50 protein-coding genes and 3 pseudogenes (1 of these 53 cut by a window edge) are annotated in these 57,126 nt (G+C 69.5%); 31 read left to right on the forward strand and 22 right to left on the reverse strand.

Annotated elements, in window-relative coordinates; translation table 11 throughout:
- Positions 1–284 precede the first annotated feature (284 nt).
- Positions 285–1,877, reverse strand: a complete 1,593-nt coding sequence (locus H9I49_RS22265) for an Hsp70 family protein (RefSeq protein WP_188032598.1) — start codon at positions 1,875–1,877, stop codon at positions 285–287.
- 107 nt (positions 1,878–1,984) lie between these two features.
- Positions 1,985–2,248, reverse strand: a pseudogene (locus tag H9I49_RS22270) (VOC family protein); the annotation flags it as partial.
- 127 nt (positions 2,249–2,375) lie between these two features.
- Here H9I49_RS22270 and H9I49_RS22275 point away from each other — a divergent pair.
- The 6 genes from H9I49_RS22275 (at position 2,376) to ald (ending at position 9,357) form a co-directional block, all read left to right on the forward strand.
- Positions 2,376–3,284, forward strand: coding sequence for a LysR family transcriptional regulator (locus H9I49_RS22275; RefSeq protein WP_188032599.1), 909 nt, complete (start codon positions 2,376–2,378; stop codon positions 3,282–3,284).
- A gap of 229 nt (positions 3,285–3,513) precedes the next feature.
- Complete coding sequence (locus H9I49_RS23525) at positions 3,514–4,662, forward strand: PLP-dependent aminotransferase family protein (RefSeq protein WP_223129125.1); 1,149 nt, start codon at positions 3,514–3,516, stop codon at positions 4,660–4,662.
- The gene (locus tag H9I49_RS23530) at positions 4,659–5,399 is read left to right on the forward strand and encodes an SDR family oxidoreductase (protein ID WP_223129109.1); all 741 of its coding nucleotides are present in this window, start codon (positions 4,659–4,661) and stop codon (positions 5,397–5,399) included. Before H9I49_RS23525 ends, H9I49_RS23530 begins: the two co-directional genes overlap by 4 nt.
- Positions 5,400–5,429: 30 nt before the next feature.
- Entirely contained in the window at positions 5,430–6,704 is a 1,275-nt protein-coding gene (locus tag H9I49_RS22285) for an aspartate aminotransferase family protein (RefSeq protein WP_188032601.1), read from the forward strand.
- On the forward strand, positions 6,701–8,221 hold the full coding sequence (locus H9I49_RS22290) for an NAD-dependent succinate-semialdehyde dehydrogenase (protein ID WP_188032602.1): 1,521 nt from the start codon (positions 6,701–6,703) through the stop codon (positions 8,219–8,221). Before H9I49_RS22285 ends, H9I49_RS22290 begins: the two co-directional genes overlap by 4 nt.
- A gap of 44 nt (positions 8,222–8,265) precedes the next feature.
- Positions 8,266–9,357, forward strand: a complete 1,092-nt coding sequence (ald, locus tag H9I49_RS22295; RefSeq protein WP_188032603.1) for an alanine dehydrogenase — start codon at positions 8,266–8,268, stop codon at positions 9,355–9,357.
- A gap of 349 nt (positions 9,358–9,706) precedes the next feature.
- On the opposite strand, the gene H9I49_RS22300 is transcribed toward ald, so the two are convergent.
- Positions 9,707–11,185, reverse strand: coding sequence for an amino acid permease (locus H9I49_RS22300; protein WP_370587701.1), 1,479 nt, complete (start codon positions 11,183–11,185; stop codon positions 9,707–9,709).
- Between the two features lie 493 nt (positions 11,186–11,678).
- Between H9I49_RS22300 and H9I49_RS22305 the strand changes: the two genes are divergently transcribed.
- Positions 11,679–11,930 carry a hypothetical protein gene (locus H9I49_RS22305; RefSeq protein ID WP_188032604.1) on the forward strand — a complete coding sequence of 84 codons (252 nt, stop codon included), beginning with the start codon at positions 11,679–11,681 and terminating at the stop codon, positions 11,928–11,930.
- A 73-nt stretch (positions 11,931–12,003) separates the two neighbouring features.
- Here H9I49_RS22305 and H9I49_RS22310 read toward each other — a convergent pair whose 3' ends face one another.
- Complete coding sequence (locus H9I49_RS22310) at positions 12,004–14,328, reverse strand: LuxR C-terminal-related transcriptional regulator (RefSeq protein ID WP_188032605.1); 2,325 nt, start codon at positions 14,326–14,328, stop codon at positions 12,004–12,006.
- Positions 14,329–14,433: 105 nt separating this feature from the next.
- Positions 14,434–15,558, reverse strand: a complete 1,125-nt coding sequence (locus tag H9I49_RS22315; RefSeq protein WP_188032606.1) for a hypothetical protein — start codon at positions 15,556–15,558, stop codon at positions 14,434–14,436.
- 285 nt (positions 15,559–15,843) lie between these two features.
- On the opposite strand from H9I49_RS22315, the gene H9I49_RS22320 reads away from it, so the two are divergent.
- The 3 genes from H9I49_RS22320 to H9I49_RS22330 are packed head-to-tail and all read left to right on the forward strand — an operon-like array spanning position 15,844 to position 19,483.
- A complete protein-coding gene (locus H9I49_RS22320) occupies positions 15,844–17,190 on the forward strand; it encodes an NAD(P)/FAD-dependent oxidoreductase (RefSeq protein ID WP_188032607.1) in 1,347 nt (448 codons plus the stop codon).
- A gap of 26 nt (positions 17,191–17,216) precedes the next feature.
- Positions 17,217–18,065 (forward strand): SDR family oxidoreductase, encoded by an 849-nt coding sequence (locus tag H9I49_RS22325; protein WP_188032608.1) that lies wholly within the window; start codon positions 17,217–17,219, stop codon positions 18,063–18,065.
- Entirely contained in the window at positions 18,062–19,483 is a 1,422-nt protein-coding gene (locus tag H9I49_RS22330; protein WP_188032609.1) for an aldehyde dehydrogenase family protein, read from the forward strand. The genes H9I49_RS22325 and H9I49_RS22330 overlap by 4 nt, the downstream gene beginning before the upstream one ends.
- Here H9I49_RS22330 and H9I49_RS22335 read toward each other — a convergent pair.
- A complete protein-coding gene (locus tag H9I49_RS22335; protein ID WP_188032610.1) occupies positions 19,470–20,537 on the reverse strand; it encodes an AraC family transcriptional regulator in 1,068 nt (355 codons plus the stop codon). The genes H9I49_RS22330 and H9I49_RS22335 overlap by 14 nt on opposite strands.
- 284 nt (positions 20,538–20,821) lie before the next feature.
- Between H9I49_RS22335 and H9I49_RS22340 the strand changes: the two genes are divergently transcribed.
- Complete coding sequence (locus H9I49_RS22340; RefSeq protein WP_223129110.1) at positions 20,822–21,997, forward strand: MFS transporter; 1,176 nt, start codon at positions 20,822–20,824, stop codon at positions 21,995–21,997.
- 80 nt (positions 21,998–22,077) lie between these two features.
- On the opposite strand, the pseudogene H9I49_RS22345 reads toward H9I49_RS22340, so the two are convergent.
- Positions 22,078–22,707 (reverse strand): annotated as a pseudogene (locus tag H9I49_RS22345) (M24 family metallopeptidase); the annotation flags it as partial.
- Between the two features lie 52 nt (positions 22,708–22,759).
- On the opposite strand from H9I49_RS22345, the gene H9I49_RS22350 reads away from it, so the two are divergent.
- Positions 22,760–23,074, forward strand: a complete 315-nt coding sequence (locus tag H9I49_RS22350) for a helix-turn-helix domain-containing protein (RefSeq protein ID WP_255524213.1) — start codon at positions 22,760–22,762, stop codon at positions 23,072–23,074.
- A gap of 15 nt (positions 23,075–23,089) precedes the next feature.
- Here the strand turns inward: H9I49_RS22350 and H9I49_RS22355 are convergent, their stop codons facing one another.
- Positions 23,090–23,491, reverse strand: a complete 402-nt coding sequence (locus H9I49_RS22355) for a hypothetical protein (RefSeq protein WP_188032612.1) — start codon at positions 23,489–23,491, stop codon at positions 23,090–23,092.
- 888 nt (positions 23,492–24,379) lie between these two features.
- Between H9I49_RS22355 and H9I49_RS22360 the strand changes: the two genes are divergently transcribed.
- Together H9I49_RS22360 and H9I49_RS22365 are read left to right on the forward strand one after the other, a co-directional pair.
- Positions 24,380–24,673, forward strand: a complete 294-nt coding sequence (locus H9I49_RS22360) for a GntR family transcriptional regulator (protein ID WP_188032613.1) — start codon at positions 24,380–24,382, stop codon at positions 24,671–24,673.
- A gap of 249 nt (positions 24,674–24,922) precedes the next feature.
- The gene (locus tag H9I49_RS22365; protein ID WP_188032614.1) at positions 24,923–25,750 is read left to right on the forward strand and encodes a hypothetical protein; all 828 of its coding nucleotides are present in this window, start codon (positions 24,923–24,925) and stop codon (positions 25,748–25,750) included.
- A gap of 81 nt (positions 25,751–25,831) precedes the next feature.
- On the opposite strand, the gene H9I49_RS24635 is transcribed toward H9I49_RS22365, so the two are convergent.
- Positions 25,832–26,584: an AraC family transcriptional regulator gene (locus H9I49_RS24635; RefSeq protein ID WP_223129111.1), complete on the reverse strand. Its 753-nt coding sequence runs from the start codon at positions 26,582–26,584 to the stop codon at positions 25,832–25,834.
- A gap of 218 nt (positions 26,585–26,802) precedes the next feature.
- Here H9I49_RS24635 and H9I49_RS22375 point away from each other — a divergent pair, with 218 nt between their 5' ends.
- On the forward strand, positions 26,803–27,681 hold the full coding sequence (locus H9I49_RS22375) for a phytanoyl-CoA dioxygenase family protein (protein WP_188032616.1): 879 nt from the start codon (positions 26,803–26,805) through the stop codon (positions 27,679–27,681).
- A gap of 64 nt (positions 27,682–27,745) precedes the next feature.
- Entirely contained in the window at positions 27,746–28,084 is a 339-nt protein-coding gene (locus H9I49_RS22380) for a hypothetical protein (RefSeq protein WP_223129112.1), read from the forward strand.
- A gap of 64 nt (positions 28,085–28,148) precedes the next feature.
- Here the strand turns inward: H9I49_RS22380 and H9I49_RS22385 are convergent, their stop codons facing one another.
- Positions 28,149–31,364, reverse strand: a complete 3,216-nt coding sequence (locus H9I49_RS22385; protein ID WP_188032617.1) for a glycoside hydrolase N-terminal domain-containing protein — start codon at positions 31,362–31,364, stop codon at positions 28,149–28,151.
- Between the two features lie 150 nt (positions 31,365–31,514).
- Here H9I49_RS22385 and H9I49_RS22390 point away from each other — a divergent pair.
- Positions 31,515–32,066, forward strand: a pseudogene (locus H9I49_RS22390) (alpha/beta fold hydrolase); the annotation flags it as partial.
- 81 nt (positions 32,067–32,147) lie between these two features.
- On the opposite strand, the gene H9I49_RS22395 reads toward H9I49_RS22390, so the two are convergent.
- The 8 genes from H9I49_RS22395 to H9I49_RS22430 all read right to left on the reverse strand — a co-directional run bounded on the left by H9I49_RS22395 (position 32,148) and on the right by H9I49_RS22430 (position 40,158).
- Positions 32,148–32,840, reverse strand: coding sequence for a FadR/GntR family transcriptional regulator (locus H9I49_RS22395; protein WP_188032618.1), 693 nt, complete (start codon positions 32,838–32,840; stop codon positions 32,148–32,150).
- 88 nt (positions 32,841–32,928) lie between these two features.
- Entirely contained in the window at positions 32,929–33,912 is a 984-nt protein-coding gene (locus H9I49_RS22400; RefSeq protein WP_188032619.1) for an ABC transporter substrate-binding protein, read from the reverse strand.
- 84 nt (positions 33,913–33,996) lie between these two features.
- The gene (locus H9I49_RS22405) at positions 33,997–35,013 is read right to left on the reverse strand and encodes an ABC transporter permease (RefSeq protein WP_188032620.1); all 1,017 of its coding nucleotides are present in this window, start codon (positions 35,011–35,013) and stop codon (positions 33,997–33,999) included.
- Positions 35,010–36,566 (reverse strand): sugar ABC transporter ATP-binding protein, encoded by a 1,557-nt coding sequence (locus H9I49_RS22410; protein ID WP_188032621.1) that lies wholly within the window; start codon positions 36,564–36,566, stop codon positions 35,010–35,012. Before H9I49_RS22410 ends, H9I49_RS22405 begins: the two co-directional genes overlap by 4 nt.
- The gene (locus H9I49_RS22415) at positions 36,563–36,982 is read right to left on the reverse strand and encodes an RbsD/FucU family protein (protein ID WP_370587702.1); all 420 of its coding nucleotides are present in this window, start codon (positions 36,980–36,982) and stop codon (positions 36,563–36,565) included. The genes H9I49_RS22410 and H9I49_RS22415 overlap by 4 nt, the downstream gene beginning before the upstream one ends.
- Positions 36,983–37,064: 82 nt before the next feature.
- A complete protein-coding gene (locus tag H9I49_RS22420; protein WP_188032622.1) occupies positions 37,065–37,925 on the reverse strand; it encodes an amidohydrolase in 861 nt (286 codons plus the stop codon).
- Positions 37,922–38,875: an aldo/keto reductase gene (locus tag H9I49_RS22425; RefSeq protein WP_188032623.1), complete on the reverse strand. Its 954-nt coding sequence runs from the start codon at positions 38,873–38,875 to the stop codon at positions 37,922–37,924. Before H9I49_RS22425 ends, H9I49_RS22420 begins: the two co-directional genes overlap by 4 nt.
- Positions 38,872–40,158, reverse strand: a complete 1,287-nt coding sequence (locus H9I49_RS22430; protein ID WP_188032624.1) for an enolase C-terminal domain-like protein — start codon at positions 40,156–40,158, stop codon at positions 38,872–38,874. Before H9I49_RS22430 ends, H9I49_RS22425 begins: the two co-directional genes overlap by 4 nt.
- Positions 40,159–40,281: 123 nt before the next feature.
- On the opposite strand from H9I49_RS22430, the gene H9I49_RS22435 reads away from it, so the two are divergent.
- From H9I49_RS22435 to H9I49_RS22455, 5 genes are all read left to right on the forward strand, one after another.
- Positions 40,282–41,136, forward strand: coding sequence for a fumarylacetoacetate hydrolase family protein (locus H9I49_RS22435; RefSeq protein WP_188032625.1), 855 nt, complete (start codon positions 40,282–40,284; stop codon positions 41,134–41,136).
- 46 nt (positions 41,137–41,182) lie between these two features.
- Positions 41,183–41,947, forward strand: a complete 765-nt coding sequence (locus H9I49_RS22440; protein WP_188032626.1) for an SDR family NAD(P)-dependent oxidoreductase — start codon at positions 41,183–41,185, stop codon at positions 41,945–41,947.
- Positions 41,948–41,965: 18 nt separating this feature from the next.
- Positions 41,966–42,724: a (Fe-S)-binding protein gene (locus tag H9I49_RS22445; RefSeq protein WP_188032627.1), complete on the forward strand. Its 759-nt coding sequence runs from the start codon at positions 41,966–41,968 to the stop codon at positions 42,722–42,724.
- Positions 42,721–44,226 (forward strand): lactate utilization protein B, encoded by a 1,506-nt coding sequence (locus H9I49_RS22450; protein ID WP_188032628.1) that lies wholly within the window; start codon positions 42,721–42,723, stop codon positions 44,224–44,226. The genes H9I49_RS22445 and H9I49_RS22450 overlap by 4 nt, the downstream gene beginning before the upstream one ends.
- Before the next feature lie 158 nt (positions 44,227–44,384).
- The gene (locus H9I49_RS22455; protein ID WP_370587703.1) at positions 44,385–44,885 is read left to right on the forward strand and encodes a lactate utilization protein C; all 501 of its coding nucleotides are present in this window, start codon (positions 44,385–44,387) and stop codon (positions 44,883–44,885) included.
- A gap of 17 nt (positions 44,886–44,902) precedes the next feature.
- Here the strand turns inward: H9I49_RS22455 and H9I49_RS23535 are convergent, their stop codons facing one another.
- Both H9I49_RS23535 and H9I49_RS22465 read right to left on the reverse strand, forming a co-directional pair.
- Positions 44,903–45,220 carry a zinc-binding dehydrogenase gene (locus H9I49_RS23535; protein ID WP_223129113.1) on the reverse strand — a complete coding sequence of 106 codons (318 nt, stop codon included), beginning with the start codon at positions 45,218–45,220 and terminating at the stop codon, positions 44,903–44,905.
- Between the two features lie 98 nt (positions 45,221–45,318).
- The gene (locus tag H9I49_RS22465; RefSeq protein WP_188032630.1) at positions 45,319–46,032 is read right to left on the reverse strand and encodes an SDR family oxidoreductase; all 714 of its coding nucleotides are present in this window, start codon (positions 46,030–46,032) and stop codon (positions 45,319–45,321) included.
- A 130-nt stretch (positions 46,033–46,162) separates the two neighbouring features.
- Here H9I49_RS22465 and H9I49_RS22470 point away from each other — a divergent pair, with 130 nt between their 5' ends.
- The 9 genes from H9I49_RS22470 (at position 46,163) to H9I49_RS22505 (ending at position 56,396) form a co-directional block, all read left to right on the forward strand.
- Complete coding sequence (locus H9I49_RS22470; RefSeq protein ID WP_188032631.1) at positions 46,163–46,765, forward strand: TetR/AcrR family transcriptional regulator; 603 nt, start codon at positions 46,163–46,165, stop codon at positions 46,763–46,765.
- Between the two features lie 221 nt (positions 46,766–46,986).
- Positions 46,987–48,333 (forward strand): extracellular solute-binding protein, encoded by a 1,347-nt coding sequence (locus H9I49_RS22475; protein ID WP_188032632.1) that lies wholly within the window; start codon positions 46,987–46,989, stop codon positions 48,331–48,333.
- Between the two features lies 1 nt (position 48,334).
- A complete protein-coding gene (locus H9I49_RS22480; protein WP_188032633.1) occupies positions 48,335–49,309 on the forward strand; it encodes a carbohydrate ABC transporter permease in 975 nt (324 codons plus the stop codon).
- Positions 49,302–50,246, forward strand: coding sequence for a carbohydrate ABC transporter permease (locus tag H9I49_RS22485; RefSeq protein ID WP_223129114.1), 945 nt, complete (start codon positions 49,302–49,304; stop codon positions 50,244–50,246). The genes H9I49_RS22480 and H9I49_RS22485 overlap by 8 nt, the downstream gene beginning before the upstream one ends.
- Positions 50,247–50,272: 26 nt before the next feature.
- Complete coding sequence (locus H9I49_RS22490; RefSeq protein WP_223129115.1) at positions 50,273–51,271, forward strand: LacI family DNA-binding transcriptional regulator; 999 nt, start codon at positions 50,273–50,275, stop codon at positions 51,269–51,271.
- Between the two features lie 86 nt (positions 51,272–51,357).
- Positions 51,358–52,890: an alpha-N-arabinofuranosidase gene (locus H9I49_RS22495; protein WP_188032635.1), complete on the forward strand. Its 1,533-nt coding sequence runs from the start codon at positions 51,358–51,360 to the stop codon at positions 52,888–52,890.
- Positions 52,891–52,900: 10 nt separating this feature from the next.
- Positions 52,901–53,164: a DUF6171 family protein gene (locus tag H9I49_RS24640; RefSeq protein ID WP_223129116.1), complete on the forward strand. Its 264-nt coding sequence runs from the start codon at positions 52,901–52,903 to the stop codon at positions 53,162–53,164.
- 125 nt (positions 53,165–53,289) lie between these two features.
- The gene (locus H9I49_RS22500; protein ID WP_188032636.1) at positions 53,290–55,644 is read left to right on the forward strand and encodes an alpha-L-arabinofuranosidase C-terminal domain-containing protein; all 2,355 of its coding nucleotides are present in this window, start codon (positions 53,290–53,292) and stop codon (positions 55,642–55,644) included.
- Positions 55,641–56,396 (forward strand): DeoR/GlpR family DNA-binding transcription regulator, encoded by a 756-nt coding sequence (locus H9I49_RS22505; protein ID WP_188032637.1) that lies wholly within the window; start codon positions 55,641–55,643, stop codon positions 56,394–56,396. The genes H9I49_RS22500 and H9I49_RS22505 overlap by 4 nt, the downstream gene beginning before the upstream one ends.
- Before the next feature lie 22 nt (positions 56,397–56,418).
- On the opposite strand, the gene H9I49_RS22510 is transcribed toward H9I49_RS22505, so the two are convergent.
- Positions 56,419–56,724, reverse strand: coding sequence for a hypothetical protein (locus H9I49_RS22510; RefSeq protein WP_188032638.1), 306 nt, complete (start codon positions 56,722–56,724; stop codon positions 56,419–56,421).
- A gap of 173 nt (positions 56,725–56,897) precedes the next feature.
- Positions 56,898–57,126, reverse strand: the final stretch of a protein-coding gene (locus tag H9I49_RS22515; protein ID WP_188032639.1) for an LUD domain-containing protein. The gene runs 404 nt beyond the window's last position; the window shows 229 of its 633 coding nt (coding positions 405–633); its start codon lies off the right edge, out of view — the gene reads right to left on this strand; it ends in the stop codon at positions 56,898–56,900.

Consider the following 57,126-nt stretch of genomic DNA (forward strand, 5'->3'; position numbering starts at 1 on the left):
GTCACCGGAGTCGGGTTGCGGGTTGCGGGCAGCGAGTCGGAGCCTCGGCACGCGAGTGCCGCCGGAGAAGGCGCTGCCCAGCTGCGCGCGGCGGTCGTCCTGGCCTCGAGCTCGAGCAGGGCTGCGAGGGTCAGTGCGCCGCCGCGTGCGAGGTCCTCGCTCCGCACGCTGACATCGGGGCCGCCCACGAGATGGACCGCGAGCAGAACGGCTGCCCTGGGTCTCCACGGTGCGTTGGGAGCGGGTCGCCCCGCTCCCATTCCGTCCGTCTGGTCCGGCCCGGCTCAGACGTGGAGCACGTGCTCTTGGCGGTAGCCGGTCGTGAGATCGGTGAGGGACAGCTCGATGATGCCGGCCGGGTCGACGGTATAGCGCTCCTCGAGCAGCGGGCCGGACTCGAGGCGGACGATGGGGAGGCCGCGCGCGAGCGACGACTCGACAGGGGTGCCGCTCCCGGAGAGGCGATGGTTCCGCTGGAGCTCTGGGTCGAACGGGAAGACGATCTGGGCCACTGGGGCGAGATCCCCGCGCGGCTCGCCCTGGTCGTCGACCGAGGAGTACTCCACGAAGCGGAACCAGCCGATGTTGTGAGCGGCCCGATAGCGGCGGGTCACCACGACCGGCTCGGCGGATGCCGGCTCGCCCAGCGCATCGGCTGTCATCAGCGAACGATCCAGCACCGGGTCGAAGGACACGGCTGCCCCGCCCTCGCGCTCCCGGAAGACGCCGAAACCGCGCGAGAGCCGGTCGTGCAGCGAGAACCCCGCGTCGGGGTCGGCCGCGATGGCCAAGCCAACGGCAGTGGAGGCGCTCGGCATGGGGGAGCGGTGCACGCGGCGACCGAAGCGTGACCGCAGCAGACGGGGGACCAGCGGCAGGCCGCTCGCCCCGCCGACGATGTAGATGCCGGCCACCCCCTGGAGATCGTCACCGTCCCCCTCAGGCGACCGCAAGGACTGCACCAGAGGATCCATCGCCTCGGTCGTCGCCGCGACGAGTGGGGTCACGGCGGCGTAGAAGTCGTCGACAGGGACGGTTACCGCGGTGCTGGGCTCGTCGTCGGCCGCGGGCACCTCGACGGCGACCCGGCGGGACTGCGGACCGATGCGCTCCTTGGCCTCGCGACACTCCTCGAGCAGGCTCGCCCACGACGCCTCGGACAGCTCGGTCCCCGAGCGGCCGGCCACCCGCAGGGCGGCCGCGGCCAGCTCCTTGTCGAAGTCCTCCCCGCCGAGCCGGTTCACGCCGAAGGAGTCGAGCACCTCGTGGCGGGTGCCCGACAACTGCAGCAACGACGCGTCGAAGGTGCCGCCGCCGAGGTCGTAGACGATCACGAGGTCGCGGCGGGACGTGATCGAGCGGGCCTGCCGATGCGCGAACTCGAAGCTTGCAGCCGATGGCTCGTTGACCAGACCGGCCACGTCGAAACCCGCGCGCCGGCACGCCTCCAGCGTCAGGAAGCGCTGGGCGCTGTTCGCCTGGGCCGGCGCACCCACCATCGCGCGGGCCGGGGCTGCCCCGTCGAGCCGGCCCTCGATGCTCGACGCGCTCCGGAGCGCGTCCAGCACGGCTGCGAAGAAACCGGTCAGCACGTCGAAGAGCGGCACCTCGCGGTCGCCGAGGCGCATCAGCGTGGCCGGGGTGATCCCGGGCTCGGCGAGCAAGCGCTTGAACGAGCGCGCGGACGGCATACCGCGTCGAGCCGCCTCCAGCGCCGCGAAGCCGTACACCAGCGTGCCGCCGTCGTCCGCGACGACTGAGGGGAAATGGTCCCGGGCGTCGCCGTGCTCGTCGAGGAAGGAAACCACTGGGTAGTTGCCGCGATCGGCGTAGGCGACGACTGTGTGCGTGGTGCCGAAGTCCAGCCCGAGATCCATCCCCCAAGGCTAGGCGGCTCCCGTCGAGACAACAGGTCTGGCCCAGATGCCGGCGCACGGCCTCTACCCTGCCGATTGGCCGGCTCAGAGCGGGCACGCAGCCTGGTTCAGCTCGCTTTGAGCTCCTGGGCGAGCATCACGATGATGCCGCTGGGTCCGCGGACGTAGGTGAGCCCGTAGAGGTCCTCGTGGGTGGCCACCCAGCGCAGCGGGTGGAATCCGTGCTTCGCGACGATCTCGAGGGCTTCGTCGATGTCGTCGACCGAGAAGGCTACTCGGTGCATGCCGATCTCGTTGGGCCGCGTGGGCGCCGTCTCGACGGCGCTGGGATGGATGTACTCGAAGAGCTCGAGGCGACCGTGGCCCGATGGGCATGCGCTGCACGCTACCGAAGCGAGGGAGAGAGCGCCCGAGTCACGAGCGCGTTCCCATGCCTGTCCTCGATGTCAAAGATGCGGTGGCAGGGGGGAGCCGAGGGTCCGCAGCTAACCTGCGGTCATGCTGGATGTTCATCGCCTGGTGCTGTTACGCGAGGTCCACCTTCGAGGCAGCATCACCGCCGCGGCCCGAGCGCTGTCGTATACGCACTCAGCGGTCTCCCAGCAGCTGTCCCTGCTGGAGAAGGAGGCGGGGGTGCCGCTCCTGGAGAGAGTGGGGCGGGGAGTGCGTCTTACGCCGGCCGCCGAAGTGCTGGTGGACCACGCGAACGGCATTCTGACCATCTTGGAGCACGCCGAGACGGATCTGGCGTCCAGCCTCAGCCAGGTCCGGGGAACCTTGCGGCTGGCGGCATTCACCACGATCAGCCGCAACGTCGTCCCTCACGTGATCTCTGCTCTGGGCAGAGAACACCCTGGCCTCGATGTGCGCTTCAAGCAGGTCGAGCCCGAACAAGGGCTGCTCTTGCTCTCCTCGCGTCGTTTGGATGTCCTCGTCGTTGACAGCTATCCGGGGACATCGCAGGTGGTCCCGGACGAGCTGCACGCGGATCTGCTCATGGACGACCCGGTCCGGGCCTACCAGCCCGTTGGTGCGGAAGGCAGCACCTTGGAAGGTCTGCGCCGCCTGCGGTGGGTGGTGGAGCCCAGCGGCTCCGAGGCGCGCGAGTGGGTTCGTCGCGTGTGTCGGGAGCATGGCTTCGAGCCGGACATAGCCTACGAGTCTGCCGATCTGCTCTTTCATCTGCGCATGGTGGAGTCCGGGCTCGCGGCGGCGTTCCTTCCGGATCTACTGGTCCGAGGTGAGGGTGCGCAGCTGACGCCCTCTGCGGTGCTGGGCACTCAGCAGCGACGGCAGATCTGGTTGATCTGTCGCGCGGGCGCGGAACGACGGCCAGCAGTTCAAGCGTGTCGCGACGCATTCATGCTCCAGCTGGAGTCGCCGGGTTTCCCTTCTGGGTCCAGCTAGTCGTCCACAGGGATTCCACGGTTCGGCCGCACCTCCGCGACACATGCCCCGGCACAGCCGGGATCCGGCACCTCTCACCCGAAAGCTTTCCTAACAGGAGCCGGTCAACAACTGTCGCTTTTTTTGTCTCTTCACGCGCCCTATCGTCCCTTCAGCGGCTCAGAACGAAGGACATGTGACAGTGCGCAGGCTTCCCCTTGCCGACCGGTCGGCCGGTCTCGTCGGGTCGATGATCGACTCCTCGACCTCGCTGCTCGCGCGTCAGACGCATGACATCGTGCGGTTCGCGATGGGTGCACCGAGTGACGACCTGATGCCGGTGGAGCTGTTGGACCGCTTCGCCGCGCATGCCGTGCCGGGCAAGTACAGCTACGGTGCGTCGGAGGGCGAGCCCGACCTGGTGGGCGAGATCCTGAAGCTGCAGACCGAGCACGGGTACTCCAGTGGGCCGGGCCGCATCACGATCACCACGGGCGGCATGCAGGGGCTGGACCTGGCCTTCAAGCTGTTCGTCGACCCGGGTGACCTCGTGGTCGTGGAGGGACCCACCTACACCAACGGCAACGCGACTGCCTTGTCCTATGGCGCCGACCTGCTGGAGGCGCCGGTGGACGGGGACGGCCTGGTCGTCGAGGCTCTGCCGGAACTGGTTGCGCGGGCCGGGCGTCCGCCGAAGGCCATCTACACGATCCCCAACTTCCAGAACCCCTCGGGCGTGACGCTGTCGCTGGCCCGACGCGAGCTCCTCCTCGAGCTCGCCGCGCAGTGGGGAGCCGTCATCATCGACGACGACCCGTACGGTCTGCTGCGGTTTGACGGCTCCCCGATCCCGGCCCTGAACGAGCTAGATCCCGGGAACCCGCTCATCTTCTCGGTGCGCACGTTCTCCAAGATCCTGGCGCCCGGGCTGCGGGTGGGATGGGTCGACGCGGACGCGAGCCTGCAGCCGTTCCTGATCAATGCCAAGCAGGCCATGGACACGTGCACGAGCGTGCCGGCGCAGCGTACCGTCGCAGAGTTCCTCGCCGGTGGGCATCTGCAGCCCCACCTGGACCGGGTGCTGGGCCTCTACCGCCAGCGCAAGGAGGCGATGGGGGCCGCGCTCGTCCGCCACTTCGGCGACGCCGTCCGCGCCACGGACCCGGACGGCGGCTTCTTCCTGTGGGCAACCTTCGCCGATGCGGCCGTGGACACCTCCTCCCTCTTCGAGTCCGCTCTGGCCGAGGGCGTCGCCTACATCCCCGGGCCGGCGTTCTCGACCAACGACCACTTCCACGATGCCTTGCGCCTCTGCTTCGCCACCTCGACGCCGGGACGCATCGACGAGGGCGTCGCCCGGCTCAAGACTGCCGTGGACAGGATCGGGGCCGACCGGTGAGCCGCCGAACCGCCATCGTCACCGGGTCGACGTCGGGGATCGGCCACGAGATCGCTCGCCGCTTGCACGCCGACGGCTTCAACGTGCTGGTCACCGGCCGCGATGAGACCCGTGGGGAACGGGTCAGCGAGGAGCTGGGGGAGCACGTCGTCTTCGTTGCGGTGGACTTGACCAGTCCGGGCGGGCCGGCAGAGCTCGCGACCACCGCGATCGACCGCTTCGGGCGTCTGGATGTCGTGGTCAACAACGCCGCCATCGATCACGCCGACGACCTCCTCGAGGCGCCCACGGCAGACGTGCGGCGCGTCTTCGAGGTCAACACGATCGCGACCATCGCGGTGCTGCAGGAGAGCGCGAAGCGTATGCAGCACGGCGGGGCGATCATCAACATCACCTCGCGACTGGCCTCCATCGGGGTGCCGACGATGGGCATCTACAGCGCCACCAAGGGCGCGATCAAGGCTCTGACCATGTCGGCCGCCGTCGAGCTCGCCCCCCGCAACATCCGCGTCAACGCGGTCGCTCCGGGCATGACGCGCACGCCCTTGTACGACGCCTGGCTCGACGACCAGGCCGACCCGGAGCAGACCGAACGCGACGTGGTCGCCGCGATCCCGCTCGGCCGGCTCGCCAGCTGCGCGGACGTCGCCGCCGCAGTGAGCTTCCTGGCCTCCGAGGAAGCCGCCTACATCACCGGGGTCTCCATCCCCGTCGACGGCGGCTACACCGCCCACTGACCCACCTTCGCCACACGAAAGGACGCTCCCATGTCCGCCTCCCGCACCATCCTGGACGGCCCGGCCCTGTGGTCGGCCCAAGCCCATCTGCCGTCGGTCCTGGGACGCCAGCTCGTCATCGAGCGAGGCGACGGCTCCTACATCCACACCAGCGACGGCCGGCGCCTCTTCGACGGCACCGCCGGACTGTGGCACGCCAACATCGGCCACTCGCACCCGGCCCTGGCGACGGCCGCCCATGCTCAGATGCTCAAGCTGGAGACCTACCACATCTTCGCCCGGTTCGTGAACGACCAGGCCCTGCAGCTGGCCGAGCGGCTCGCCCAGCTGTCACCGATCGCCGACCCCAAGGTCATCCTCAACTCCGGCGGCTCCGACGCCATCGACGTGGCATGCAAGCTGGCTCGACGCCACTGGCAGCGGGAGGAGCGGCCGTCCAAGACGACCATCCTCAGCCGGGAACACGCCTACCACGGCCTGCATGCCTACGGCACGAGCATCGCCGGCCTGGACTTCAACCGAGAGGGTTATGGCACCGAGTCGCTCGTGCCCGAGACGGCGCGCGTCCCGGTCCACGACGTCGACGCGCTCGCCCGGACCATCGCTCGGATCGGCGCGCAGAACATCGCTGCACTGGTGACCGAGCCGATCCAGGGCACCGGCGGAGTCAACCCGCCCGTCCCGGGCTACCTCGAGAAGGTCCAGGCCCTGTGCCGCGAGCACGACATCCTGCTCATCGTCGACGAGGTCATCACCGGGTTCGGACGCACGGGCGTCATGTTCGCCACCGACCGGTTCGGCCTCGAGCCGGACCTGATCACGTTCGCCAAGGGCGTCACGTCCGGCTACGCGCCCTTGGGCGGGGTTCTCGTTGCGCCGAGGATCTGGGAGCCCTTCTACGTCGACGACCCCGCCACGCCGGTGTTCCGCCATGGCGCCACCTATGCCGGTCATGCCACCGCGTGCGCGGTCGCCATGGCCAACCTCGACGTCCTGGAGCAGGAGCAGCTGCTGCCACGCGTGGTCGAGCTCGAGCACCGCCTCGACGGCCTGCTCAAGCAGCTGCTGGCCCGCCGGCCCAGCGTCGTCGACGTGCGGGTCGCCGGGTTCCTCGGCGGGGTGACACTCCGCGACGACATCCCCGCCGAGCGGGCCGCCGACGCCCTCATCGAGCTGGGGTTCATCTCCCGCCCACTACGAGGCAACACCTTGCAGATCAGCCCCCCGTTCATCACCACCGACGACGAGCTCATCGCGTTCGTCGACGCCATCGAAGACGTTCTACTCGCAGAGGAAGCCCGATGACCACTGACCTGAACACCGAGCGCCCCACCGGCCCGACGGGGCCGAGCACGCCTCTGGCGGTTGCGAACCCCGCCCGCGCGCGGGCCGCCGACAGCGTGCTGCAGGGCCTGCGGCTGCCCACCGGGCCGGTGACGTTCGACGTGCACAACCCCGCCACCGGCGCGGTGATCGCCAGCCTGCCCGACACCGGCCCGGGCGAGGCCCTGGACGCCGTCGCCCGCGCCGACCGGGCCGGTCGCGACTGGGCCGCCACCACCCCACGCCAGCGCGCCGACGTGCTGCGTCGCTGGTATGACCTGCTCATCGAGCACGCCGACGCCATCGCGCTCCTGGTCACCCTGGAGATGGGCAAGCCGCTGGCCGAGTCCCGCGCCGAGGTCACGTACGGCAGTGACTTCGTCCGCTGGTATGCCGAAGAGGCGGTGCGTCCGGGCGGCAACGTTCGCGACGTCCCCACCGGCGGCGCCACCCTGCTGACCCGACGCGCCCCGGTCGGGCTGTCGGTGTTGATCACGCCGTGGAACTTCCCGCTGGCGATGGCCACCCGGAAGATCGCTCCCGCCCTGGCCGCAGGCTGCCCGGTGGTCATCAAGCCGGCCGCGCTCACGCCGCTGACCACCTACTACGCCGTCGAGCTCGCGCACCAGGCCGGTGTCCCCGAGGACCTGGTCCAGGTGGTGTGCACCACCGACGCCCCAGCCTTCAGCGACGCCGTGCTGCCTGACCCTCGCGTCCGCAAGGTGTCCTTCACCGGGTCGACGGGGGTCGGCAAGGTGCTGCTGCGCCTGGCCGCCGACAACGTGCTCCGCTCCTCGATGGAGCTGGGCGGCAACGCCCCGCTGATCGTCTTCGACGACGCAGACCTCGAGCGGGCCGTCAACGGCGCGTACGCGGCCAAGATGCGCAACGGCGGTCAGTCGTGCATCGCGGCGAACCGGATCTTTGTCCAGGACGGCATCGCCGACGCCTTCGTCGAGGGACTCGCGGAGAAGATGGGCGCCGCGGTCATCGGTGACGGCTTCGCCGACGACGTCGCGCTCGGCCCCCTGATCGACGACCGGGCCGTGGCGAGCATGCAGCGCCTTGTCGACGACGCGGTCACCCACGGCGCGAGTGTGCGCACCGGCGGACGGGCCCTGGAGTCGGATGGCCACTTCTTCCAGGCGACCCTTCTGGACCACGTACCGGCAGGCGCCCAGATTGCCGGCACGGAGATCTTCGGACCGGTCGCGGCCATCCAGAGGTTCACCACCCAGGCGGAGGTCGTGCAGCGGGCCAACGCGACAGAGTTCGGACTGGCCGGCTACGTGTTCACCGAGAGCCTGGACCGGGCGCTCAACGTCGCCGACGCCCTGGAGACCGGCCTGGTCGGCATCAACCAGGGCGTCCCGTCCAGCGCCGCTGCGCCATTCGGAGGAGTGAAGCACTCAGGTCTGGGCCGCGAAGGCAGCGCCGAGGGGCTCGAGGAGTACCAGTCCATCCGCTTCTACAACCTCGCGCGCCGCCCCACCGCCTGAGCACCCCTTCCTCCACGGCACTTCATCCACCGAAAGACATCACCGTGCGCATCTCGACCGTCAAGGAAACCAAGACGAAGGAAGCGCGGGTCGGTCTCACCCCGGCCGGCGTCACCGTCCTCGTAGGGGACGGGCACGACGTCTTCGTCGAACGCAATGCCGGCACCGGTGCCGGCTTCTCCAACGACGACTACGAGCAGGCCGGCGCCAAGCTCGTGGAACAGGCCGAGGCCTGGGCCAACGCCGAGCTTCTCGTCAAGGTCAAGGAGCCCATCGCTGCGGAGTACGACTTCCTCCGCGAGGACCTGACCCTCTTCACCTATCTCCACCTCGCCGCCGACCGTCCGCTCACGCACGCACTCCTCAACAGCAGGACGCTCGGGATCGCGTACGAGACCGTCCAGGACCACACTGGCCTGCCTCTTCTCACCCCGATGAGTGAGATCGCGGGCCGTCTCGCTGCACACGCGGCAGCCAGCTATCTGACTGCTCCCGAAGGCGGCCCGGGGCGACTTTTGGGCGGATCCCCCGGGGTGGCACCGTGCCGCGTCGTGGTGGTCGGCGGCGGCGTGGTGGGCACGCAAGCGGCCCTCCTGGCGCTGGGTATGCAGGCCGAGGTCACCGTCCTCGACACCTCCGCGAACCGGGTCCGCGACCTCGACTTCCTGCTGGACGGCCGCGCCCGCGTCGTCATGAGCGATCCCGATGCTCTGGCCCGGGAGCTCCGATCGGCGGACGTCGTCATCGGAGCGGTTCTCGTGCCCGGCAAGGCGGCGACCAAGGTCGTCTCCCGCGCCGACCTCGCGCTGTTGCCGAAGGGGGCCCTCCTCATCGACGTCGCCATCGACCAGGGCGGCGCCTTCGAGACCTCGCGCGCTACCACGTACGCCGACCCCACCTATGAGGTCGACGGCGTCCGCCACTACTGCGTCGCGAACATGCCCGGCGGAGTCCCGCAGACCTCCACCCGTGCCCTGACCAACGCGACGTTCCCGTACGTGCGGCGGCTCGCCGACCTCGGACCCGAGCAGGCCATCGGCAAAGACCGCGCCCTGGCGCTCGGGGTCAACACGAGGGGCGGACTCATCACCCACGCGGGGGTCGCCGAAACTTTCCGCGACCTGCCCCACGCGTGAGCGGAACGGTCCCGACCCCAGACGGCGTGATCCCGACAACTGCCTTGCCGGACCTCGCGTCCAACTTGGCGGCCGCCACGCACCGAACGCACGGGGGCCGCTCGCGACCTGACGATGCCGCAGACAGCTGATGTCTGCGGCATCGCGGCGTCCGCCGGAAACGACGCCTGGGCCGCTGCGTACTGTGGCGGCGACGTTTCCAGGGCACCCGGGTCGTGCCGTCCTGAAGAGGACGTCCAGGCGGATCAAGCTGCGCTTACAGTCACGGACGGCGCCGACAAGGGAAAAGCCTTGTGATTCGCCGCCGTCCGTGACTTGTAGAGCTGTGCCAGGACCTGTCTCCGGTCCGTCAGGCCGATTGCTGAGACCGTTCGATCGGGGGTGCCTCACCGTGCTGCAGGCGACGGCGCACCGCCGGCCAGAACAGCATGAGAGCGCCCGTCGCGAGGCAGCTGGTGAACACCTGCGTGCGGCCGCTCGGCGTCGTCATCATGATCGCGACGATCCCGATGGCACCGGCGATCAGGACGATGTTCACCCAGGGAAAGAGCCAGACCTTGAGCTTGAGGCCCGCTTCCTGCTCCGGCGTCATTGCCCTCCGCAGTCGCCACTGGGTCACCGTGATGAAGACGTACACGAAGAGCGCCACGAGACCGGTCGAGTTCATGATGAAGTCGTAGATGCCGGAGCTGGGGGCGACGAAGTTGACGACGGTGGCCACGAGGCCGCCGACGGTCGAGGCGACAACCGCGAGCGCGGGTACGCCGCGCTTGGTCCGCTTCGCGACAGCAGCAGGTGCGAGGCGCTGCTCGGCGAGCGCCGCGAACATTCGTGAGGCGGAGTACGTCCCCGAGTTGAGCACGGAAACGACGGCCGTGAAGATCACCAGGCTCATGATCGTTTCGGCGCCGGGCACTCCGAACATCGTGAAGATGTGGGTGAAGGGCGCCACGACGTCGGGCGACGGGAGCTCGTTCCACGGGACGAGGGTCACGATCACGAGGATGGACCCGACGTAGAACAGCATCACCCGCCATATGACGGTGCGTGCAGCGCGTCGGATCCCGGTCGAGGGGTCCTCGGACTCGGCCGCGGCCATCACGGCGATCTCCGTACCGAAGTACGAGAAGAGGACGAGCGCGACGGACGAGATGACGACGCCGAAACCGTTCGGCATGAAACCTCCGTGTTCCCAGAGGTTGTCGAGCGACCAGGTGCTGGACGGCCAGAGTCCGAACGCGAACAATGCTCCGGCGACGAGGAACACGACGATGGCGACCACCTTGATGCTCGCGAGCCAGAACTCGGTCTCACCGAATGAACGCAGCGAGATCAGGTTCGTCGTCACGAAGATCGTGAGCAGCGCGAGCGACCCGGCCCACGCTGGAATCGCCGGGAACCAGCTGTTGATCATGCCGCCTCCGACGACGGCTTCGTAGGCGATCACGCCGACCCAGAAGTACCAGTAGAGCCAGCCGACGACGTATGCCGCCCAGTTGCCGAGCCCGACCCGTGCGTACTCCATGAACGATCCGACCGCGGGTCGGACGGACGCCATCTCACCGAGCATGCGCATGGCCAGAAAGACCAGCATGCCGCCGGCGAGGTAAGAGATCGCCGCGGCTGGGCCAGTAGATCGGATGATGTTGGCTGAACCGACGAACAGGCTCGCGCCGATGATGCCGCCGAGCGTGATCATCGTGACATGCCGCGAACGGAGCTTCTTGCCTGGCGCGGGTCCGTCCGTGACGTCTGATGCGCCGCCCTCGGAGCCGAGCAGATGATTGCGAGGTTGTGTAGCTGAGGTGGAGATCGGTGTGGATGCCACGTTGAACGCTCCTTCTGCATGAGGACGCAGATGAATCTGCGAGTGTGGAGGGTGTCTGTCCGGCGCGGCCGGGTCGCGGTCACGTCCACCGGGATGCTTGTTGCGCTGCTCGCCTCCGTCGCTCTCGGTCCCACGCGGATTGAGCGCGGGACCGGGTGCGAGAGCACGATAGAACTAGTGATGGGTCTCGTGTAGTGACGCTTTCCGACCGATGCTCGTCAGTTCTTCTTACGCGATGAGGAAGACGCAGGTGACAGCCTGATCGACGACGGCCCGCGCTGCGGCCCGTCCGCTCACGTCAACCAGCCGGCAGGATGCCCGCTTTGTCGCGCGGGGCAGGCTGGATACGTACCGATCTACGTATCACCACCGAGCCGCTGCGGCCGGTGGACGAGGAGCGTGGAGCGCATGACGCAGAACCTGGCGAGGCGCAGTGCCTCTACCCGGCGAATCGCCGGGATGACCCAATAGCAGGTCTGCTCGAGGAGCTGTCATGTCCATCGCACCTACGGCATGCCGGGTCGAGACCCAGGCCCATTCGCGCGAGGTCAGCGTCATCCCTGTGACGCAGCTGCGCCCGGGCGACCACGTGTTCGACAGAGAGGGAATGGACCATCCGCTCGCGTCGGTGGAGCTGGGCATGGACGCGACGGTGTGGATCCAGCGCAACGACCTGCCCTATGTCGAGCACCTCACAGGGGCGATCCTGGTCGCACGTCCACGACCTGCTCAGACTGCCGCATGACCGGCAAGGTACGGGTCTGATGGTGCGTCGGCGCCGAGCGCCCGCACACGCCGCGCCGCGACACCGCATCCGCTCAGCGGCCCTGCTGCTCGACGACCCACGCGCTGGCCTGTGTCCGGGAGGTGAAGCCGAGCTTGGTCAGGATGTGCTCCACGTGGGTCTCGGCGGTGCGCGGTGCGATGACCAGGCGCGCTGCGATGTCCTTGTTGCTGAGCCCCTCCGCCAAGAGCTGGGCGATCTCCCACTCCCGCCGGGTGAGGCCGCCGGGGGTCGCGCTGCCCGGCGGCGCTTGGGCGCGGGAGGTGCCCCTGTCGGCTGGGGCCGCGGACAACGCCAAGGCCACGGCTTGGTCCGCGGAGTACGCCGCTCCCTCCGCGAACGCCGCGTCGAAACGCCGGTCACCGATCGCGGACCGCACCTGCTCCTCGGAGTCCCAGTCGAACTGGCGGTAGACCGCCTGCGAGGCGTTGCCACCGATGGTGCGCCAGACCGCCTCTGACGCGCCGAGCAGGCGCGCCGCGCGTTCGTCGGGGCAGGAGGAGGCCGCACACCAGGCGAGGGCCTCGACGCAGACGCTGACCCCGTTGAGGTTCCGCATCGGGAGGAAGAGCCGTATGCCGTCTCGCTGTGACCGGGTGGCGTCCTCGTACTGGCCGGCGCGCCACTGGGCCAGACCCAGGCCCCACAGTGCCCAGCCTTTCGACGACTGTGCCCCGTGCTCCTCGGCCAGCTCCACAGCCTGCCGACTGATGTCCTCGGCCCGCAGGTCGCCCAGGAACATCAGCGCCAGCGAGTGGAGGTGCACGTTGCGCCATTCGTCTCTGGGCTGGCCGAGCCGACGGGAGTCCTCGCGAGCGGCCTCCAGCAGCGGGATGGCCACGGCCGGATGGCCGCTGTGCAGCTGCGCGTGTCCTTGGCACTGCTTGACGCGGGCCGACAAGAGCTCGTCGCCGGACCTGTCTGCGAGGGCGGCGGCCTCGGCGAGCAGCGCGAGCGCTCGGTCGAACTCGCTCAGATGGATCGCCAGGTTGCTCGTCGCGAACAGCCCGTATCCGCGGCTGTGCGTCGGTTCGGTCGCCAGCTCCAGCCCCCGAAGCAGATACCGGTAGCCCTCGTGCAGGTGCCCGGCGTGCCACCAGGGCCAGAGTGGTGCTGCGATGTCCAGGGCGGCGGCCGCCTCCCCGGGTTCACTGAGGCAGAAGTCCAGGGCGGCGCGGAAGTTGCCGTGCTCCCGGCTCATCCGGACGTACCACTCGGCCTGGTCGGGGGTGAAGAACTCCGCGGCGAAGGCGGCCGCCAGCTTCCGGTAACGCTCGCGGTGCCGGAGGCGGATCGCGCAGGCGTCCCGTGGGGACAGACGCCGGGCACCGTACTGTCTGATCGTCTCCAGCATCCGGTACCACGAAGCCCCGTGCTCCATGTCATGCTCACGTCCGACGATCGACTTGTCGACGAGCCCGGCCAGCGCCGGGAGCACGTTCGGCACCGCGATGCCTTCCCCGGCGCAGACTTCCTCGACCGCCTCCAGATCGAAGCCGCCCGAGAAGACGGACAGGCGCGCCCACAGCAGCTGCTCCTCCGGAGAACACAGGTCGAAGCTCCACGCGACCGCCGCTTCCAGGGCGTGCTGTCGCGCAGGGCCGCCGCGGCGGCCACTCGTGAGCAGCTCGAACCGGTCCGCGAGCCGTTCCAAGATCTCCGCCGGTGAGAGAGTCCGTAGCCAGACCGCGGCGAGCTCGAGAGCGAGCGGCAGGCCGTCCAGCCGTCGACAGAGCTCGACGACCATGTCCCGGTTCTCCTCGGTGAACTGGAACTCGCGATCAACCGCCCTGGCCCGGTCCATGAGCAGAGCCACCGCCTCGTAGTGCGACACCGCGCCTGCAGGAGCAGCGGCATCGCGTGGCATGCTCAGCGGCGGGACCGCCAGGACCTGCTCGCCCTCGACGCCCAGCACATGTCGACTGGTCGCCAACACGTGCAAGCCTGGTGCAGCGGCGAGCAGCTTGCCGACCACGACGGCGCACGCGTCGGTCAGGTGCTCGCAGTTGTCCAGCACCACCAGCAGCTGCTTGTCCTGGAGATGTTCAGCCAGGTCAGCGAGCGGTGCCTGCGACAGATGATGGAGGTCCAATGCGCTGGCGACCGTGTGCGGCAGCAGTTGCGGGTCGTTCAGTGCGGCCAGCTCGATGAACCACACCCCGTCGGGAAAGGCACGTCGCACGGTCGCGGCCGTCCTCAGCGCGAGCCGGGTCTTGCCGACCCCACCCACGCCGGTCAGCGTCACCAGCCGACTGCCGGACAACAGCTGGCGGATCTCTCCCAGCTCCTGGCGGCGCCCGACGAAGCTGGTCAGTTCCGGGGGCAAGGCCTTGTGAATCTCCGACTTCACAATCGTCATGCCCATCGTCTCCGCTCGACGCCCTCTCGGAAGGTGTGCACCGAGCCTGCGTCCCGGCAAAAGTCCTGTCAATGGGAGTGTTGGGCGGCTACTCGGGCGCGGACGTCACGTGGCCGTTGATCCGTCTGTCGCACTGGCGGTGTCGCGGACGGCGAGGTAGACCGCGCGTACTGCGAGCACGCGTTCGATCTCGTCGATGATCGGGGCGAAGAACTCGCGCCGGTGGTTGGCGTCGGTCATCGAGATGACGGCGAAGTACATGCTCCCGAACGCGGCGAAGAGTGTGGCGTTGTGCAGGAGGGAGACCGGAACCGTCGGGAGCAGTGTCGAAAACACCGGTGGGGCGCCGATCCACTGCTCTGCGGTCCTGGGCGTGACCACGATGAGGCCGAGGACGATGAAGAACGCGAACAGCGCCAGGCCGACCACTGCTGCCTGGACCAGCTGCCGGGTGGCCAGTACCACCAGCAGGTTGCGTTTCTGGCGCCCGTTCAGACTGACTGGCTGGAGTGGGCCCCCGAAGGGCCAGCTCGTCGATCGGCACGTTGGCCAGCGGTGTGCCTCGGCAGGCCAGGCCAACATGCACGGGGTTCGAGCCTGTTCGACCCGGCGGATCTCGTCGCGCAGGCGGGCCGCCGCCGCCAGTACGGTGATCGCGGCGAACAGCCCGACGACCAGGGCGAGCCGCCACCAGGCCAGGTCGTTCATCGCCTGCCACAGCTCGCCCGTGAAGAAGAGGAACAGGGTCACGAACAGCATTGCCGGGAGCGCTCTGCCGAGCAGGCGCAGGCTGTTGCCAAGGTCAGAGAGCGCGTGCTGGATCGCTCGGCGCAGCAGCGTTCCGAGACCGTATGTGGTCGCCCACAGGGTGGCGCCGAAGACGGCGGCGAAGAAGAGGAGAAATCCGAGGAGCCCGGCCACACCCAGCTCGTGTGGTGCGCCGACGTCCTCCGCGCCGGGTGGCGTAACGGCGTCGTCGACGGCGAGCTGCAGCAACGGGACGGCCACGGGCATCCCCGCGTACACGGTGAGGATGGCGATCGTCGCCGACCGCGAGAAGGTGGGCAGGCGGCGCACGAACATCGAGACCGTCACCCAGGAGGCCAGTGTCAACGCGATCACGACGCCGAGCATCACCCAGCGCGCCGACCCGACCGACTTGAGCGGGACGAGCCACGCGAGGCTGGCGAAGGTCGCGAACCCCAGCGCCGGCAGCATTCGGGGCAACACGTGTGAGACGAAGGCTTAGCCCTCCATCATCGTGGGCGCGCCTCGGCGGACGAACCACCGCTCCGTCTGACGTGCCAATGAACGCGAAGCTGTGGATGCCATGGCGTGATCATGCCGCTCAGGTGATGGGTGTGACCGCCCGGCCGCGTCGGCACGCGCGAGCGGCGGGCGCGCCGTTGGCCGCTGTGGTCCCCTGCTTGGCCCCACTGGTCAGTGTTCTCCGGACGTGCACGCTGAATAGTTTCCGTCAGCAGTCCCGAATGCCTGACGGAAAGAAGCCGAATCATGAGCAATGAGTCCCCGGATATCTGTGTCATCGGCGCCGGTCCCGCCGGTCTGGCGGCGGCGCGAGCCCTGAAGGAACGGAACCTGCCCTACTCGCACCTCGAAGCCCATTCAGGAGTCGGCGGTCTGTGGGACATCGACAATCCAGGCAGCCCGATGTATGAGTCGGCCCACTTCATCTCGAGCAAGACTCTTTCGGGATTCGGCGGGTGGCCCATGCCAGAGCATTTCGCCGACTATCCGCCGCATCGGCAGATCCTGTCGTATCTGCGGTCGTTCGCCGACGCCTACGGCCTTACTGAACGGATCGAGTTCGGGGTGCCGGTAGACAGCGTCGAGAAGAACGTGGACGGCACCTGGACCGTCGCCCGGGCGGATGGCCGCCGCAGCGTCCACGCCCAGGTCGTGGTGTGCACCGGGTCCCAGTGGCATCCGAACATCCCTGATCTGCCGGGGGAGTTCACCGGCGAGGTCCGGCACACCGTCAGCTACCGTGACGCGAGCGAGCTACGTGGCAAGCGGGTGCTGGTCGTCGGGGCGGGAAACTCCGGTTGCGACATCGCCTGCGACGCCGCCCGATCGGCCGATCACGCCGCGATCAGCATGCGCCGGGGCTACTGGTTCATCCCCAAGCACCTCTTCGGCCGGCCGGTGGACACCATCGCCCACAGCGGGCCGCAGCTGCCGATGTGGCTGGCGCAACGGCTCTTCAGCTCCCTCCTGCGGATCCTCAACGGAGATCCCACCCGGCTGGGCCTGCAGAAGCCCGACCACAAGCTGTTCGAGACCCATCCCACCATCAACTCGCAGCTCATCTACCACCTCCAGCACGGCGACATCACCGCGAAGCCCGGAATATCGCGGACGGCCGCACGGACGGTCTATTTCACGGATGGTTCCAGCGACGAGTTCGACCTGATTCTGTTCGCCACCGGATACCAGCACAAGGTGCCGGTCGCTCAGCGGTACTTCGGCAGCGAACAGCATCCAGACCTTTATCTGTCGGCATTCTCCCGGCAGCACGAGGGCCTTTTCGGCATCGGTTTCGTGGAGACCAACTCCGGCGCCTACCAGCTGTTCGACATGCAGGCACAGATGATCGCGGGGTTCATCCACGACCGACAGCGTGGACTGCCGAATGCGGAGGCGTTCTCGCGCATGATCCGCGCTGACCGGCCTGACCTCTCGGGCGGAGTGAACTTCGTCGACTCCCCCCGGCACACGGGCTACGTGGACTCCGGTGCGTTCGTGAAGTACCTCGGCAAGGTCGCCGGCCGGATGGGGTGGCGTACCGAAGGCAACCCGCCACGTGTGACGCCCGCACGCCGCATGGAGACGGTGGCGTGAGCAGGTACGCGTTCACCGACAAGGTCATGCTCGTGACCGGCGGTGCCGGCGGCATAGGCAGCGCCATGTGCCGCCGCTTCGCCTCCGCAGGCGCGCGGTGCGTCGTGGTCGATCTCGACGAGGTCCGCGCCAAGAGCGTGGCCGACTCGCTGCCGGGTTCTGGACACACGGGGATCGGCTGTGACCTGCTGGACCGGTCCCAGATCGGGGACGTCTTCGACCGAGTCGCCGCGGACTTCGGACGGCTGGATGTCCTGGTCAACAACGTGGGCATGACCAGCGCGGAACGCTTCGACGTACGCAGCGTGGAGAGCATCGAACGGGAGATCAACCTCAACCTGCTGTCCCCGCTCGTCACCACCCGCCTGGCGATCCCCCTGCTGCGGGCCTCCACCGATGCCCGCGTGATCACCACGGTGTCCCTCGGCGGGATCTTTCCGCTGGGCGAGACCCCGATCTACACCGCCTCGAAGTTCGGCCTGCGGGGCGCGATGCTGGCCATCGGTCTGGACCTCAAGGACAAGGGCATCACGGCCGGTTCAGTGCTTCCCTCGGCCACCGACACCCGCATGCTGCGCCAGGAGGCCGTGGAGGGCGGCAACTCCATGCAGTTCCAGGACCTGCCGCAGCAGCCTGCCGACGTCGTGGCCGCAGTGGTGAGCCTGCTGGACAGGCCTCGCCTGGAGGCGTACCCGCGCCCGAGCGAGTCCCGACTGGTCCGCTTCGCGATGCTCGCTCCCAACCTGCTGCCGAAGGTCTTTCCACTGTTCCGCAAGCGCGGCGAGCGTGGCATGGCCCGCTATCTGGAGGAGCTACAACGTCGGGGGCTGGTCCGCCGGGTCGACGGCCGCTTGGAGCTGGTGGGGGAGGCATGACCACGCAGGTGGCGCCATCCCTGATGAGCGTGGTCAACCCGACCACCGGTCAGCTGCTGGCCACGGTGCCTGCCGCGTCCGCCGAGGATGTCGACTCGGCGGCCCAGCGGGCGCGGCAGGTCTTCGACTCGGGCGCCTGGTCCCGGCGCCCCGTACGGCAGCGGAGCGCCGTGCTGCTGCGGCTGGCCGAGCTGATGGAACGCGACGCCGAGCTGCTGGCCCGTCTGGACAGCGAGGACGCGGGCAAGCCGATCACCGAATGCCGCACGGGTGATGTTCCGGGCGCGATCGAGTCGATCCGGTGGTTCGCCGAGGCGGCCGACAAGGTGTTCGGCCGCCTGGCCCCGACGGGCGCGGACAGCCTGGGCCTGATCAGCCGGGAGCCCGTCGGCGTGGTGGCGGCGATCCTTCCGTGGAACTACCCGCTGGCCATGGCCGCCTGGAAGGTCGGCCCCGCGCTCGCCGCGGGCAACAGCCTTCTCCTCAAGCCCGCCGAGGCGACCCCACGGTCCGCGCTGCACCTGGCGGAGCTCGCTGCCGAGGCCGGGCTGCCCGATGGAGTCCTCACCGTCGTGCCCGGGTACGGACCGGCCGCCGGAACAGCACTGGCCCGCAGCGCCATCGTCGGTGCGCTGTCCTTCACCGGCTCCACCGCCACCGGACGGCGCGTCCTCACGGACGTTGCGCAGAGCAACTTCAAACGCGTCTCGCTGGAGATGGGCGGCAAGAACCCTCAGGTGCTCATGGCGGACGCGCTCGCGTACGGCCAGGAGCTGATCGACAACATGATCGAGGCCTCCTTCCTGACGATGGGCCAGAACTGCACTGCAGGCTCCCGCATCCTGGTCCACCACCACATCGCGGATGAGGTCGTGGCCCGCTTCACTCAGGCCGCGCAGCAGCTCGTGATCGGCGATCCAGCAGACCCGCACACCCAGGTGGGCCCGCTCATCAGCCGGGTTGCGTTCGATCGCGTGACCGCCGCCGTGCAGGCGGCCCGGGACAACGGGGGCCACACCTCTGCGGCATCGATGCCGGCCGGGCTGCCCGCGTACGGCGCCTACTACCCACCTACGGTCGTCACTCGTCCGCCCGAGGGCAGCGACGTCTTGGCCAAGGAGCTCTTCGGCCCTGTCGTGACCGTCCAGACCTTCACGTCCGAGGACGAAGCGACCGCGCTGGCCAATGCGACGCCTTATGGGCTCGCCGCGTCCGTGTGGACCCGTGACCTCGATGCTGCCTTCCGACTGGCCCGCGGCATCCAGGCCGGCGTGGTATCCGTCAACTGCTACAGCGAGGGCGACCTGACCACGCCGTTCGGGGGCTGGAACGAGTCCGGCTTCGGCAGCCCGGAGAAGTCCACCACGGCCTTCGAGCAGTGGACCCGCGAGAAGACCGTGTGGGTCAGGACCCGTTGACCATCCGATCCCGCAGCCGCAGTGGGGACGTGCCGTGCCAGCGCCGAACAGCACGGCGCAGCGCCCGCTCGTCGGAGAAGCCGGCCCGGTGCGCGATGTCCCGGAAGGTCAGCTCCTGGCGCAGCAGCAGCTGCTCGACCCGCTCGCGGCGTACGCCGTCGACCACCGCCTCGTAGGTGGTGCCGCAGTCGGCGAGCCGGCGGCGCAGTGTTCGCTCGCTGCTGGCGTGCTGCCGGGCCTGTTCGGCGAAGGAGAGGACCGCCGGCAGGCTCTGTGCGACGGAGACCTCCAGTACTTCCAGCAGCTCCTGCTGGTGACGGCGGGAGGACATGTGCTGGTCGAGCATCTCGATCGCTGAGGCGTAGGTGACCGGGTCCCGTCCCGGCATCGCGGTGCGGGCGGAGGCGTGGTCGATGACGAGGCGGCTCACGGTGGCGCCGGAACGGACCGGGCAGCCGAAGAAGTCCTCGTAGGCGGCTGTCTGTCGTGGCGCGCGGAAGGCGAACTCCACCAGCCTGGGACGGAATCCGGAGCCGAGGGTCAGCCGGGCCAGGGTGACCACCGAGCTCAGGCCCTCCTCGACGAGGAAGACGGCGACACCGGGATCCACGCCTGGGTCGGGCAGGTCCACCCGTAGCTCGAAGTCGTCGCCTGCCGGACCGGCGGACCACACCACCATCGCCCCGGACAGGTTCTGGTAGGTGACCCCCGTCGTGACCGCGGCCTGGAGGGTGTCGTCGGCCATGAGGGCCAACCCGAGCAGCCCCCAGGCGGTGAGGTGCTGCGCCGCCCCGACCTTCATGCCCAGATGCGGGTCGCCGGTCAGCTCGATGGCGCGCCGGATGACGGTACTGCCCTGTCGGTAGGACACGCGCAGAGCTGCCGACCTCATGACCGTCTCGTCCAGACCGACCTGCTTCAGCACCGGCCTGAGGTCGATGCCGTGCACGTCGGCGACCGAGGCGAGGTAGCGAAGGATGTTCGGCTGGATGGTCGCCGACGTACTGCGGCTCGTGCTGGGCGCGGGGCCAGGTCGTCGAACGGGGAGGGCCATGGTGCGTACCCCTTTCTGGCGGCCCACTCTAGGCCTCGCGGACACGCTCGGCCTATCAGCTGGCCGCGAGAGTCCTGTCCCCGGCCGCCAGAGCCCTGCATCGGCTGCAGTCCCGCTTCCTACAGTTGCGTCAGCCCGCACGCCCGCGGGCGCCTTATCCGCGACGAGAAGACCGGGTGGCCATGCATCTCGACCGACCTGGCCAGGCGCCGTCCGGCCTCACCCCATCCCTGTACGCCGCGCGGCGTGCAGTGACCCTCGCGTTTGCGGCGCAGGGAGCGGCTGTGGGATCCCTGTCCACGACTGTCCCCGCAGTGACGCAACGCCTGGGGTTCACCCCGTCGGTGACGACGGCCGTACTGGTCGGCATCGCGCTGCTGGCGGGCGTCGGCAGCTTCGCCGGACTGTCCGCCATCCGCCGCGTGGGCTCGGTCGCCACCATGCGAGGGGCCGTCCTGGCGGTGGCGGCGGGACTGCTGCTCGTCGGTTGGGCCCCTGGGCAGGTGATCGCGCTCGGGGGCTACGCACTGTTCGCCCTCGCGGTCGGAGCCGTGGACGTCAGCGCCAGCACTCGCGCAGCCGCAGTGGAGCGCGGCTACGGCCGCAGCATCTTCGCCTCCTTCTACGCGGCCTGGAGCGCCGCCGGCGCCGCGGCCGCGCTGCTGACCGCCCTGACCGCCCGGCTGGGCTGGAGCATCACCGGGACCCTGACCCTCGAGGCGGTCCTGGTGGTAGGCCTCGCCGCCGCTATCCGCAGCCACCCGATTCAACGGGCGCAGGATCACCCGTCAGTCGCAGCTGAGCCTGTCGCACGTGATGTCTGGACGCGGCTCGTTCCCTTCGGCCTGGTGCTCCTGGTCGTCTACGTCGTCGACTCCACCATCTCGTCGTGGTCCGCGGTCTATCTCAACCGGACGTTGTCAGCATCCCTCGCAGCGGCGCCGCTGGCCTACGCGGCCTACCAGATCGGTACCGTGGTCGGCCGCGCCTGCGCAGACCGCGCCGTACGCCGCGCCGGACCGGTCGTAGTCGTCCGAGCGGCGTTGCTGCTGACCGCCATCTCCATGGTGAGCCTGGCCGCCGCCCCGAGCTGGGCACTGGCGGTGCTCGCCGCCGGCTGCTCCGGGCTCGGCACCTCCGCCCTGGCGCCGCTGTGCCAGGCGTCCGCCGCACGCCTGCGTCCGTCCGTCGCCGAGTCGATCCTCGCCCGCCTGAACCTCTTCAACTATGCCGGGGTGCTCGTCGGTGGCGCCGTCAGCGGGGTGCTGGGCTCCTCCGGCCTCTTCCGCCTCGCATACGCGGCACCGGCGATCCTGGCCCTCGCGCTCCTCACCACGGCCCGGCACTTCAGCCGTCCAGTCGACGGTGCCCACCACTCGCTGCCGGGTGACAACGTTGCTCAGCGCACGGCCCGAACGAACACGCCACGTAGCGCTCGCGAGCAGGAGACGAACGCGTAGGGCGTGCTGGTGCTCAGCGAGAGGCAGTGCCGCCCACCCCGCCCCCGACGAGATGGACGGCCCGCCGGGAGCGTGGGTTCTCAGCAAAGGATGATGTTGTGCTCGGGTCCGAAGGGGAACTTCGTGATGTTCTCCGCGCCGTCCTCACCGACGACGAGGATGTCGTGTTCGCGGTAGCCGCCGGCGCCGGGCAGGCCGTCGCGGACGGTGATCATCGGCTCCATCGACACGACCATGCCCGGTTCGAGGACGGTGTCGATGTCCTCGCGCAGCTCGAGGCCCGCCTCGCGGCCGTAGTAGTGGGACAGGACGCCGAAGGAGTGGCCGTAGCCGAAGGTGCGGTTCGGCAGCAGGCCGTGGCCGACGTAGATCTCGTTGAGCTCCGCAGCGATGTCCTTGCAGACCGCGCCGGGCCTGATGAGCTCGAGACCCCGGCGGTGCACCTCGACGTTGATCTCCCACAGCGCCAGAGAACGCGCGTCGGGCTCGCCGAGGATCAGGGTGCGCTCCAGCGTCGTGTAGCAGCCGGACGCCATCGGGAAGCAGTTGAGCGAGAGGATGTCGCCGCGCTGCAGCCTGCGTGTCGTGGGCCAGTTGTGGGCGCCGTCGGTGTTGATGCCCGACTGGAACCACACCCAGGTGTCCCGGATCTCCGAGTCGGGGAAGGTCCGCGCGATCTCGTGGACCATCGCCTCGGTGCCGATGAGCGCGGGGAAGTGGTCCGACGCCGTCTACGACGCGTCCGACTTCCTGGTCGAGCGGATGGCCGAGCGGTCGCTGCCCCGGGGCGTCGTCGACGACCTCGTCGAGGAGGCGCTGGGCGAGCTGGTCCGACTCGACCAGCGGCACGGCGGCGAGCTCGTGCGCACCCTCGACGTGTGGATCTCGACCGGGTGCAACGCGACGGAGGCCGCGCACCTGCTCTTCCTCGAAAGGCAGTCGCTGCACAAGCGTCTGCGCCGGATCTTCCAGGCCCTCGGCGGCGACCCGCGAGGACGTGGGCAGCTTGCGGCGCTCGCGCTCGCGGTCCGGCTCGTCCGCGGCGGCGCCCAGCTGCGCGACGACCCTCGATCGTGAGGGGGACGCGGAAGCTCAGCCCGCCCGGTGCCAGGTGATCCCGAAGTCGTCGGTCAGGGTGTCGGTCGAGCTGTCATGGACGAAGCCGACGGTGATGCGTGACCGGAAGACGTTTCCTCCTGGCAGGCAGGTGAGGGCCCCGTTCAGGACCACGACGTCACCGTCGACGAAGCCGGGCCCGGTGATCGTGGCCGGGTTGCCGTCGCAGGCGCCAGTGGCGGCCTCGTCGACGTAGATCATCGAGTAGACGTGGCCTCCCGATCCCATGATGTCGAGGGTCTGGTTGCTGCCATCGGTGTCGATCGACGTCCAGGTGCCCGCCAGGGGCCCGCCGGCCGCCGAGGCGGGCCCTGCCAGCGCGACGCCGGCGAGCGTGAGGACGGCGCTGAGCGCGGTCGCGAGTCGTGCGTGTGCCATGAGGTGTCCACCCTTCTTGCGTATGCTCCTTCCCCCCGTTGAGGTCAGTGTCCACCTCGCCGTTGGGCCGTGTCCGCGCTTCAACGGAACGCGTGCAAGGGCCGGAAGGTGACGGAATCGGACAGCGCCAGGGTGCCCAACGCGCTCCGCGCGCCACGTGTTCGCCAAATGAGGCAACTCATCGAGGCAATAGGGGAAGGGAATCGACCCGAGAACGGTCGCCTGGTTCCTGGGGCCGACGATGCTCATCGTCCTCTGGTGAATGGCGTGCGCTGGGGACGGCGCGCGGGCTCGACTGTGCGGCGGCCGCGCTCGCGGTTGTCGTGGCCGGTGTCGTCGAGCGGTTCTCCCCGGGAGACCTCGTCGTGACCGCGGCGCCCTGGCCCGGCCGGTCGTATGCCGTCGGCACAGCCGGTGCGCTCGTGGTGCTGGTCGTGGTGCTGATCGTGGTGCTGATCGTGGTCACGACGGTAGCCCTGCGCGACGTCGACGCGCGGCCCGCCATCGTCGATGACCCCGGGCTCGACCGGGCACTGCGGCTCGGCGCCAGGGTGCGCGTGCTCCGCTGGTCGTCTGCTGGATCGCTCCTGACGGCTGCGGGGCTCTGCCTCACCATCGCGCCGAAGACGAACGAGCTCACCCAACTGCTGCGGACCAAGGCAGCCGGGGGCCATGCGCTGCCGCATCCGCCGTGGGACTGGACGCAGAACGTCGGGTTCGCTTTCACCGCAGTCGGACTGATCGCCATCGTGGCTGCGCTCGTGGCAGTCCTGTGGGAGCCCCCCAGGTGCCGCGCTCGGCGTCAGCCTCCCTGCGGACGGCCGGCGGGTCGCAGGAACGCCCGTCGCAGTCGTCGGCGAGGCCCGGTCCGTCGGGAGGTCGCACCTCATGGACGACCCGCGCATTGCCGTCGACATCGCCGCTGCCGAACCTCCATTCGAGCAGTGTCGGGCCCAGCTCGCGGGACTCCGTGTGACCGGCCGGTTGCTGCCGGGAGACCGCTTGCCCACTGTCCGCGCCCTCACGGCCGACCTGGGCCTCGGGGTGCACACGGTGGCTCGTGCGTTCGAGGAGCTGGAGGCAGCCGGCCTCGAGGACGCGGCAGCCATCGACCTCGTGCGATCAGCGCTGCGGCTGCGTCCACGCCCGTCCCGACCAACCGAGCCACACGAGGTGCCTTGACCGCTTCCCGCGTGACCGAGGGAGGCCCGTCGTCACCCCCCGGTGGGCGTCGTCAGGGCGCGACCGTGGGGATGACCGTTGGGCCAGTCCAGGGGTTCGCCCCGAATCGCGCTCCCCGAGCCGTCTGGTGCCGCCCACGGGTGCGCAGCCTCGCGGTGCGCCCGGTGCGCCCGGTGCGCCCGGTGCGCCCGGTGAGCTGCGGTTGGTTGCGGTAGGTTCGCGGCAGGAGCAGGTGGAGCGGAGGGGCCCATGTCGGAGTCGCCGCGGAAGGCGCGTGAGGGCGAGCCGGGACTGACACGACCTCGAGGCGTGGTCGTCACCGCTGCCGGGCCGACGATGCGAACGGTGCTGCACGAGCTCGCGCTGCCGACGTTCCGACGTCTGGCCGATCGGTGGGGCTATGACGTCCACGCGGCCGAGGTCCAGGTGGATGGTGAGGGTGCGAGCGCAGCGGCCCAGGAAGCCAAGTGGCTCAAGGTCAGTCTCCTGCGACAGGCCCTGCGCGACTATCCGATGGCGCTCTGGCTGGACGCCGACGTGCTGGTGATGCGCACCGACGAGGACATCGCGGACCACCTCCACCCCGACCACTTCCAGGCGTTGGCGCTGGAGCACGTCCCCTTCGAGCACCGCGTCAACCCGAACACCGGCGTGTGGCTGATGCGGTCGTGTCCTGAGTCGTTCTCGTTCCTCGATGCTGTCTCGGCGGCAGGTCGACAGCCCGGACCATGGTCGGACCAGGGCGCCGTCCTCGCGGCGCTCGGCTGGCGTCGAGGTGACGAACAGTACCGGTGGGCCGGTCCGGGACTGGGCTCGCCGTTCCTGCTGCGCACGAGCTGGCTGCCGACCGGGTGGAACCAGCCGTACCTCGAGGGCCGAACGGAGGAGACCTGTTACAACTCCTCTCCGGAGTCGTACGCGATGCGACCGCAGGTCGCGCGGCCCCAGGCACTGCACTTCATGGGAATGACGCCCCAGGCCCGCTGGTCCCACATGGCCGCATGTGCGCTGCGTGCCTCCGATGCGGCGGGTCCCACGCCTGATGACCCGGAGCTCACGACGGCGAAGCCGGGCTAGTGCGGGGATGAGCCAGACGTCGACGTGCCCGTCCGTCACCGGGAGCCCGGCCGGGCGTGGTGCGGCCACGTGCCACTGACCTCAAAGGCTTTTCGCGCTCGGCGTCTGGGCCGGACAGTCGGCGGACGCCTGAGCGCGCAGCGCGCGCGGCGCGTAGCCGGTCAGTGCGCGGCAGGTCTTGTTGAACGCCTGCAGGTCGGGGATGCCGACGGCCGCGGCGATCGCGACGATGGACATCGTGCTGCTGGTGAGCAGGTGGCGGGCGCGTTGCACGCGCCGGTGCCGCAGGTAGCCGACGACCGTGTGTCCGGTCTGGGCCGCGAAGACCCGGGTGAGGTGGTGCGGCGAGATCCCGACTGCCGCGGCGACCTCCGGCACGGTGACGTGCTCGCCGAGCCGTGACTCGAGATAGGCCATCGCTGCGCTGACGTACTCCGTGGCCGGGTCCTCTCCGGATTCCTGGCGGTACCGGTCCGCCAGCCGCAGCAGCACCATCCACACGTCGGCCCGGGCGCGTTCGGGGTGCATGGCGGCGTTGGCTACCGCGGACTCCATGAGGTCCGTGATGGCGGGGAGGTCGGTCCCCGGCGACATGAGCACGGACAGCCGTGCGGGCGCCGGCGGGAGGCCACGTCGGTCCTCGCGGCGGCCTGCGTCCATGTCCAGGTGGGCATAGAGGTGGGTGGAGGGCCCGCGGTAGCGGTACCGGATCAGCGATGCCGGCGGGACCAGGGTCACGCACCCCGGTGTGACGGGGTAGCTCATCCCGTCGACCTCGAGCTCGGCGACGTAGTCGTAGAGGTGCAGCGACCACAGCTCCGGGAGCTGGAACACGTCGGTCAGCGCAGCTCGGCCGTGCGTCGCCCGCCCGAACCCCACCACCAGTGGTGGACGACTCAGGTCAAGAAGAAGGGCGCCGTTCGACATGCGAGATTACTACCACCAGTTGCCGACTGTGCACCACGACAGCTCTGCCTTGTCGGTCCTAGCTTTGGTTTCCATGGCCGCTGGCTCCCGGCAGCCTGAACCGCGAGCGAGGAGTGACCGAGACGATGACCGCACTTGTGGACCGGAAGTACCTGATGACCTCGGTGGAGATGGCGCACTTCATCTCCCACGGCAGCTTTGCGCTGGAGGGGGTGGTGCCTGACGACCTGAACAGGCGGGCGGAAGCGGTGCTCGACGCCGGCATCGAGGGGCACCCCTATGGCACGCCCGTGGACGTGGTCTTCCCCGTGGGCAGCTTCGTGCGGGAGCTGCTCGACCTGCCCGCGGTCGCCGGGGCGGTACAGAGCCTCGTCGGGCCCAACCCGGTAATCGACCACCACGCTGTGCACATCCGACCACCGCGCGGCGGGGAGGCGCAGAACCTGCACGCTGACGCCATCATCGACACACGCACCGACGCCTTCGACGTGCAGCTCATGTACTACCCGCGGGAGGTGACCCTCGAGCAGGGCGGCACGCTCAGCGTCCCGGGCACGCACCTGCGCCGCATCAACCAGACCGGCATTGGTCGCTGCCAGAACCTGGCCGGCCAGACCCGGCTGACCTGCCCGGCCGGCACCGTGGTCCTGCTTCACCACGGCATCTGGCACGGCGGCCGCCGCAACGACTCCGACCGGCCCCGCTACATGTTCAAGATCCGGTTCAACCCGACCGTGCGCCAGCTGCGGCTGTGGAACACCGATGACATCGACTCCCCGGAGGTGCTGCGCAAGCTCACCACGAGCTTCGGGTGGACCGACGCCAACGAGGGCAGGCTCGAGCTGGTGAACCGGGCCAAGCTGTGGCGGGTGGTCACCGGCGACCAGGGCTTCGACATCGACTACTACCTCACCCGCGAGACGCTGCGGCCCCAGTTCGTCGACCCGGGCGCCACCGACGGCAGGCTCGGCGCGAGCCGTCGGGCATCCGGATGGGGCAGCTGATGGCGACGCAGGCCAGCGCAGCCGACGACGTCACCACCCCGACCAACGACAAGGAGCCCACACGATGACCGTGACCCCGACGATGTCGGTCGAGGAGTCGTTCGCGACGCCTTCGGCCTACCCACACCTTCGCCAGCAGCTGCTCGTGCTCTACCTCGGCACGTCGGCCCTCGACTCCGAGGTGATCGGCTGGACGCGCTACGACGGGACCGGCCGGTCCCGTCCGACGATGGGCGACAGCGATGAACCCCCTTACGCGACAGGCCTCGGCGCGCTCCTGGATGGATGGCGGCTGCTGCAGATGTCGCAGCTGGTCGCCCACCCCCGGGGCGAGGAGCACGACGTGGGCTACCTGCCGTACGAGTACCTCTTCGAACGACTGGTCGACGTCAGCACGGGATGACCACCGGCCCACCGACATACGCCAGCGTCGTATGCCGCTGGGCCGGGCGCCGGTGCAGGCCCCGTCAGGCGCTGGCCGGCTTGACCTTGACGTCCTTCCCGTTGACGCGGACGGTGACGTTGCCGAGGTCGCGGGCGCGGTCTGCGACGACGCGGTAGGACGTGACCCTGCCGTCACGCCACGTGCAGCTGATCTCATAGCCGCCACGCGCTCGGAGGCCGGTGAAGGAGCCGTCCTTCCACTCCGCCGGCAAGGCGGGCAGCAGGTGGATGGCCTTGCCGTGGCTCTGCAGCAGCATCTCGACGATGGCACCGGTGATGCCGAAGTTGCCGTCGAGCTGGAACGGCGGGTGGTTGCACCAGAGGTTGGACAGGGTGTTGAACCGCAGCAGGCCACGCACCATGTAGCGGGCGCGCTCGGCGTCGCCGAGGCGGGCGAAGACGGCGGCGCGCCACGGCCAGGTCCACGAACGACGGCTGTCACCGGAGACCGTCGCCTCGTCGAACGGCACGCCGGCCCGCTCACCGCACCGCGCCTTGAGCGACACGAGTGCGGCCGCCGCGAGGTCAGGTGTGCGGCCGGGCGTGATCTGCCGGCCCGGGTAGACCGCGAAGAGGTGCGAGGTGTGCCGGTGGATGTCGGTGGGGCTGTCACGGTCGGTCTGCCACTCCTGCAGCTGTCCCCACGAGCCGACCTTGTTGGGGGCCAGGCGGTTCTGGAGGTCGGCGATGCGCGCGCGGAACTCCGGGTCGGCGTCCGGGTCGACCTCTGACGTCTCTTCGGGACCGTGGAGGGCGTCGTAGGCGTCCAGGTAGTTCTGGAAGAGGTCCCAGATGATCTGCTGGTCGTACATGACGCCGTCTTCGCGCGGACCGTGCTCCGGCGACCACCCGCCGGGGCTGTAGAGCAAGCCGTCGGGGTGCTCCACGAGACGGTCCTCCCAGAAGTGACAGATCTCGCGGATCATCGGCAGCGCGGTGTCACGCAGGTAACGCACGTCCTGCGTGAAGGCCCAGTGCTCATAGAGGTGCTGGGCGTACCAGGCGCTTGCGACGGTGTTCCACTCCCACGAGTTGCCGCCGAAGATGCTCTGGCTCGTCCGGGCAGTCCAGCCACGAGTGTTGGTGCCGAAGCTGTTCCGCGTCGCGACCCGGCTCGGGACGGCGACCTGGCGGACGAACTCGACGAGCGCCTCGTGCGACTCGGGCAGGTTGGCCGTCTCGGCGCCCCAGTAGTTCATCTGGACGTTGATGTTGGTGTGGTAGTCCGACGCCCACGCGGGCTGGTCGCTGTCGTTCCAGAGGCCCTGGAGGTTGGCAGGTAGGCCGCCGGGTCGGGACGAGCTGGCGAGCAGGTAGCGGCCGTGGTGGAACATCGCCTGCTCGAGGCTCGGGTCGGCGCCACCGGCCGCATAGCGGGCGAGCCGGGCGGGGATCGGCAGGTCGGCGGCAGCTGCGTCGGTGCTTCCCCAGTCGACCGTGACCCGCGACATGAGAGCCCCGAACTGGGCAAGGTGCTCGTCGCGCAGCTCGTCGAACGTGCGCGACGCGGCAGCGGCGACGGACGTGCCGGGGGCGGGATCGGCACCGCGCCAGCCGGCTGCGGCGTCGAGCTTGTAGCTCGTGCGGCCGTCGATGACGAGCGTGAGCCTCGTCGCGCCGCTGAACCGGAGCAGGGCTCCGTCGGCGCTGACCGTGCCGTCGGTGTCGGCGACCCGCACCGTGCAGGCATGCTTGAGGCCATTGCCCATGACGCCGTGCCATGACAGCTCGCGGTCGCCGGCATCGGCTGTGGTCGGCGAGTTTGCCTGTCCTGCAGTGAGGTTCAGGATGCCAGCGAGACCAGCAGGATCATCCGTGCGGTAGCGGAGCACCAGGACGTCGGCGATCCGGCTCGCGAAGGCCTCGACCACCACCCCGCCGCCAGGCGTGGTGAATCGAGTGACGTGCAGACCGCTGGCGAGGTCGAGCGCGCGCTGGTAGTCGGCGACGGCACGCATCGTCGCGGTGTTGAATTCAGTTGCTGTCAGGGCGATCTCGGCTACGTGGAAGGCGCCCTGCGGTTGTGCGAAGACGAGTCGGTAGGAGGAGTATGCCGTCGAGGCCGTCACGCTGAACGTGCGCCTCTCGTTGCGGCCGGCGAAGCTGAAGCCCGTCTGGGAGTGCACCGTGGTCCATGTCACGCCGTCGTTGGAGCCTTCAAGCGTCCAGGCGCGCGGGTCGTCCGCGGGGCCGTCGGGGGCGGCCGTGAGCGAGTAGCCGGTGATGGCGACGCGACGCTGCAGGTCGGCCTGCCAGACGATGTCGCGTCCGGGTGTCTCGACGCGCCAGGTCGTGTCGGGGTCACGGTCGACAGCGCGGAGCAGGCCGTGGCTGCCGTCCGGCGCCGACCCCGCGGAGTGCCCGCTGGGGGAGGACAGGTAGCACGTCGACGAGGAAACGAGATCGACGCCGTCGAGACCGATCTCGGAGACCTGGAAGTGGCTGACTCCCGCCTTCGGCACGAAGACGAACCGGTAGTGGCGGTACGCGGTCGCGTTGGCGCAGCCGAACTCCTTCGTCTGGAAACGGCTCTCGAAGGGCGTGGCGAGACTGCGCGCATCGAGAGTCGACCAGGTGGTCCCGTCGTCGGAGCCCTCGAACGTCCACTGCTGCGGGTCGCGCTGTGGCACGTCGTTGGCACTCGTGAGCCGGTACGTCGAGACCACGGTGGCGGTCGGCAGGCTCACCTGCCACGTGACGGTGGACGGCGGGCTCTGGATGCACCACTTGGTCGACGAGCTCCCGTCGTAGCTCTTGTCGAGGCCCTCCGTCGACGAGGCCGTGTAGGGCCCGCCGGGTGCGGTCACGCCGGGGCGCTCGCGGAAGGAGACGTGGAGGTTGCCGAAGTTCCGGTACGACCCGAACCCCGTCATGCTCGTGTCGAACGCCGAGTCCGGCTTGCCGGCAAGGGCGTTGTCGTAGTCGTTCACGCCACCCCAGAGACTCTGCTCATTGAGGTGCACGCGGTCGCTGTCGGGGTCGCCGAAGAGCATGGCGCCGAGTCGACCGTTGCCGATGGGCAGGGCCTGGGACTGCCAGTCGATCGCGGGGACGCTGTACCAGATCGAGCGCGCGGAGAGGGTCGGCAGGGCCAGGGCGGTGGAGGCAAGTGCGGCAGCGGGGCGGGGTGCGCCGAGCCGGGGCGCCGCGTGCGCGGCCGAAGGGGTGAGGAGCGGCGCCAAGGCTGCCAGTCCACCCAGCTTGAGGACGTTGCGTCGGGAGGCGTCGAGCGCGGGCATCGGTGAGTTCCTTCCAGAGCATCATTGATCGGGTGTCTTGCGAGCGCAGCATGAAGATGGGTGCGCAAAATGGGAACAACGTGCAGTCTGGCCGCAGATAGATCGGATGTCTACCCCGGTGTGGCGGTGGCCAGAAGCGGTACGCCCCCCATCGTCGGCTTCTCCATGGGCTCCGGCGAACTCGGTCGCTACCTCGGCACCTACGGCTCGGAACGGGTCGCGAAGGCGGTGTTCCTCGCGTCCCTCGAGCCCTACCTGCTGCCGTCCGAGGACAACCCCGAGGGCGTTCCGCAGAACGTCTTCGACGGGCTGTTCGCCGCAATGCAGGCAGACCGGTATGCGTTCTTCACCCACTTCTTCGCCGGCTTCTTCAGCACCGAGGAGTTCCTCGGCAACCGCCTCAGCCAGGAGGCGCTCGATGCCGACCAGCAGTTGGCCTACAACGCCTCGCCGCACGCCTCGACCTGGGCTTAGCCGACCTGGCTCACGGACTTCCGCGGCGACATCGAGAAGATCGACGTGCCGGCCCTGATCGTGCACGGCACCGCGGACAACATCCTCCCGATCGAGGCCACGGGCCGGCGCTTCGCCAAGGCACTGCCCACCGCGGAGTACGTCGAGATCGACGGCGCCCCGGACGGCATGCTCCGGACCCACGCCGACGAGGTCAACAAAGTCCTGCTCGGCTTCCTGTGCCGCTGAGAAGAAGCCGCGCAAGGACCCTGGCCTTCGGCCACCCCGCAGCGGCGGGGTGGGCCCACGCAGGAGAGTGGCCAGGGGGACTCAGCCGATGCCGCCTCCGCTGCCGAGGGCCTCACGCAGCCACAGCTCGATGCCAGCGATGTGGACCGTCGACCAGGAGCGAGCCACATCGGGCTCGCGCGCGGCGATGGCATCGACGATGGCCCGGTGCTCGGCCATGGTGCGCTCCACCGCCCCGGTCTGGGTCAGGCCGCGCCAGACACGCGCCCGCTGGGTCGGGCCGCTCAGGCCGTCGAGGAGCGATCCGATGACCTCGTTGCCGGACCCGTCGGCGATCGTGCGGTGGAACACGAGGTCCGCGGCCACGAGCTCGTCGATGCTCGGCGCCTTGGCGACGGCGTCGAGCTGTCTGTAGAGCCCGGCGATGTCCTCGTCGCTCATGCTCAGCGCCGCCATCGCCGTCGCCGCGGGCTCGAGGATGCGCCGCACCTGCAGGAAGTGCAGCACAGTGTCGTCCTGGTGGAAGTCGACGACGAACTCCATCGCACCCATGAGCAAGGCGGGCTCGAGGCTCGTCACGTAGGTGCCATCGCCCTGTCGCACGTCGAGGACGTGGATGAGGGAGAGCGCCTTGACCGCCTCACGAAGGCTGTTGCGGGACAGGCCGAGCCGGTCGGCGAGGTCGGCCTCCCGCGGGAGGCGGTCGCCGGGGCGCAGGTCCCCGCTGACGATCATCTCCTTGATCTTGGTGATCGCCCCGTCCGTCACGGCCATCGTCGGGTCGCCTTCCCTGAGTGCTGGTGGCTAGAGGATACGACGTCGGGGCGCCCACGCCCGGCGATGGCGCGGGCGCCCCACCACCTCACTGGTAGAGGACCGACTGGATCTTCGGGTCGTTGATGTTGGTCTTGTCGTACCAGTAGAAGCCGGTGTCGATGGTCTTCTCGAGAGGCTCGCCCTTGATGGCCTTCATCGCGGCCTTGACGAGCTCTTCTCCCATGCCGACGGGGTTCTGCGTGATCGCACCTGCCATCACCCCGGAGTTGATCGCGTCGATCTGCGCCTTGCCGGAGTCGAAGCCGACGATGGTGATGCCCGTCTTGCCGGCCTCCTGGACGCCCTTGACGACGCCGATGGCCGAGCCCTCGTTGGAGCCGTAGATGCCCTTGACGTCGGGGTTGGCGGCGAGGATCGACTTGGTGATGTCGGCGCTCTTGGCCTGGTCGCCGTCGCCGTACTGGACCGGGAGCAGCGTGATGCCCGGAGCGTTGGCCTTCATCCAGTCGATGAACCCGTCGCGCCGCTGCTGACCGGTGAGGCTGGTCTGGTCGTGGACGACCATGGCGACCTTGCCCTTGCCGCCGATGAGCTCGGACAGGTGCTTCGCGGCCTCGGCAGCCGCGGCCTTGTTGTCGGTCGCAGCCGTCGTGAGGGGCACGTCGGACTCGACACCGGAGTCGAAGGCGATGACGGGGATGTTCTGCGACTTCGCCTGCTGGAGAAGGCCTTCGGCCGCCTTGGAGTCGAGGGCAGCGAAGCCGATCGCCTTGGGCTGCTTGGCCAGGGAGTTGGTGAGCATCGTGATCTGGGCCTCGACCTCCTTCTCGGTCGCGGGACCCTCGAAGGTGATGGTGGCGCCCTGCTTGGCCGCCTCCTGTTCGGCGCCCTTCTTCACGGCCTGCCAGAACTGGTGCTGAAATCCCTTGGACACGATGGCGATGTACGGCTTGTCGCCTCCGGCACCGCCGGTCGAGCCTGCGGTGCCGGTCCCGCTCTGGCCGCACGCGGCGAGCGCGAGGGCGAGCACGGAGGTGGCCGCGGCCGTCATGAGCTGACGTCTGCGCATGGTGGTTCTCTCCTTCTTGCTGGGTGAGTCGGCCTGCTGGCCATGGGTTCCGGCTCGCACCGGAGATCTGTGGGTCAGTGCGGGTCAGGTGGTGCTGGCCCGCTTGCGCGCCATATCGGCGTAGACCGCGATGAGGATGACGACGCCGAGGATGACGTTCTGCCACTCCTGGGGGATGGACATCAGCTGAAGGCCGTTGTTGAGGACGGAGATGATCAGCGCCCCGATGACGGTGCCCACGATCGAGCCCTTCCCGCCGGCAAGGGACGTGCCGCCGATGACGACCGCGGCGATGGCCTGGAGCTCGTAGCCGGCGCCGGTGGCCGGCTGCGCCGAACCGAGGCGGGCGGAGATCATGACGCCGGCGAGGCCGGTGAAGAGGCCCGCGAGCGTGTAGATGACGATCTTCCACTTCGCGACGTTGATGCCTGAGAGTGCCGTCGCCTCCTCGTTGCTGCCGATCGCGAACGTGTAGCGACCGAGGATCGTGCGGCTGATGAGCACGCCGGCGATCGCGGTGGCCACGATGAGCACGATGACCGCGCTCGGGAAGTTCACGCCCGGGATGAGGTTGCCGGTCGACAGCTTCAAGTAGCCGGGGGAGTCGTTGAAGTAGATCGGCGCGCTGTGCGACACGACGAGCGCGAGGCCCTGGGCGACGAGCATCGTGGCGAGGGTTGCGATGAACGGCGGGAGGCCGAGCTTGGCCACGTTGAACCCGTTGACGAAGCCGAGGAGCCCGCCGAAGAGCACCGCGAGGAGCACGCCGACCGGCCACGGAATGCCCCAGTTGACGATGAACTGGCCTGACATCACGGCGCACAGGGCCATCCCTGTGCCGATCGACAGGTCGATCCCGCCGGTGATGATGACGAACGTCGTGCCCAGGGCGAGCAGCCCGATGACGACGGTCGAGAAGAGGACGTTGACGATGTTGCCGTAGGTGAGGAACGTGGAGCTCGCGACCGAGAAGAAGATCGCGATCACGATGAGGCTCGCGAACGCCAGCAGCTGCTGGAGCCGGTCGCGCAGCGTCGCGGAGGCCACGGCCGTTGCCGGGGCGGCGTCGGCGCTGGTCTGCGTGGGGGTGTCGGTGGTCATGCCAGTCCTGCCTTGTCGGCTGTCGGGTCGGGAACGGGGAAGGCGGTGTCCGAGCCGGTCCGGAGGGTCGCGAGGTGCATGACGCTTTCCTGCGTGGCCTCGGCGTGCGACAGCTCTCCGGTGATGCGGCCCTCGCTCATGACGAGTACGCGGTGCGCCATGCGCAGTACCTCGGGCAGCTCGGAGGAGATCATGATGATCGACTTCCCTTGTGCTGCAAGGTCGTTGAGGAGCCGGTAGATCTCCTCCTTGGCGCCGACATCGATGCCACGCGTCGGCTCGTCGAAGATCAGCACGTCACAGTCCTTGGTCAGCCACTTGGCGATGACGACCTTCTGCTGGTTGCCGCCCGAGAGGTTGCGCACCTCCTGGCGGATGGACGGCGTCTTGATGCCGAGGGCCTTGACCGACTCGGTCGCTCTGGTGGCGATCGCCTTGTCGTCGACGAAGCCCCGACGCGAGAAGCGGTCGCCGAGCGACGACAGGGCGATGTTGGTCTGCACCGACTGCTCGAGCATGAGCCCGAGCTGCTTGCGGTCTTCGGAGAGGTACCCGATGCCGAGCTCGGCGGCCTTGGCCGGGTTGGGGATGCTGACCTCCTGCCCGCGCAGAACGATGGTGCCCGCCGTCACGACGTCGGCGCCGACGAGGGCTCGGGCGACCTCGGTGCGCCCGGCGCCCATGAGTCCGGCGAAGCCGAGGATCTCGCCACGGCGCAGGTCGAAGCTCACGTCACGCAGCAGGGCCTTCGTCGCGAGCCCACGGACCGACAGCAGGGTCTCCCGGTCGTCGCGGACGTTCTCGGGACGCGCCTGCGTCTGGATGGTCCGGCCCACCATCATCGCGATGACCTCAGGCATCGACGCCTCCGCGGTGTCGACGGTGCCGACGTAGCTGCCGTCGCGCAGGACGGTGATGCGCTGCGCGATCGCCTTGAGCTCGTCCATGCGGTGGGAGATGTAGATGACCCCGGTCGTCGGCGACACGAAGCGGCGGATGAGTCCGTGGAGGACCTCGACCTCGGCGTCGTTGAGAGCGGCCGTCGGCTCGTCCATGACGAGCAATTTCGCGTCGTGCGAGAGTGCCTTGGCGATCTCGACCATCTGCTGCTTGGCGACGGTGAGCGAGCCGACGAGCGCCTTGGGGTCGAGCGGGAGGCCCAGTCGGTCAAGGAGGTCGGCGGCAGCGCGGTTGAGCTCGGGGTCGCGGGTGAAGAACCCGCCGGTGCGTGGCTCTCGTCCGATGAAGATGTTCTGCGCGGCCGTGAGGTCGGGCATCAGGTTGAACTCCTGGTGGATGATGCTGATGCCCAGGGACTCGGCGTGCCTGGGGCTCTCCGGCGTGAAGGGCGCCCCGTCGAGCCGGAAGTGTCCCGCGTCGGCCTTGTGGATCCCCGACAGCAGCTTCATCAGGGTCGACTTGCCCGCGCCGTTCTCGCCGACGAGGGCGAGGACCTCGCCGTGTCGCAGGTCGAGGCGCACATCCGTGAGCGCCTGGACACCAGGGAAGCCCTTGCTGATCCCCTCGAGCTCGAGGAGCAGGGAACCGGTCATGACTGCACTCCCGGGCTCGGCTGGGTGACGAGGCCCTTGCGGAACAAGGCGTTGCCGTAAACGCGCGTCTCGCCGGTGCGCAGCACCAGGTGCGCCCCCTGGACGAGGTCGTAGTAGGCGAACCGGTCGACATAGCGGACATCGCCAGTGGTGAGGCCGGCCGCTGCGGTCAGCTCCTCCTGCACCGGGAGCACGGAGCCGTCGGCCGATGTCATGAGGTCGAGTGCCGGAGCGTCGTCCGGCGGCAGCACCGAGCGGACTGCCGCGAGGACCTCGGGAGCTGTCGTGCCCGGTAGGTCGATGACGACGCGGCCGACGCGAGCCGCCGGGAAGTGCGCGTCGACGACGGCGACGGCGTCGGAGTGCCCCATCGCGTCGAGGTGGAGCAGCACAGGCCCGGTGAGCAGCGGGTTCACTCCTTGGAGCAAAGCGATCACGTCCTTGGAATCGTTGGTGGTGCAGGTTTTTCAGGCGGGTCGGTTCACCGGTGTCTGCGGGTCATCCGGTGAGGTCGAGGTGGTAGGTCCGGGAGCCGGTGCGCCACCACACGTCGGCCTGCTCGTTCGAGCTCAGCTCGGCGATGAGGCTGCCGACCACCGACACGGTCCCGGCGTAACCCTCCCCGGTGACGGTCATCGGCCAGTCACTGCCGAACATCAGCCGCTCCGGGCCGAAGGCGTCGAGAGCGATGTCCCACGCCGGGCGTACCGCCTCGACCGTCCACGGCTGGCCGGCGAGCTCGAGCCCGGAGACCTTCGCCACGACGTTGTCGTGCCGCGCGATCTCGCGCAGATCCCGCTCCCACACGGTGAAGGCGTCTGTGCCGCGTGGTGGCTTGGCCAGGTGGTCGACGACGACGACCAGGTCGGGGACCGCGGCCGCGGCCCGGGTGGCGCCGCCCAGCTGGCGGGGGAACGCATCCGGCACGTCCAGCGGGACGTCCTGCGCGGCAAGGACTTTCAGCGTGCCGCGCACGGCTGGGAGGTCCAGCACGTCGTCACGGGCGTCGTCGTGGACCAACTGGCGCACGCCGCAGAACGCGGGCGACTCGCTCCAGCGCTCGAGGGCCTGGGCAGCGCCCGCAGGGTCCTCGAGGTTGACCCAGCCGACCACGCCGGCGACCCAGTCGTGCGCCTCGGCGACGTCAAGCATCGACTGGGTGTCGACGGCCGAGTCGGCGGCCTGGACGAGCACGGCGCGCGAGACCCCGGCGCCGGCGAGCTGGAACGCCGCCTGGCCGGCTGTGAACCTGTCGTACAGCGGCCCGAGGTCGGGCGTCAGCCACGGGTAGACCCCGGCCGACGGGTCCCACAGGTGCACGTGCGCGTCGAGGCGCAGCGCGGGGAGCGGCCCACTCATCGGACCACCTCCGGCACGAGGCCTTCGGCTGCCAGGGTGTCCCACAGCGCCGGGTCTGGCGTGGACGCTGCGCGCTCGACGTTCTCGCGCACCTGGGCCGGCGTCCGCGCCCCGAACACGACGGACGTCACCACTGGGTCGAGCGCCGCGTAGTGCAGGGCAGCGGTGGGCAGGTCGGTGCCGTGCGCCTCGCAGACGTCGGCGAGGCGTTGGGCGCGAGCCACGACGTCCGGGGGTGCCACCGCGTAGTCGAAGGTGCCCGACGGCCGCGGGGTCGCGAGCAGTCCCGAGTTGTAGACGGCCGTCGCGGCGACCGCGACCCCGCGCTCTCGGCAGAGCGGGAGGAGCCGCACGGTCGCGGTGTGGTCGACGAGGGTATGCCGCCCTGCCACCATCAGCTCGTCGGTCTCCTCGCGCTCGCCGGCCGCCAGCAGCGCCCCCTCATCCATCGAGCCGACGCCGATGCGAGTCACCATGCGCTCGGACCGTAGTGCAGCGAGCGCGGACAGGCCCGTGTCGCAGGCGGACTCGGCGTCAGGTGCCTTCTCCGGGTCGTGCAGGTAGAGCGTGTCCACGCGGTCGATCCCCATGCGGTCGAGCGAATCGGCGAGGGAAGCGCGCACACCGGTCTCGGAGAAGTCCATCACGCGCGTGAGGTCGCCGGGCACGTCGAAGAGGTCGGGATCACGTGGAGGCCCGCCGGGATTCGGGCGCAGCAGGCGCCCGACCTTGGTGGACACGCGCACCGAGCCCGGCTGCATACCTCGGAGGAACCGGCCGAGGCGCTCCTCGGCCAGTCCGAGGCCGTAGTGCGGGGCCGTGTCGAAGGACCGGATGCCGCACTCCCAGGCGGTCTCGAGGACGGCCTGCGCCTCGGCGTCGCTCATCGCCCCGAGCAGGTTGCCCAGAGTGGCGGTGCCGAGCGTCAGGGAGCCGGTGGTGAGGGTCATGGCCGGGCCGCGACCTCGTGCTCGACGATGCTGGTGCCGAGCATCTCGGTGGAGGCGCCGGGCGTGGTGGGCGCGACGTAGTGGCCGTCGCGGATCACGACGGGGCTCACGAAGTGCTCGTGAAGGTGGTCGACGAACTCGATGAAGCGGCCCTCCGTCGTGGCGGACACCGCGACGTAGTCGAACATCGAGATGTGCTGGACCGCCTCACAGAGGCCGACGCCGCCCGCGTGGGGGCAGACGCGCACGCCGAACTTCGCGGCGAGCAGGAGCATGGCGAGGTTCTCGTTGACGCCGGCGACACGGGTCGCGTCGATCTGAAGCACCTGGAGCGCATCGGCCTGGAGGAACTGCTTGGCGAGCACACGGTTCATCATGTGCTCCCCGGTCGCGACCGGGATCGGGGCAAGGGCGCGGGAGATCGCCGCGTGTCCGAGCACGTCGTCGGGGGAGGTGGGCTCCTCGACCCAGGCGATGTCGTGCTCCCGGAGGGCCCGGACCCAGCCGATGGCCTCGCTGACGTCCCAGCGCTGGTTGGCGTCGATGGCGATGCTGATGTCGTCGCCGACGGCCGCGCGCGCGATCGCGAGACGACGGCGGTCGTCGTCGAGGTCGCCGCCGACCTTCAGCTTTATCTGCGAGAAGCCTTGGGCGACAGCCTCTTTGGAGAGCCGCTCGAGCTTGGCGTCGTCGTACCCCAGCCATCCGGGGGTGGTCGTGTAGGCCGGGTAGCCGGTAGCGAGCAGCTGGGCCGTGCGCTCGGCGCGGCCCGGCTCCGCGGCGCGGAGGATGGCCAGGGCGTCGTCACGCGTCAAGGCGTCGGTGAGGTAGCGGAAGTCGACGCAGTCGACGAGCTGCTCGGGGGTCATGGTGCCGAGGAGATGCCACAGCGGCAGTCCTGCACGCTTGGCCTTCAGGTCCCACAGCGCGTTGAGCACGGCCCCGATGGCCATGTGCATGACGCCCTTCTCCGGGCCGAGCCACCGCAGCTGCGAGTCGTAGACGAAGAGCCGCCACGCCGCGCCCATGTCCTCGATGAGCGACTCGACGTCCTGGCCGATGAGGTAGTCGCGCAGGCTCTCGATCGCGGCGACCTGCACGTCGTTGCCGCGGCCGATGGTGAAGACGAAGCCGTGGCCCTCGAGGCCGTCGTCGGCGTCAGTGACGAGGCGTACGTACGCGGCCGAGTAGTCGGGGTCGGGGTTCATCGCGTCGGACCCGTCCAGCATCAGCGACGTCGGGAACCGGACGTCGTGGGTGTGCAGGGCGATGAACTGGCTCATGTCTCTCCTCGTAGCTGGAACTTGCGTCATGAAACATCCGATCTTTATGGTGTGTCAAGTGCCAGTCGCGCCGATCGGCGGCGAAGCGCGCACCCAGTCATCTAGGAACGTCGGAGGTTTGTCGTGAAACTTGCCCGGTTCGGCCCCGTCGGGGGGGAAGTGCCCGCCGTCCTGCGTGACGACGTCTGGCGCGACGCCCGGCCGGCGCTTGCCGTACGCCCGGAGCTGGGTGCTGACTTCGGCCCCGCGTTCTTCGCCGCCGGTGGCCTGGCCCACCTCGAGAGGGCGCTGGGCGACTGCCCCGAGCTCGACGTCGAGGGCCTGCGCCGGGGCGCTCCGGTCGGGCGCCCCGGGGCCGTGATCTGTGTCGGCATGAACTACGCCGCACACGCCGCCGAGTCCGGGTCCCTGCCACCGGCGCAGCCGGTCATCTTCCTCAAGCTGCCCAACACGGTGGTCGGCCCGGACGACGACGTGGCGATCCCACGGGGCAGCACGAAGACCGACTGGGAGGTGGAGCTCGGCATCGTCATAGGCCGGCACACCTCGTACCTCGACTCACCGGCCGGTGCGCTGGACCGCGTCGCCGGCTTCGTCGCCGTGAACGACGTGTCTGAGCGCGACTTCCAGCTCGCGGTGTCGGGCGGCCAGTGGAGCAAGGGCAAGTGCTGTGCCGGCTTCAGCCCCACCGGACCGTGGCTCGTCACGCCCGACGAGGTCGAGCACAACGCCTTGCGTCTGCGCAGCTGGGTGAACGGCGAGCCGCGTCAGGACTCCTCCACGGCCGACATGATCTTCGACGTCGCGACGATCGTGCACCACCTCAGCCAGTACCTCGTGCTCGAGCCGGGGGACCTCGTGCTCACCGGCACACCCGAGGGCGTCGCGCTGTCGGGTCGCTTCCCCTACCTGGCCGCGGGGGACGTCTGCGAGGTCGAGATCGACGGCCTCGGCCGCTCCCGGCAGCAGTTCGTCTGAGCCGCAACTTTTCTCGCCACACGCCGCGTCACTGCAAAGGAGCACCATGAAGGACTTCGAGGGCCTCGTTGCCATCGTCACAGGAGGAGCGTCCGGCATCGGCGCTGCCGTCGTCAGTGAGCTCGTCGAGCGGGGTGCCCGCGTCGGGGTGCTCGACCTCGACCCGAGCGATGTCACCCGGACGGATGCGGTCGCCGCAGTGCGCTGCGACGTCGCCGACGACGCGTCCGTAAAGGCAGGCGTGGAGGTGGTCGCGGCCCGTTACGGCGGTGTCGACATCGTCGTCAACAACGCCGGCATCGGCGCCCAGGGCGCAGTCGGCGACAACGGTGACGACGAATGGCACCGTGTCTGGGACGTCAACGTCCTCGGCATCGTCCGCGTCACCCGGGCCGCGCTGCCTCACCTGCGGGCCTCGCCGACTGCAGCCGTGGTCAACACCGGCTCCATCGCAGCAACCCAGGGCCTGCCCCAGCGCGCCCTCTACTCCGCGACCAAGGGCGCGGTGCACGCACTGACCCGTGCGATGGCCGCCGACCACCTGTACGAGGGCATCCGAGTGAATGCGGTCGCGCCGGGCACCGCCGACACCCCCTGGGTGACGCGCCTGCTCGCCAAGACCGACGACCCCGACGCCGAGCGCGCGGCACTCGACGCGCGCCAGCCGCACGGCCGGCTCGTGTCCGCCGCCGAGGTCGCAACCGCCGTCGCCTACCTGGCCTCACCGCGCTCCGGCTCCACCAACGGAGTCTGCCTCGCTGTCGACGGCGGCACGGACAACCTCGTGCCGCGGCCCCGGCCGCAGGCCTGACGGTCGCAGCGTGCTGTCGTGAGAGTCGCGCTGTTCGCCACGTGCTTCAACGACACGATGTGGCCCTCGACGCCTCGCGCCGTCGTCACACTGCTCGAGCGGCTCGGGTGCCGGGTCGACTTCCCGAGGGCCCAGACCTGCTGCGGCCAGATGTTCACCAACACGGGGTATGCCGCCGAGTCCGTGCCGCTCGTCCGTTCCTTTGTCGACGTGTTCGGTGAGTTCGACGCGGTCGTCGTGCCGTCGGGGTCGTGCACGGGGTCGGTGCGTGAGCAGCACGCCGGCCTGGCCCGTCGGGCGGGGGACCAGGGGCTCGAGCGTGCGGTCGAGCAGCTGACGCCGCGGGTGCACGAGCTGTCGGAGTTCCTCGTCGACGTGCTCGGCGTCGTCGACGTCGGTGCCTACTTCCCGCACCGGGTGACCTATCACCCGACGTGCCACTCGCTCCGGATGATCAGGGTCGGCGACCGGCCGCTGCGGCTCCTGCGCGCCGTGCGCGGGATCGACCTCGTGGAGCTGCCGAGCGCCGAGGAGTGCTGCGGGTTCGGCGGGACGTTCGCCATGAAGAACCCGGACGTGTCGGTCGCGATGGGCTCGGACAAGGCCCGGCACGTGCGCGAGACGCGTGCCGAGGTGCTCGTCGCCGGCGACAACTCCTGTCTCGCCCACGTCGGTGGGCTGCTGTCCCGGCAGCGGGCGGGGGTCCGCCCCCTGCACCTCGCCGAGGTCCTCGCCTCGACCGAGAACGCCCCCTTCACGCCGGAGGGGGTCCGATGAGCCGCACCTTCGTCGGCATGCCGACGTTCCCGGTGGCCGCACGCGAGGCCGTTGCGGACACGCAGCTGCGGCGCAACCTCGGTCACGCGACGGCGACGATCCGGGCCAGGCGGACCGCCGCAGTCGGCGAGGTCGACGACTGGGAGGCCTTGCGCGTCAAGGGCGCACAGGCCAAGGACCGTGTGCTCGCCGACCTCGACACGTACCTCCTCCAGCTCGAGGCGCGGCTAACGGAGGCCGGTGCGACCGTGCACTGGGCCCGCGACGCCGCCGAGGCCAACGCCATCGTCGTCGCCATCGCGAAGGATCGCATCGCGGACGACCCGACCCCCGAGGTCGTCAAGGTCAAGTCGATGGCCACGCAGGAGATCGGACTCAACGAGGCGCTCGAGGCGGCCGGCATCCACGCCTGGGAGACCGACCTCGCCGAGCTCATCGTCCAGCTCGGGGACGACCTGCCCAGCCACATCCTCGTCCCGGCCATCCACCGCAACCGCGCCGAGGTGCGCGAGATCTTCCGCCGCGAGATGGTCACCGTCGGGCGTCCCGCACCTGACGACCTCACCGACGAGCCGGCCCGTCTGGCCGAGGCCGCGCGCCTGCACCTGCGCGAGAAGTTCCTGCGCGCCAAGGTCGCCGTGTCCGGCGCCAACTTCGCGGTCGCAGAGACCGGCACGCTCGTCGTCGTCGAGTCCGAGGGCAACGGCCGCATGTGCCTGACCCTGCCCGACACCCTCATCAGCGTCGTCGGCATCGAGAAGCTCATCCCGACCTGGGAGGACCTGGCCGTCTTCATGGAGCTGCTGCCCCGCTCGTCCACCGGTGAGCGGATGAACCCGTACACCTCGATGTGGACCGGCGTCACGAGCACCGACGGCCGGCCCGACGGACCACAGGACGTGCACGTCGTGCTCGTCGACAACGGCCGCACGACCGTGCTCGCGGACGTCGTCGGCCGGCATGCCTTGCGGTGCATCCGCTGCTCGGCCTGCCTCAACGTCTGCCCGGTCTACGAGCGGGTCGGTGGGCACGCGTACGGCTCCGTCTACCCCGGCCCGATCGGCGCCGTCCTCGGCCCGCAGCTGCGCGGCCGGCAGGGCGCCCTCGAGCAGTCGCTGCCCTACGCCTCGACGCTGTGCGGCGCGTGCTTCGACGCCTGCCCCGTCCGCATCGAGATCCCCGAGCTGCTCGTGCACCTGCGTACGAAGGTCGTCGACGACCACCGAGGTGGCGTGCCCACTCCGGAGGCTGCGGCCAGGAAGGCGGGCGCCTTCACCTTCACCAAGGCCTCGCGGCTCGAGAAGGCACAGCGCGCGGCGACGGCAGCGGGACGGCTGCTCGGCCGCCGGACCCACCTCACCCGGCTGCCGTGGCCGCTCTCGGCGTGGAGCGAGGCCCGAGACGCTCCGGCACCGCCCACCGAGAACTTCCGGCAGTGGTGGGCGCGCACCCGCGCTGGTGACGCCGGGGATGAGCGCGGCCCCCAAGGGGAGGGCCAATGACTGTGCAGGGCGGTGTCCCGGACACCAGCGAGGCCCGCGCCGCGATCCTCGAGCGAGTTCGAGCCGCATTGTCCGCCAAAGGAACTCACTACCCCAGGACAGACTCGCCGGAAGGCCGGCCCAGCGACATACCCGCGCCCGCGGGGACCACGCACGCGGTGACCGAGCTGTTCGTCGAGCGTGTGGAGGACTACCGTGCGACCGTCGTCAGGTGCCCGTCCACGGGGCTGGGGGCGGCGCTCGCGGCGGCGCTGGGGGAGGCGTCCTCCGTCGTCGTGCCGGCAGGCTTCGGCACCGACGTACCCGGGCAGCTGCTGCGCGAGCGTGACGTCGCCGACGTGCACGCCGTCGAGGGCATCGACGCCGTGGTCACGACGGCTGCGCTCGCCATCGCCGAGACCGGGACGATCGTGCTCGACCACGGTCCCGGGCAGGGACGACGTGGGCTCAGCCTGCTGCCTGACCTGCACGTGTGCGTCGTGCGCGCCGACCAGGTCGTGCTCACCGTCCCCGAGGCGGTCACTGCCCTGCGCCCCAGCGTCATGGCGGGTCGGCCCCTGACGTGGGTCAGCGGCCCCAGCGCGACGAGCGACATCGAGCTCGACCGGGTCGAAGGGGTGCACGGCCCGCGTACCCTGTGCGTCGTCCTCGTCGAGTAGCACGCCGGGGTGCTGCGTCAGGTCATGGTGAGGACGACCTTTCCCTCGGCTCGCCCGGTGCGGACGTAGTCAAGGGCGCCGCTCGCCTCGTCGAAGTCGAAGGCCCGGTCCACGACGGGCTTGAGTGCTCCGGAGTCGACGATCTTGTTGTCGAGCGGGTTCACACCTGCTGCGTGGATCCGGACGAGCACGTCGCGCTCGCCGATCTCCGGAGTCGGCAGCCCGCCCACGCGGGGCACGCTGTCCTTGCCGTACTGGTTGACGATGAAGGCTTTCAGGGGTGGGTGGACCTCACGGGGTTGGGCGGCCGGCGGCCGACTGGTGGGTTGAGGCACAGGCTGACGCGTCGCTCGAGGAGCGCGGCCGAGAGAGGGTGAGCTCGGGAAGCAGCTCGGCGGGTAGAAGATGGCCGCGGCGCCGCGGTGTCCACTGGTTACGCGTGCGCCGCCGTCAGCTGCGGATAGACCGCCTCGAGGGGCGCGCTGAGCCCGGCCTTGAGCTGGACGGACGTCTCGTCGGCGAGGACCTCGTACTCGCCCGCCTCCGTGGCGTCGAAGACACGGCTGACGAGCACCGCCGGGTCCAGCTTCGGGTCGGTGGTGTGTGCCGCCATCGCGGTGTCGACGTACCCGACGTGCACGCCGACGACGTGCACGCCCGCGGGGGCCAGCTCGAGACGCAGGGAGTTGGTCGCCGACCAGAGGGCGGCCTTGGTCGCGCTGTAGATGCCGGCGACGGCGTACCAGCTCAGGGCCGAGTGGATGTCGATGATGACCGACTCGTCCTGCGCCGACAGGACAGGGGCGAACGCGCGCGCGAGGAACAACGGGCCGAGGAAGTTCGTCTCGACATTCCGGCGGATCTCGTCGTCCGTGTGGGTGAGGATCCCCGCGCTGGCGGGCGACGCCCCGGCGTTGTTGATCAGCACGGTCACGTCCGGCGCCGCCTCGACGGCCGCCTGGATGGAGGCGGGGTCGGTCACGTCCAGGGTCAGGGGCACGATCCGTTCGTCGTCCCACGTGCGGGGTGTGCGAGCGGTGGCGTAGACCTTCGCTGCGCCGCGGGCGAGGGCTTCGTGGACGAAGTGCGTACCGATTCCGCCGTTGGCGCCGGTGACGAGAACGACTGCTCCGTTGAGTGAGGACACGAGGTTCCTTCTTTCCTTGAGGGTGTGGGGCTCCGGTCATGGGAGAGTGAACGGAGGCATGTTCGAGCCGATCCAATAGCGACTATCCTCATAACTGAGGACGATCAGGTTCTATTCCGGAGGAGCCCACATGTCTCCCACCCCCCAGCCGCTCGGACGGCGCGAGCGCAACAAGCAGGACAAGCTCGACCGCATCGTCGCCGCGGCCAGCGAGCTGTTCGCCGAGCGAGGCGTCGACGAGGTCACGACCCAGCAGATCGCCGACAAGGCCGACATCGGCACCGGGACGCTGTTCCTCTATGCCAAGACCAAGGGCGAGCTGCTGCTGCTCGTGCAGAACGCCCACTACGCCGAAGCACTTCAGCGCGGCCGGGCAGAGGCGGAGACCGCCCCGGACACGCTCGAGGCGGTGCTGGCGATCCTGCGGCCGATCGTGGAATGCAATCGCGCCCAGATCGAGAACGGGCGAACGTACCTGCGAGAGATGGTCTTCGGCAACGCGGAGGAGCCCCGCCACGGCGAAGCGCTCGCCATCGCCTCGCAGACCGAGGAGGCGGTCGCCGCCGCGCTGCGCCGAGACCGACGGATCGGCGAGGACGATGCTGCGAGCCTGGCGCGAATCGTGTCCGCCGTGATGTTCCTCGCCATGGCGGCAACCGTGAACATCGCCTCGAGCGTCGACGAGATCGTGGAGGACATCCGCGGCCAGCTCGGCGTCCTGCTGTCTCGCTGACTGTCTCGCTGGCGACCGCGCCGCAAACTCCGCTCAGCGACCACTCGCTGGGATGGTTCGGACGCACCTCTTGACACGGGAGAGCCGCGTTGTAACGATAAACCGCAGTTCGCCACCCTTCCGAACTACGCGAGGCCAGGGGCCCGACCATCCGTCGGTTTTATCGATCAATCCCACGCACGAACTCGTCCGCCCAGGACGCGTAGCAACGGAGGTACGCCATGGGGTACAACGCTTCTCTCGACCGGCGCAGTTTTCTCACCTGGTCCGCGGTCGGCGCCGCGGCAGCTCTCGCTGGATGTACGACGCAGGGTGCCACGGGCGCCGGCGGTGCCGGCGGTGCCGGAGGCAAGGGCGTCACGGTCATGGGGGTCGCCGACGACTTCCCCAAGGACCTGCTGAAGATCTGGAACAGCAAGCACCCGGACCTTCCGGTCAAGATCATCGCCTACGACGAGACCCGCCTCAACGCGATGCTCGCGGCGGGCAACCCGCCCGACCTCGTCCGGGGCCTGGGGGCTCAGCAGGCCGGCTTCCTCGCCAGCAGGAAGATCGCCCGGCCGTTGGATGACTACATCGCCAAGAGCTCGGCCTTCAAGGTCAGCGATCTCGACCCGGTCAACGACGTGTGGCGCTGGGACGGCACCAAGCAGGGAGAGGGCCAGATCTACGGCCTGACCAAGGACTACAGCCTCGACATGATGCTCTGGTACAACTCGAGGCTGTTCGAGTCGGTCGGGGCGACCGCACCCACCGCCGAGCGCCCCCCGACGTACGACGACATGCTGGACGTGGCCAAGGAGCTCACCAGCGTCAAGGGCGGCAAGGTCCTGCGCTACGGGATGTGGAGCACGGCTCCTGCGGTCGAGGGCATCCACGCGATGATGGCCACCACCGGTGTCCCGCTGTTCGCCGAGGACCTCAAGACGGTCGACTTCAGCTCCCCCGAGGCCCAGAAGGCGGTGCTCTGGCTCGCGAACGTCGCGAAGGCCAAGGTGGGCTACACGCTGCTCGACCCGAACCCCGACGGCTGGGACTGGCCGCCGTTCAGCGTGCAGCGTGAGGCGATGGCGCAGGCCGGCTACTGGTTCGCGGGTGCCGTCGCCGGCGGCGAGGGCACGGGCAAGTGGGCGCGCCTGGCACCGGCGCCGATGCTCGGCACCAAGCGGGTCAGCCCGACCACCTCCGCCACCGGCCACTGGATCCCGACCAAGGCGAAGAACCCGGACGGCGCGTTCGCCCTTCTCGAGTGGTTCACCGCGGGCGAGCCGGCGGTCGCGCGCGCCAAGTCAGGCTGGGGCATCCCGATCATCAGGTCCCTCGCGTCGCACCTGCCGACCGCAGAGCCCTTCCAGAAGGAGGCCCTCGAGACGCAACGGGCCGAGAGCCAGTACGCCACCGTCCTCACCTTCTCGCCCTACGCGACGGTGACGGCCCTGTCCGCCACGGTGGCAGGCCTGTTCCCGCAGCTCGTCAAGGGCGGCATGACGATCGGCCAGTTCGCCGACCAGGCCAACGACAAGTGCAACCAGCTCCTCGCCGAGGGTGTGTCGCGGGTCGGGGGCTGACATGTCCGCGGCGTCCTCCTCGGTGCACCCCGCTTCCAGACCGCGTTTCTACCAGACGACGCGCTGGCGCCAGGGTCGAGACTTCTACCTGTTCGTCTCGCCATGGGTCGTGGGCACGATCCTGCTCACGATCTTCCCGCTGGCCTACGCCTTCGGGGTCAGCCTGACGAACTGGGACGGCATCAGCCCGGGGTTCCGATGGGTGGGCTTCGACAACTACGCAAAGGTGCTGTCGAACCCAGAGACGTGGGCGAGCCTCGGTCGGACCGGCATGCTGGCCCTGGTCGTGGTTCCCATCACCGTGGTCGGGAGCCTGGTGCTGGCGGTCCTGCTCAACAACAAGGTCCGGTTCCGTGCCGGCTGGCGAACGCTCATCTACCTTCCGGCTGTGGTGCCGCCCGTCGCGGCAACGTTGACGTGGAAGCTGCTGTTCGAGCGCGACTCCGGCGCCGTCAACGCGATCCTCGGCCTCTTCGGGCGCGATGCGGTCAACTGGATGACCGGCCAACAGGTCTTCATCGTCCTCATCGTCGTCATGCTGTGGGGGATAGGCGGTGGCGTGATCATCAACCTCGCTGCGCTGCAAGACGTTCCGCAGGAGCTGCTCGAGGCGGCCGAGCTCGACGGGGCCGGCCACTGGCGGCGGTTCGTCTCCGTGACCGTGCCGACCATCTCGCCGGTGCTGCTGTTCCAGTTCGTCACGACGACCATCGGCGTGCTGCAGACCTTCGTCCCGGCACTGCTGCTGTCACCTGGCTCGGGGGCCGCGGCGATCACCTCCGTGCCGGAGTCGAACCGGCTGTTCATGATCGATGTCTATGCCGAGTACTTCGCGTTCTCGCGGTACGGCTACGCCTCCGCGATGCTCTGGCTCTTCTTTGTCGTGATCCTGCTCATCACCGGCATCTTCTTCAAGGTGAGCGGGCGCACCGTGTTCTATGCGGTTGATCCGTCGGCAGGTGGAAGGAATGACTGACACCATGGCGAACTCACTGAAACAGGCCAAGACGCTGAGGGACCCGACGATCGACCCTGTGACCGTGCGGCAGAGCCGGCCGGGGCAGGACGAGGGGGACCGCCGCGAGCGCAGCCGACGACACCGACCGAGCCGAGTCGTCTTCACGATCCTGCTCGTCGTGTCCCTGCTCCTGCTCTTCCCGGTCTACTGGATCTTCGTGACGGCGTTGAAGTCGCCGAACCAGCTGGCCTCCGGGGGGACGCTCCTCTGGCCGGCTCCGGCGCACTTCGAGAACTTCATCCACGCGGTCACCGACATCGCCTTCCTCGTCTACGCCGCCAACTCGGTGTTCCTCTCGACGGTTTCGGGCCTGCTGACGACCCTGTCGTCGGCGCTCGTCGGATACGGCTTCGCGCGGCTGCGGGGACCCGGCAAGAACGTCCTGTTCGGTGTGCTCATCGCGATGATGATGATGCCGGGAATCATCACCCTCATTCCCACCTACCTGCTCTTCGCCCGGGTCGGCCTGGTCGGGACGTACTGGCCGTGGGTGCTGTGGGGAGCGGCGGCCGCGCCGTACCTCATCTTCCTCTACCGCCAGTTCTTCGCCGGGCTGCCGAAGGAGCTCGAGGAGGCCGCGGTGCTCGACGGGTGCTCCCAGGCCCGGATCTTCTGGCAGATCTTCCTGCCGCTGTCCAAACCGGTGCTGGTGACGGCCTTCGTCATGTCCTTCGCCGGAGTGTGGGGCGACTTCATCTCTCCGATGCTGCTGCTCGACAACAGCAACACGACCCTGGCGGTGGCCCTCACCAACGGATACGTCAACGAGAAGGGGTTCCCGCTGAACAACCTCATCGCGGCCGGCGCGATTCTGTACGTCATTCCCCTGGTACTCATCTTCGTGTTCATCCAGCGAAGGTATGTGCAGGGCCTCAGCGCCACCGGCATCAAGTAGGAGCAAGGGGTACAACGATGGTGACCATGGCCGATGTCGCGCGAATCGCCGGCGTCTCGACGATGACGGTGTCGAACGTGCTCAACGACCGCAAGGCCGTGAGTGACTCGGTGCGCGAACGGGTGATCGAGGCGGTCGAGACCTCCGGCTATGTCATGAACCACTCCGCGCGTGCCCTGCGCAAGGGCGCCACCGGCGTGATCGGTCTGGCGGTGCCCGGGTTGGACAACCCCTACTTCAGCCTGCTCGCCGACCGTGTCATCGCCCGAGCGGGCCAGCTCGGCTACCGGGTCGCGATCGAACACACGAGCGCCGAGGTCGAGGGTGAGCTCGCCGCCGTCGCGACCTCGCGCAGCCTCGACTACGACGGGCTCATCATGACTGCGGTGGAGATCGGCCCCGAGGAGGCGCAGCGGCTCGCACGCACCATTCCTCTCGTGCTGATCGGCGAGAGGTCCGTGGGCGGCTCGGTCGACCACGTCGCCATGGCGAACGTCGAGGGCACCCGGGCCGCGACAGCGCATCTCATCGAGCGAGGCTGCCGCAGGATTGCGTGGGTCAGCGTGCCGGACCCCGTGGACGACACGAACAACGTGCTGTACCTGCGCCACCAGGGGTACCTGCAGGCTCTGGAACAGGCAGGGCTGGAGCCGGACCCCGGTTTCAGGGTCCACCCCGGGGGTCTGACCTTGAGCGGGGGCCGCGACGCGGCGCACCGACTCGTCGACGATGGCGTCGACGTCGACGGGGTCGTCGCCGTCACCGACTCCGTCGCCCTCGGCGTGCTGCGCGGACTCGCCGACCGTGGGGTGCGTGTGCCGGACGACGTGCGCGTCGTCGGTTTCGACGACGTCAACGAGGCGCAGTTCAGCGTGCCCTCGCTGTCGAGCATCCATCCCGGACACGACTGGATGGTCGACACGATGCTCACCCTGCTCCTCGAGCGGATCACCGGTACGAGGACGGGCACCGGGCTCGAGCTCGTGGCCCCGTACGAGCTCGTCGTCCGGGAGTCCTCTGCCTGACCCCGACTGCCCAGCACCCTCCGACACAGCCCGACACACCGTGCAGAGTCCCGCGCGGACCTCCTTCACCTTCCATGGAGACAGCCATGCCCAACACCACTGCCCGCGTGATCGTCAACCTCGACGTCACCGGACACACCATCAGCCGACACCTCTACGGCCACTTCGCCGAACACCTCGGACGCTGCATCTACGGCGGGTTCTGGGTCGGGGAGGACTCCGAGATCCCCAACATCGGCGGCATCCGCAGTGACGTCGTCGACGCGCTGCGCGCGATCCGGATCCCCAACCTCCGCTGGCCCGGCGGCTGCTTCGCGGACGAGTACCACTGGCGTGACGGCATCGGCCCGCGCGAGCAGCGGCCGCGGATGGTGAACTCGCACTGGGGCGACGTCGTCGAGGACAACAGCTTCGGCACGCACGAGTTCATGGCGCTGTGTGAGCTGCTGGGGGCAGACCCCTACATCAGCGGCAACGTCGGCAGCGGCACGGTCCGCGAGATGTCCGACTGGATCGAGTACCTCACGCGTGCGGACGACTCGCCCATGGCGGCGCTGCGGGCTGCCAACGGACGGGAGGAACCGTGGCGGGTGCCGTTCTGGGGCCTCGGCAACGAGGCGTGGGGGTGCGGTGGAAACATGCGCGCCGAGGCCTACGCCGACCTGGCGCGCCAGTACGCGACGTACGTGCGGGAGCACAACGACAACACGGTCTACCGCATCGCCGCAGGAGCCGACGCCGACGACGTGTCGTGGACGCGCGTGCTGATGGAGCAGCTCGGCTCGATGACGGAGCCCGTACGCTCGGCATCGCCCTTCCAGGCGGTCTCCGTGCACCGCTACACCGTGCCCGGCCCGTGGGAGAACAAGGGATCTGCCACCGGGTTCAGCGAGGACGACTACTGGACGACGATGGCCGCCGCGAAGGGCACCGAGACCGCCCTCCGGCGACACGCCAGGGTCATGGACTGTTACGACCCGGACAAGCTGGTCGGCCTGGTCCTCGACGAGTGGGGCACCTGGTGGGACGTCGAACCGGGTACCAACCCGGGGTTCCTCTTCCAGCAGAACACGCTGCGCGACGCCCTCGTCGCGGGCATGCACTTCGACGCCTTCCATGCGCTTGCCGACCGGCTGGTGATGGCGAACATCGCGCAGACCGTCAACGTGCTGCAGGCCATGATTCACACGGACCCCGACACGAACGCACTGCTGCTCACACCGACCTACCACGTGTTCGCCATGAACGCCGACCACCAGGACGCGCAGTACCTTCCGACGCACCTCGACGCGCCCGCTGCCGTGCGCCGCGTCGACGGCGAGGACCTCCCGACGTTCTCGGTCTCGGCGAGCCGCAAGGACGGCAAGGTGCTGATGTCCGCCTCCAACCTCGACCTCGAGCACCCGGTGACGCTGTCGGTCGACCTCCGCGGTGGATGCCTCGACAACATGACGGCCCAGGTGCTCACCGCCGAGAAGGTGGACACGTGGAACGACGCAGGCAACCCCCACGCCGTCGCACCCGCTGACCTCGAGGTCGTCTCGACGGCCGACGGCGTGGTTCGCCTGCAGGTTCCTCCCCATTCGTTCGTCACCGTTCGCGGCACGCTCGTCGGATGAGGCGACCGTCATGACGTCCGGTGCGGCGGGGGGAAACCGACCCTGTCGCCGGTGCCCGTCCGCCGAGGACCGGAGTCCCGAGGCCGTCCGGGCGGCCGTGCGAGAGCAGCTCTCCTGGGAGACCGACCTGGCCTCTGAAGAGGTCAGGGACAGGCGCCTGGACCTGTGTCGTCGTTGTCCGGACCTGCTGGCCCACACCTGCCGCCGGTGCGGGTGCTACGTGGAGTTCCGGGCCTCGCTCCAAGACAAGAAGTGTCCTCGGGGCAGCTGGTAGCCGGACGCCAGCAGCACTCTGCGCTTTGGGGATTCGCTCCCGTCCGGTGGACCGTGCTCACCACGCCCCGCCCCGCTGTCACTCCTTCCACCGCACCACCATCCACTCACCCGACTGAGGTACCCATGACACAGAAGCTCGTCGCACGCATCGGGTCGCCTGCCGGCATCACCATCTCGCCGGACCTGTGGGGGATCTTCCTCGAGGACCTGAACGACGCCCTCGACGGCGGTCTCAACGCCGAACAGGTGCGCAACGGTGACTTCGAGTTCTCCCGCCTGGACCAGCACGGATGGGGTCCGCTGACGGGCTGGCAGGTCGTCCTCCCTGACGGGCGGACCCGGCTCTGGGCGCGCACCCAGGACCCGGTCCATCCGAACAACGCCACCTACGTGCGGCTGCTCGGCCCGGTCACCCTGCGGAACGAGGGCTGGGACGGCGTCCGGGTCAGAGCGGGCGCGAGCCACCGGGTCGGCTTCGCCGCACGCGTCGTGCATGGCGCCGGGTCCGTTCGGGTCGTGATCCGCGACCGGTCGGGTGTCCTCGCCGAGGCCACCGTGGCTGTCGCCGGCGCCGCGTGGGCGTGGTACTCCGCAGACCTGCCGGGTCGGGCGGACGGGCGAGGCATCCTGCACGTCGAGCTGCCCGAGGACCTCGCCATGGACCTCGACGCGGTCTCGCTGCGGCCGGTCGGGACCGACGGGGAAGCGCTGACGTTTCGCCCGGATCTGCTTGCTGCGCTTGCAGACCTACGGCCCTCCTTCGTCAGGTTCCCGGGCGGCTGCCTCGCGCACGGCACCGGGCTGGAGAACGTCTACCACTGGAAGGACACCGTCGGGCCACGGCACACCCGGCGGCATACGTTCAACCCGTGGGGCTACCACCAGTCGATGTCGATCGGCTACGTCGAGTACTTCGCCCTCTGCGAGCAGCTCGGGGCGACGCCGTTGCCCGTCGTGGCCGCCGGCGTGTGCTGTCAGAACACACCCGGGGGGCCGCGCCCCATCCCGGACGAGGAGATGCCGGCCTACATCCAGGACGTGCTCGACCTCGTCGAGTTCGCCAACGGTCCCGTCGACTCGGCATGGGGAGCGATCCGCGCCCAGCTGGGGCACCCCGAGCCGTACCGCCTGCGCTACCTGGGTCTCGGGAACGAGGACCAGATCACCGACGACTTCCGCGACCGCTACGCGCGGATAGAGGAGGCCGTGCGGGCCGCCCACCCGGACCTCACCGTCATCGGGACCGTCGGGCCCTCCCCCTCCGGGTCGGACTTCGACGCCGGGTGGCGCTTTGCCAGGGAGCGGGACATCGCCCTCGTCGACGAGCACTTCTACTGCTCGCCGCGATGGTTCCACCAGAACACCGACCGGTATGCCGGCTACCCGCGTTCCGGCCCCGGCGTCTACGTCGGGGAGTACGCCGCGCACGGTCGACAGGTCCGTTCCGCCCTTGCCGAGGCGGCACTCATGATCGGCATGGAATGCGACTCGGACGTGGTGCGGCTCGCCTCCTACGCGCCACTGCTCGCCCGCAACGGTCACAGCCAGTGGGTGCCCGACCTCATCTACTTCGACGCCGACAGGGTGCTGCCCTCGGCGTCCTACGACGTGCAACGTCTGTTCGGGACCGAGCGCGGGGTCGAGGTCCACGACATCGACGTCGAGGGTGCGGACCCCGTGCCGGTGCCCGCGCTCGACGCGGGCACCGTCCGGGTGAGCGCGCCCACCGCGACCGTGAGCTTCCGCGGCATCGAGGTCGACGGCGTGCCGCTCCCCGAGCTGACGACGACCGGCGAGGATCCCGTCGAGCTCGCCGCGGTCGGCGCCACGCGCGCCACCGTGACGTTCACCGCCGAACGCGTCTCCGGGACCGACGGGTTCGTCGTCGAGCTGGGCGCGAGGGAGCCGGGGGCGTACCTGGCCCTGCATGTCGGCGCGTGGCAGAACAAGTCGACCCTGCTCGTGCATCACGGCGACGGTCAGCACGACAACGCCGGCTCTCCCGAGCCGTGGGCGGGCGTCATGACGGGCGTCCCGGTCGAGGTGACGCTGGAGGTCGACTGGCCCCGGACGCGCGTGTGGGTGGACGGCCGGCTGCGTCACGACGTCACGCACGACGAGCGCCCCGAGCGCCGGGTCGTCGCCGGCGCGGCATCCCGGGTCGCGGCCGACGGCGTCGTCGAGTACGTGGTGCGACTGGTCAACGCGACGGCCACCGCCCGGGAGACGCGCGTCGAGCTCCCGGCGGAGGCCGCGGAGGCCGCGGACGCCGCGGACGCCGCGGCGAGCGTCACGGCGGACGTCACGGCGAGCGCCACGGTGCTCGCGGGGACCGGGCCCGATGACGGCGGACCGTTCGAGGCGTCTCCGATGACATCAGCCGCCTGCGACCTGACGGGAAACGGTGGCGTCGAGCTGACCCTCCCACCATGGTCCTTCGCCGTCCTCGTCGTCCGTCGTGAGGCTCCCCGCGGGTGAGCCTGCTCATGGCGACGCGTCACTCCCGCCTCGTCGAGATCGTCCACGATGCCGGCGCCGCGGGATGTGACCACTCCGGGCTGGCAACCCTGCTCGGCGTCTCGGAGAGCACCGTCCGTCGCGACGTCGCCGCGCTCGTGCGGCACGGGAGTCTCGTCCGCGTCCGAGGTGGCGTCTTCGGTCGCTATCACCAGCCCAAGGGGCTTCCGCCTGACGAGGTCGAGGGGACGGGGCGGAGGTTGAGTGCCCTGGCAAGAGAGGCGGTCAGCGGCGTTCGGTCCGGTGACCGGGTCGGGCTGGGGACCGGGCCGGGAGCCGTCGAGATGGCCCGGGCTCTCGCCCTGGTCGCACGCCTGACCGTGGTCACCACGTCGGTCGCGGCAGCCGACATCCTGCACCGGTCACGCCCCCCGGGCCTGGAGCTGGTCATGCTCGGCGGCCTGCGGACGACGACCGACGGAGTCGGCGGGCCGATCACCGTCGCGCAGCTGGAGCAGCTGCGGGTCGATCACCTGCTCGTCGGAGTCTCCGCCGTCGATCGCGTCGCCGGTCTCACCTCGCGTGACGTCATGGACGGTGAGGCGCTGAAGGCGTTCGCCCGCGTGAGCGAGACGGTCAGCGTCGTCGCGCCGGCTCCGGCCTGGGGGCGCGTGGAGCTCTTCCCCTCGTTGCCGCTGGCCGCGGTCGACGTCGTGGTGACCGACCGGGTGCGGGGCGAGGACGAGAGTCGTCAACGGCACCCCCGGCCGTGACCGCGACGATGAACGCCGGGGGTCAGCGGGCCGGAGCCACACCGCTCAGCCGGACGTCATCGGTCAGCGGCAGGTAGATCTGGTCGCGGATCTCGTCACCGCAGCGAGGGCAGCACCACCCGGTCTCCCGCCTGACGTAGTGGTGCCCGACGGAGCCACAGCCCACGGCCGGGCCGGTCCCCGCCCACGCCGGCTCAGCAGCGCGGCGCGACGGCCGGTCGGCACGGTGGAAGGCGACGCCGCTGAGGGAGCCGACGAGCATCGCGAGGACCGCGAGGGGCCACAGGGTGGCCAGCGAAGTGGCTTCGGAAGAGATCACCGCGTTCATCTCAGCTCCATTCCTCGGTGCTTGGGGCCGGGGCCCCGTCACTGGAATCCTCTTGTCGGGCTTCCTTGTCGAGAACTGTGCCGGGCTCACTGCTAGACACCTGCCCGCAGAGAGCCAAGAACTCCGCAAGAAGGGCACAAGGCGCAAATGGGGCGGCGCGTGGGGGGGCGACGCTAACCCGCGACCACGACGATCAGGGTGCGGGGACCGTGAACACCTTCGACCCGGTCCAGCTCGATGTCGCTGGTCGCCGAGGGCCCGCTGACGAACGTCAGAGCGCGCCGGGGGTCGACCCGCTGGAGACCTTCGGGGACGGTCTGGACCACGTGCATCGCGCGGACCACGCAGACGTGCGTGTCGGGAACCAGCGTGATCGCTCGCCGACCGCAGACGGTTGCCCCG

The sequence above is a fragment of the Terrabacter sp. MAHUQ-38 genome, assembly GCF_014518425.1.
Taxonomy (GTDB): Bacteria; Actinomycetota; Actinomycetes; order Actinomycetales; family Dermatophilaceae; genus Terrabacter.

Coding starts and splice junctions, on each gene's coding strand:
- H9I49_RS22305 (WP_188032604.1), top strand. CDS start 11,679: ATGTCCATCGCACCTACGGCATGCCGGGTCGAGACCCAGGCCCATTCG.
- H9I49_RS22490 (WP_223129115.1), top strand. CDS start 50,273: ATGGCCGATGTCGCGCGAATCGCCGGCGTCTCGACGATGACGGTGTCG.
- H9I49_RS22310 (WP_188032605.1), bottom strand. CDS start 14,328: ATGACGATTGTGAAGTCGGAGATTCACAAGGCCTTGCCCCCGGAACTG.
- H9I49_RS22285 (WP_188032601.1), top strand. CDS start 5,430: ATGTCCGCCTCCCGCACCATCCTGGACGGCCCGGCCCTGTGGTCGGCC.
- H9I49_RS22420 (WP_188032622.1), bottom strand. CDS start 37,925: ATGAGTGGGCCGCTCCCCGCGCTGCGCCTCGACGCGCACGTGCACCTG.
- H9I49_RS23525 (WP_223129125.1), top strand. CDS start 3,514: ATGATCGACTCCTCGACCTCGCTGCTCGCGCGTCAGACGCATGACATC.
- H9I49_RS22500 (WP_188032636.1), top strand. CDS start 53,290: ATGACACAGAAGCTCGTCGCACGCATCGGGTCGCCTGCCGGCATCACC.
- H9I49_RS22335 (WP_188032610.1), bottom strand. CDS start 20,537: ATGGCCCTCCCCGTTCGACGACCTGGCCCCGCGCCCAGCACGAGCCGC.
- H9I49_RS22495 (WP_188032635.1), top strand. CDS start 51,358: ATGCCCAACACCACTGCCCGCGTGATCGTCAACCTCGACGTCACCGGA.
- H9I49_RS22475 (WP_188032632.1), top strand. CDS start 46,987: ATGGGGTACAACGCTTCTCTCGACCGGCGCAGTTTTCTCACCTGGTCC.
- H9I49_RS22325 (WP_188032608.1), top strand. CDS start 17,217: ATGCTCGTGACCGGCGGTGCCGGCGGCATAGGCAGCGCCATGTGCCGC.
- H9I49_RS22275 (WP_188032599.1), top strand. CDS start 2,376: ATGCTGGATGTTCATCGCCTGGTGCTGTTACGCGAGGTCCACCTTCGA.
- H9I49_RS22425 (WP_188032623.1), bottom strand. CDS start 38,875: ATGACCCTCACCACCGGCTCCCTGACGCTCGGCACCGCCACTCTGGGC.
- H9I49_RS22330 (WP_188032609.1), top strand. CDS start 18,062: ATGACCACGCAGGTGGCGCCATCCCTGATGAGCGTGGTCAACCCGACC.
- H9I49_RS22450 (WP_188032628.1), top strand. CDS start 42,721: ATGAGCCGCACCTTCGTCGGCATGCCGACGTTCCCGGTGGCCGCACGC.
- H9I49_RS22430 (WP_188032624.1), bottom strand. CDS start 40,158: ATGAGCCAGTTCATCGCCCTGCACACCCACGACGTCCGGTTCCCGACG.
- H9I49_RS22350 (WP_255524213.1), top strand. CDS start 22,760: ATGGCCGAGCGGTCGCTGCCCCGGGGCGTCGTCGACGACCTCGTCGAG.
- H9I49_RS22485 (WP_223129114.1), top strand. CDS start 49,302: ATGACTGACACCATGGCGAACTCACTGAAACAGGCCAAGACGCTGAGG.
- H9I49_RS22380 (WP_223129112.1), top strand. CDS start 27,746: ATGACCGTGACCCCGACGATGTCGGTCGAGGAGTCGTTCGCGACGCCT.
- H9I49_RS22400 (WP_188032619.1), bottom strand. CDS start 33,912: ATGCGCAGACGTCAGCTCATGACGGCCGCGGCCACCTCCGTGCTCGCC.
- H9I49_RS22365 (WP_188032614.1), top strand. CDS start 24,923: ATGTCGGAGTCGCCGCGGAAGGCGCGTGAGGGCGAGCCGGGACTGACA.
- H9I49_RS22265 (WP_188032598.1), bottom strand. CDS start 1,877: ATGGATCTCGGGCTGGACTTCGGCACCACGCACACAGTCGTCGCCTAC.
- H9I49_RS22385 (WP_188032617.1), bottom strand. CDS start 31,364: ATGCCCGCGCTCGACGCCTCCCGACGCAACGTCCTCAAGCTGGGTGGA.
- H9I49_RS22470 (WP_188032631.1), top strand. CDS start 46,163: ATGTCTCCCACCCCCCAGCCGCTCGGACGGCGCGAGCGCAACAAGCAG.
- H9I49_RS22510 (WP_188032638.1), bottom strand. CDS start 56,724: ATGAACGCGGTGATCTCTTCCGAAGCCACTTCGCTGGCCACCCTGTGG.
- H9I49_RS22355 (WP_188032612.1), bottom strand. CDS start 23,491: ATGGCACACGCACGACTCGCGACCGCGCTCAGCGCCGTCCTCACGCTC.
- H9I49_RS22405 (WP_188032620.1), bottom strand. CDS start 35,013: ATGACCACCGACACCCCCACGCAGACCAGCGCCGACGCCGCCCCGGCA.
- H9I49_RS22290 (WP_188032602.1), top strand. CDS start 6,701: ATGACCACTGACCTGAACACCGAGCGCCCCACCGGCCCGACGGGGCCG.
- H9I49_RS22440 (WP_188032626.1), top strand. CDS start 41,183: ATGAAGGACTTCGAGGGCCTCGTTGCCATCGTCACAGGAGGAGCGTCC.
- H9I49_RS22410 (WP_188032621.1), bottom strand. CDS start 36,566: ATGACCGGTTCCCTGCTCCTCGAGCTCGAGGGGATCAGCAAGGGCTTC.
- H9I49_RS22395 (WP_188032618.1), bottom strand. CDS start 32,840: ATGGCCGTGACGGACGGGGCGATCACCAAGATCAAGGAGATGATCGTC.
- H9I49_RS22480 (WP_188032633.1), top strand. CDS start 48,335: ATGTCCGCGGCGTCCTCCTCGGTGCACCCCGCTTCCAGACCGCGTTTC.
- H9I49_RS24640 (WP_223129116.1), top strand. CDS start 52,901: ATGACGTCCGGTGCGGCGGGGGGAAACCGACCCTGTCGCCGGTGCCCG.
- H9I49_RS22360 (WP_188032613.1), top strand. CDS start 24,380: ATGGACGACCCGCGCATTGCCGTCGACATCGCCGCTGCCGAACCTCCA.
- H9I49_RS22375 (WP_188032616.1), top strand. CDS start 26,803: ATGACCGCACTTGTGGACCGGAAGTACCTGATGACCTCGGTGGAGATG.
- H9I49_RS22320 (WP_188032607.1), top strand. CDS start 15,844: ATGAGCAATGAGTCCCCGGATATCTGTGTCATCGGCGCCGGTCCCGCC.